Below are 56,403 nucleotides of genomic sequence, written 5' to 3'. Positions count from 1 at the left end.
GGCATCCGGAAGCGGTTCGCCTGGTGTCTCGACCACGGCGCTCGGGCTCACCCTCAACTGGCATCGCCCGGCGCTCCTGGTCGACGCCGACCCGACCGGTTCCTCCTCGGTCTTCGCCGGCTTCTTCCATGGCACCCAGGAGCCGACCGGCGGGCTGATCAACCTTGCCCTCTCCCTGCGCGACGGAACGCTGGCCGACGCCCTACCGCGCGAGACGCTGCTGCTGGACCCCGAGGCACCGGCCGAGCGCTCGGCGTGGTTCCTGCCCGGCATCCGGGCCCACGACCAGGCGCCCAGCCTTCTACCGCTGTGGGACCCGCTCACCGAGCAGTTGCGCGCTCTGGAGCGCAACGGCCACGACGTCATCGTCGACGCCGGCCGGCTCGGCCTGGCCGGCTGGCCCCAGCCGCTGATGACGGTTGGGGAGAAGACTCGCAGATCAGGGCCTCGGCACCCTTCGGGGCGGTCTTGCGGGCGACGAACGTGGCCAGCCACTCGCGGCGCACCGCCTCCGCGCTCGCCCAGGCCTTGTTGTTGGCGATCACGCGGCGGCGCTCCTCGCGGCGGGCCTCGGCCTGCTACGAGCGACCTCCGATCGGTGGGATCGCTATTACATCCATAAGACCCGCCCCTTCGTCACGGGCGGTCGCGTGTATTACGAGGTCACCTTCTACAAGGCCGTCAACCGCGTTAGCAAGGCCGACCGGATCATCGGTTTCACGAGCATAGACATCGCAGACAACTACTCCGCGAACCTGGGTCTCCAAGCGGCCACCATTGAGGTATTCGGGCAGAGGATGCCCGTCACCCTCATCAGGAACTGGGAAGTCTCTATCCGCCCCTGCGAGCTGAACCACTTCGCGCGCATCGTCGGCCAACAGACCAGGGTGCGTACCGACTCCGCCGAGTACAAGTTCGTGATGGGTGGCCTCACCGCGGGCTCGTCGTTGCTCGACCTCATCGACGCCACGCCCGAGCGATACAACGACCTCAAGGCACGGGGAACGGCGAGTACCCGCAACCCGCAGATCTTTCCGGCCATGGACGAGGCGCGCCGCATCATTCGGGGCAAGCGGCGGGGCTACAACATTCTTCGCTACCTGCTCCTACGGATGCGGAACGAGGTCCTCAAGGCGCAGTACTATTGGGAGCCGAACTCCCGGCTGTCGAACCTGAACCTCGGGTACGGGTGCATCCCCTTTGACGGCTCTTCACAGTTGAGGGTGTAGCAGGCGTGTGAGGTAGTCGGCGCGCGTAGGTCCTGGGGCAGGCGTCGAGGTCTCCCAAGGATGGAAGTTCTCACACTGCCCATCCGGAAGACCTCGACGTGCCTGACGCTACCCCGCAGGCGGGCTTCGCTTGCCCCGACCTGACCACCTTCGCTCGTCTCGATGAGCTCGGCCTGGTCGTCACCGGCCAACGACTCAGCCCCGACCGTGCCGTGCTCGCGTGCCGAGTTGAACCGCCCCGGCATGTCCGGAGGCTGGGTTTGGTGGCTCAGCCGGTCGGCTTGAGCTCGTTCTTTGCAGCGTAGTGGAGTTCTTCGGCGGCCATCGGGGTCAGGTCGTCGAGGGACTCGTGGGGACGCTCGTGGTTGAAGAAGTCGACCCAGTTCAAGGTCTCCAGTTCGACGTGCTCGACGCCGCGCCAGGGACCCTCGGGGCGGATCAGCTCGGCCTTGTAGAGCCCAATCTGCGACTCCGCGAGCGCGTTATCGTAGGCATCACCGACCGACCCCACCGACGGGTCGACACCCTCGTCGACAAGCCGCTGGGTGAAGGCGAAACTGACGTATTGCGACCCCGCGTCCGTGTGGTGGATCAGCCCCGACAAGTGGGTGATGCCGGCCTGCTGGCGGGTCCAGATCGCGTGCTCGAGGGTGTCGAGCACCAGGTCGGTGGTCATCTGGGTGGCTGCGCGCCATCCGACGATCCGGCGGGAGAAGACGTTGAAGACGAACGCGACGTAGACGGTGCCGGACCAGGTCGCGACATAGGTGAAGTCGGCTACCCACAGCTGGTCGGGACGGCTCGCCCAGAACTGCCGGTCGACCAGATCGCCCGGCCGTGCCGCCGCGGGGTCACCGATCGTGGTGCGGACCTTCTTCAACCGCAGCGCGCCGACCCAGCCCTGCTCGCGGTAGAGCCGCTCGATCGTGCACCGAGCCACGTCGTGACCCTTCCCGCGCAGGTGCAGCCACATCTTCCTCGCCCCGAACCTCGCGAGCAGCTTCTGCCGGGCACGCTCGGACTCGATCAGCGCGACCAGCTCCGCGTCCCGCAGCACTCGTTTCGAGGGCCGCCGCGAGACCGCCTCGTAGAAGGTGGACGGGGCGACCTTGATCCCGTGCTCTGCGAGCACGCGACAGATCGGCTCGACCCCGAACTCCCCGCGGTGATCGGCGATGAAGTCGATCAGAACCTGTTGGGGCGGTCGAGCTCCGCCGCGAAGAAAGCCGAGGCCGCCTTCAAGATCTCGTCGGCCCGCCGCAGCTCGGCGACCTCCTTCTTCAGCGACTTGATCTCCGCGATCTCCTCGCTGGTCTTGCCCGGACGGACCCCGCCGTCGATCTCGGCCTGCCGGATCCACTTGCGCAACGACTCGGTCGAGGTGATGCCCAACTTCGCAGCCACCGACCTGATCGCCGCGGCCTCATGCGGATAGTCCTGCCGGGACTCCATCGCCATCCGCACCGCGCGCTCACGCAGCTCGGTCGGGTACTTCGAGGGACGTGCCATGAGAGTGATCCTTCCAACGAATCAGCTCTCCGGACTCGCCGGGGCGGTTCAATCCGACCATGTGGTGACGGTTGAGTGCACGGACGAATCTCCGGCTCCGAAATTGCGAGCCCCTGTCCGTGTGCACGATGCAGCCGACCACGCCGCCGCGCCTGGCGACCGCGTTGTTGAGCGCCGCGACCGCGAGCCGGGACTTCATCCTCGAGTCGATCGAATAGCCCACGATCCGGTTGGAGTAGACGTCCTTGAACGCGCAGAGGTAGAGTTTGCCTTCGCCGGTGCGGTGTTCGGTGATGTCGCCGATCCACAGCTCGTTCGGCCCATCGGCATTGAACTCGTGCCGGATCACGCCGTGCTTGTCGACGGTGGCGCACAGGTCGTCGTGGACCGGTGGGCCGGGCCTCTTCGCCTTCCCGCGCTTGGGCTTGCCGAACGCGCTCCACCAGCCCATGTCCGAGCAGATCCGCCACGCGGTCCGCTCCGCCATAGGCTCGCCGTCTTCGCGTGCCTCGTCGACCAGGAACCGGTAGCCGAACTCGGGATCGTCACGGTGGGCGTCGAACAGCGCATTGGCGCGGTAGGCCTCCTCCAGCTCGGCGTCGGTGACCGGACGCTGGAGCCAGCGGTAGTAGGGCTGACGCGCGATCTTGAGCACCCGGCACGTCACCGTAACGGGGATCCCGTCCACGGCCAGCTCGCGGACGAGCGGGTACATCATTTTCCCGGCAGGTTCGCCTGCGACAGATAGGCCGCCGCGCGGCGCAGCACCTCGTTCTCCTGCTCCAGCAGCCGGATCCTCTTCCTCGCCTCACGAAGTTCGGCGCTCTCGGCAGCGGTCGTCCCCGGCTTCACGCCATCCTCGACGTCTGCGGTCTTCATCCAGTTCGTCAGGCACGACTCGCTGATGCCGAAGTCGGCAGCGATCTGCTTGAGGTGGACTCCCGGCTCACGGTTCCTCGCGACGCGAACGACGTCGTCGCGGAACTCCTTGGGGTACGGCTTCGGCACAGTGCACATCCTTCCAGCGGCACCTCTCGGCACCACAGATCAGATGTCACCTATTCGTGCAGCAGTCCCCAATCAAGGCTTGGCGTGGAGGCCGTTTCGCTCCGAGTTGGTCCTTCCATTTCGGCCTGGTTCTCGCGGGGTGGGGGATCTTCAACCTGTTGGAGGGCATCGTCAATCATCACCTGCTCGGTGTTCACCATGTGCGCGACGACATCGGCGCCCCACTGTCGTGGGATCTCGGGTTCCTAGCGTTCGGCGTGCCACTGGTCATCAGTGGGTGGCTGCTGCACAAGCGCGGTTCAGCGGTGATGGAGCGACGGGCACGAGCAGTGGCACGCCGAGCCTCGGTCGGCAGCTGAAGAGGAACTGCGTGTGGCTGTCGCCCGCGCCGGACCTTCCGCCGACCTGCGCTACTCCAGGGGCAGGGACAGGTAGCCGCGGATGGGGCCAGAGCGGAGTCGAACGGCCGAATCCAGGTCGACTTCCCAGTCCGGTTGGCGGGCGAGGAGTGCCTGCAGCGCGATGCGCGCTTCGAGCCGCGCCAGCGCCGCGCCGAGACAGAAGTGGATCCCACGTCCAAACGCGACCTGCCGTTCGGGAGCGCGATGGAGGTCGAAGTGGTCGGCGTCTGAGAATGCCTGGTCGTCTCGGTTGGCGGAGCCGAAGAGCAGCAGCACGGTTTCGCCAGTCGCCATGTGTTGTCCGTGCACGTCGACCGGCCGGGTAAGGGTGCGCGACAGGCCCTGGACGGGGGAGTCGTAGCGGAGCAGCTCTTCGACGGCGCCGGGAACGAGTTCTGGGCGGTCCGCCAGTTGCCGGCGGCTATCGGGCTGCTGAGCGAGCACGACCGCGCTGTTGGAGAGCAGGTTCGTGGTGGTCTCGTGTCCGGCCACGAGCAGCAGCAGACAGAAGCCGAGGAGCTCATCCTCGCTGAGGCGTTCGCCGTCGGCGTCGGCCTGGACCAGCGCGCTCATGAGGTCGTCCTGAGGGCGCGCGCGTCGTTCAGCAAGAAACTCTGAGAAGTAGTCGTAGAGGGATGTGGCGGCCTCCAGACCGGGGCCGAACTCGCCACGGGCGGGGTTGGACTGTATGAGAGTGGTGGACCACGTGCGGAAACGGTCACGGTCTGCCCGCGGCACGCCCAGCATGTCGGCGATCACGATGGCCGGCAGCGGTCCGGAGAACCCAGAGACAAAGTCCCACCCATCCGACTTCGGTGAATCATCGAGCAGATCGTCCACGATGGAGTGGATGTGGGGTTCGAGTGCGGCGATTCGCCGGGGGGTGAACGCCTTGCTGACGATCTTGCGCAGCGCGGTGTGTCGCGGTGGGTCGGTCATGATGAGCATGGGCAAGAACAACTGGGTCATGTCCACCCCGGGAGGGGTCGGGAAGATCCCGGACGCAGAGGAGTAGGTCGCCGGGTCGGCGAGCGCCGCGCAGACGTCGACGTATCGGCTGAGCACCCAGGTGTTCGCCTGCTCCGACCAGTAGGCGGGGACTTCACTGCGCAGCTGCCGGTAGACCGGGTAAGGGTCAGCGATGATGTCGGGATCGAACGGGCTGTAGGTCAGCTGCTGGTTGCTCATCGGTATCTCCAGGTGGCTTCATCGTCTGCTTCGTTCCCAGGCGCCCTCGACGCCGCTCCACCTTCGAACGGCCGGATCTGGTGTGGCGTGTGGTTCGCCTGTGCAGTGCCGCGAGGGGCGCAACGGCAGGAGGCGGCGATCGGCCTGGGGCCGTGGACTATCAGACAACCCTCTCAGTTTCAACAATGAGTTTGTACTCTGAGTACAGCACACCCCGTCATGCAAGTCGAGACTCCTGGCGGCGCCAAAGTGTCGTCCGGTGCCGACTCAGCGCACCCCAGACGGAGGACTCACCCACGCCGCGCCGCTCGCCTCATGGCGAGGCCCAGAGCAGCGGTGATGACGATCAGGTCTTGGCTCAGCAGGGCGGTCGGCATTCCGAGGATCCGCTGGGGGATGCTGTGCTGGTCGTAGGGCGAGCTGCCGGGTATGAACCGGGTCAGGTTGAACGGCGCCGCCCAGCAGGGCGATCGGCAGCAGTGCCGCGCCGGTGACCAGCCGCTCCGAGGAGGGGTCGCGCGGCCGGCGACTGCGCAGCGGCCGGTCCGGGGGGGCGCGACCAGAATGTGATGTGCAGATCAGGCAATTTTGCCTGTTGGGCAAGTGCCTGGGAGGCTATGGTCGTGACCCAAGGCCTGAGGGAGAGGAAGCGTGCGGCGACGGCACAGGCGCTTGCCGAGGCTGCCTTTGGCCTGGCGAAGGAGCGCGGCCTGGACGGGTTCGTGATCGACGAGGTCGCAGAGTTGGCCGGCTACTCGCGTCGTACATTCGCGAACCACTACCCCTGCAAGGAAGCGGCGGTGGCATCGGTCGCCTACGCCGGTATTGAGGCTGCCGCCGACGCACTCGAGGACGTGTCGGATGGGCGCCCGTTACTGGACGCGGTCGAGGTCGTGCTGCGGCTGCAGTTGACGACAGCGGGGCTTTCCCGGATGCGGGAGGTGCTGGCGTTGGCGCGCGCGCATCTATCGTTGGCGCCTCACGTCTATCACGTCCAGCACCGGATGCGGTTGGAGGTCGAGGAGCGGGTGGCCGCCGTGGCGGCCGGACGCTATCCGGCTTCCTACCTCACCCTGTTGGTCGGCGCCGTCTACGGCATGGTCTCCACCGCGCTGGAGGGGCTCGTCGACGTCCGCCTTCCTGGCGATCCGCCGAGTCGCGACGCCGTGGAGTTCGACGAGTTCCTGACTGAGGTCTTCAATCACCTCCGTACCGGGTTCTGACCCGCACATCACTCGCTGAGGAGCAGCCCATGTCCACGTTCTTGTACCGCCTCGGGCGCGGTTGCTTCGGCAAGCCCTGGCCCATCATCGTCGGGTGGGTGTTGGTGCTGGCTGCCGTCGTGGCTGCACTGGTGGTCAACGGGGTGAAGGTGACCTCGGAGATGAAGATCGACAACACCGAGGCCCAGCAGGTTCTCGATCGGGTCTCTCGGGAGCTGCCGGAGGCATCGGGAGGCCAGGCCAGTGTGGTGTTCACCGTTCCAGACGGCGACCGGCTGGATACCCCCGCGCGGATGGCCGCGATCGCTGAGACGGTCCAGGACGTCTACGAGCTGGACCAGGTCATCAACCCGGCTGACTTGAGCCAGGGTCAGGGGCAGCCGCCGGGAGGGCCTGGGGCTGACCAGCCGGAAAGCGGGCCGGGGACGGCGCCGCCGTACCAGCCGCTGGTCCTCGACGGGACCCCGGTGCCGGGGGTGCTGGTCTCGACTCAGGCGCCAGTGGCGCTGTTCCAGTTCCAGTTCACCGTGCCGTCCACGTCGCTGACCGACGATCAGGTCTCCGCGGTCTTGTCGGTCGTCGAGGATGCGGAGCGGGGCACCGGTCTGCGGGTCCTGCCGAGTGACTCGCTGAAGGCGATCGAGATCCCGGTCGGCGCCGCCGAGGTGGTCGGTCTCGCGGTCGCGGCCGTGGTCCTCGTTCTTACGCTTGGCTCGCTCGTCGCCGCTGGCCTTCCATTGATCACCGCCCTCGTCGGGGTCGGGGTGGGCGTGGGAACGGCGTTTGCCCTGTCGACGACGGTGGAGATGAACACCGCAACCCCTGTCCTGGCGTTGATGATCGGCCTCGCGGTGGGAATCGACTACGCGTTGTTCGTGGTCAACCGGCAGCGGCGACTGATCATCGATCGCGACCTCGACGCCCGCGAGGCGGCTGGCCGGGCGGTTGGAACGGCAGGCAGCGCCGTGCTCTTCGCCGGTCTCACCGTGATCGTGGCCTTGGTCGCGCTCACCGTCATTGGCATCTCCATGCTCACCACCATGGCTCTGGTCGCCGCGGCCACGGTGCTGCTCGCTGTCCTCATCGCGCTGACCCTGCTGCCGGCTCTGCTCGGACTGATCGGGGAGCGGATCGTGTCGGCCAAAGCCCGCAAGAAGGGGCATACCCGCCGGGAGGAGGACAGCCACAGCGTGGCCGACCACTGGGTCAAGGCGGTGGTGCGGTTGCGTTGGCCGGTGATCCTCGGTGTAGTGGCGGTCTTGGGGGTGGGTGCTGTTCCCGCGGCGAGCATGGACCTCGGCTTGCCGACGGGTGCCAGCGCAAACACCGACACCGCCGCGCGGCAGAGCTACGAGGCGGTCACCCGCGGGTTCGGTGAGGGGTACAACGGTCCGTTGCTGGTGACCGTGGAGTCCGCCGATGGCGCCGCCGTCACGCCTCGGACCCTCGGCGCGGTGACCCAACAGCTCCAGCAGCGCAAGGAGATCGTCGCTGCGGTGCCAGTGGGCACCAGTCAGGACGGGGAGATGGCAGTCCTCAGTGTCATCCCCACCTCGGGCCCAGACGACGATGCCACGGCCGACCTCGTTCAGGCGCTCCGTTCACCCAGCTCGGCTGTCGCCCAGGATCATGACGTCGTGATCGGCGTCACTGGCTTCACCGCTATCGGCATCGACATGTCCGACCGGCTCGCCGAGATCGTCCCGCTGTACCTGATCATCATTGTGGGGCTGTCGCTCCTGATTCTGCTGGTGGTGTTCCGGTCACTCGTCGTACCGATCCAGGCCACGCTCGGGTTCCTGCTCAGCATCTTGGCGACCTTCGGGGTGACCACTGCGGTGTTCTCTTGGGGATGGCTTGGCTGGATGGTGGGGGTCGACACCGGCGGGCCATTGTTCAGCTTCATCCCGGTCATTGTCACCGGAATCCTCTATGGGCTAGCGATGGACTACCAGGTCTTCCTGGTCTCCTCGATGCGCGAGTCCCACGTCCACGGCCACCACGGCGAGGCCGGCGTGGTTCACGGTTTCGATCAGGCCAGCCGTGTCGTGGTCGCCGCCGCGGTGATCATGGTCTCGGTGTTCGCCGGCTTCATCTTCAGCCATGACGTGATGATCAAGCAGATCGGCTTCGCGCTTGCGATCGGCATCCTCATCGACGCCTTCTTGGTCCGCATGACCTTGACTCCGGCGCTGATGTCGCTGTTCGGCGACAAGGCCTGGTGGTTGCCGCGTTGGCTGGACCGGATGCTGCCCGACCTCGATGTCGAGGGCGACAGGCTCCTGCGCATGCTCACGGAACGTCAGGACACGGAGGTGGCGCGTCGTCCTGAGGTCATCGGCAAGTAGTGGCCCGCCCTCACGGCCGCGTGCGAAGGAGGGGGCGGTGTGGCCGGGGCGCGTGCTGGTCTGCGTCACCGGCACATGTAGCGAGCCTGGCTCGGCCCGTACGGGATGAAGGGATCCGCCCGCTCGCGCGACTATCGAAGCGGCCTCGGTCGGCCGTGGCGTACCCTTGGCCGCGTCCCGCCGTGAGGCTCATTCACCGGCGGGGAGCACCGAAGCCGGAGGAATTCCTCGATCTCGCGCAGGCCGCGCGCGATGTCTCTGTCGATACGGCTCCTTCGTCGCTGCTCGCGCCGCTCAAGCCAGTCACGCTCCCATTGCTGCCACTCGCGGTAGCCGCCACATCCGAACCACCAGCAACTCCCGAAGGCCACCATTCCGCCATAGAGCCACCACGCCGCATGCCACACCACGTCGGAGAGCAGGTCCGCCATTGGCTGCCAGACAGGCCCGCGGTTCATTGGGTCACCCCCAACGGACGCGAACGGGAAGAGAGAAGCGTCCGGATGGCAGCACGCTACATGCCGTCGTGCATGCACGTAAGTCCGTCACGAGTGGGTAGCGCTCGGCCACCCGGATCACCAGAGGTTCGGGCCTGTCTTCTCATCGAGATTTCGCACATGCCGCGCGACACGTATGAGGATTCGCTGCAGTCGGTCGAAGTACCCGGGTAGCTGCTCGAGCACGGCGGTGCTCCGGTTGAGACGTTCCAGGCTCTCGGGGAGTGGCCCCGCGGTGTCTGCGAGCCTCCGCATCGGCCTCCTCACCTCCGTCAGTGGCTCGACGAGGTCGCGATCGAGCCGACGTAGCGAGGTCTGGAGGCCCTCGAGCTGCCCGGAGAGGGCCGCGATCTTGGGGGCGGCCTCGCCGAGCGGCTTGGAGGTCCGCTGCAGGGCCGCCAGGTCATCCAAGAGTTGGTTGATCTGGCCGGCGAGGGTTTCGATGTGCGGCGCGACCGCGGAGAGGTCCTCGGTCGCGGTGGCCACAGGGGGAGTGAGGCTCTCGACATTGCGGTCGATCCTCTCTACCTGGTCCAGGGTGTCCGGCGCTCGGTCAACCACTTCTAGGGCCGCCGGCATGTCGGAGGCCGCCCGCACCAGCCGGGGGATGTGCGGCAGCAGCAGGGCGACCGCAACGGTGAGGACGAACAGTGCCAGTGCGAGGACAGCGGCCAGTACGCGGACTGCCCAGATCGGCAGGGCTTGGTTGAGCACGTCGTAAGATCCTCGTCTGTCGGGACCGGCACCGTCGCTTGCGGCCGCGCGGTCGGGGTCAGCGCTGACGCAGCCGCAGGCCGTCGAGGACCAGGGTCGTCACGGCGCTCGCGATGCGCTCCTGGTCCAGGGCCTGGTCGGTGACAAGGTAGGACAGGGCGCTGATGGTGACCGCACCGAAGACCGCCATGGCACCCGACTCCGGATCGGGCACCTGCCGCAGCGAGCCCTCAGTCACGCCGTCCTCGATCAGCGACTGTACGGGCTGGTAGTAGGCCGCATGAATCATCGCTGCGATCTCAGGGATACGGCCCGCACGTCCTAGCTCACCCACCAAAGCCCGGCAGATCGCCGGCTGCTCCGCCATCACCCGCAACTGCGCTCGAATCACCTCGGCGAGCCGGGCCGCTGCCGACCCTTCCGACTCGACGGCGATGGCCACCTCATCCGCAACGCGGTTCAAGGTGTCGCGGAACAGAAAGGCAAGGATCTCCTCCTTGCCGGCGAAGTAGTAGTACAACGTCGCCTTGGGAATCCCAGTGGCAGCAGCGATGTCCTCGATCTTGGTCTGCTCGACACCGTGATCGGCGAACAGCTCCGCTGCGACGCTGAGTTTGACCGCCGTGTGAGCCGGGACAGTACGCACCGACGTGGATCCCTTCGCTGTGCTGGGCTTGTACCGAGAGTACAAACATGGCGTCCATCTGCACAACTGACCTCGTCAGCCGACGGCCCGGGGTCGGGGCCGGATTGGCGAGCCGCTCGAGTGGTCCCGATCCCGGGTGTGAGCGTCAGCGGATGCCCGGATTGGAGGCGCAGGCCGCAGGCCGCGAGCGATGGCCCGAGGCGGCCCTGCAAGGACGGGCGCGGTCAATCCGCAGGCACGCCAGGTGGACTGCCCTGAGCGAAGTGCTCGACAGACACTTTCACGAACACGGCCGTAGAAGTGATGACCGCGCGACCGGCTGGCTCGGTTGCACGGGCAGCGACGAACAGCTTGCGCCCTTCGCGCCGGACGACATCGGCCTGGAGTCGGTACTCCGCTCCGATGAGTACCGGTGCCAAATACTCGATCGTCAGTTGGCGGGTGACGGCAGGGCCTCCTTCGAGGAAAAGCAGGCAACCGTAAAGGTCATCGACAACGGTGGCGACTGCGCCGCCATGGACAATGCCCGGTGCGCCTACGTGACGATTGTCGAACGTGTGCCAAGCCTGCACACCATCCCCGTGCCGCAGGGCCCGGAGGTGGTGCCCATGGGGATTGTTCGGGCCGCACCCCAGGCAGTGGTCGTGGTGAGTCGGGAGTTCAGCCCCGTCCGGGTAGACGGTGAACTTCTCCGCCCACATGGCCAGCAGCGCTTGCATGTCAGCCACGAGGACCGCCCTGGAGGCGCTGCGCCCAGGCAGCCAAGACTTCGCTCTGCCGTTCATGGGAATGAGGAGCGAGCAGACCGCTAACCCCTCGACCGAGAAGGAGATCCAGGGTGAGTCGGATTTCGATGGGGTCCTGTGTGACGTAGGTGCGGCACATCTCGGCGAGCTCCGCGTTCACGCGGTCTTCGGTGGGGACCAACTCTGCCCGCAGCTCTTCGTGAGCGCGGGCGGCCACCCACAGTTCGAGGCTCGCCGCATACAAGGGCCCCGACAGCGCATCTGATAGCAGGCGGAGCGCCGTCCCTCGCCTCCTGTGGTCGGTCGCCCCCCCGTCCTCGGCGTCACGGAGCTCGAGCTGGGCCATCTGCTCTCGGACGCGGCGCAGGCGCTGCTGCGCCAAGTGCTCAACCGCCGCCACGACCAACTGGTCGCGTGTCCCGAAGTGGTGCAGCTGCGCGCCGCGAGAAAGGCCCGCTCGAGCCGCGACCGCGGCGCTGGTTGTCCCCGTATAGCCGAGCTCGGCAAGGCATGTGACCGTCGCGTCCAGCAATGCCCGACGGGTAGCAGCCGAGCGGTCTTCTTGTCGTCCTAGCTTCAGCGGCACAGCCTGAGTCTACATGCGTGCATGAATGCATGTAGATTCGCGCCCACCGTTTGACGGGCACACGCTCGCGCAGAGTGCTCCGACTACTCCAGGAGTTCCCATGTCAGTTGAGGTCGCTGCGCTTCGGCCGGAGCCGCGTCGAGTGCTGCTGGACTATCCCCACCGTCAGGCAGGTCATTGCGGGTCCGGAGCGCTGAGAGACCTCTTGGAGTGGGCCGGCCTGGGCTGGGAGGAGGTGCCGAGCGAAGGTCTGGTCTTCGGAATGGGCGGTGGGCTCGGCTTCACCTATCTGCGGGTGCCTGGTCTCACCCCGCCCATCTACGTCGTCGGGCGTAGCAGTGACCTTGAGGTGGATCTTCTTGCCAGGCTGGGTGCAGAGGTCGACGTCCGGCACACCGACGACCCCGCCACCGGTTGGGGTTGGGTCCGTGGGGAACTACGACAAGGTCGTCCCGTGCTGATGTGGGCAGACATCGCTGAGTTGCCCTACCTGAATGTCCGCCTCCAGATGAGTCGGCACGACATCGTCGTGATCGGTTACGACGACGAGACCCAGACCGCTTTCGTGGTTGACAACGACCGAGCCGAGGTGCAGGAGGTCCCCTACGATGCGCTTGCGCGGGCGCGCGCGTCACGATCCTTCCCCGTGCCCACCAGGCACACGACCTACTTCGTGAACTGGCCCCAGGTCCTGCCGGATCTCCGCCCGACCGCGGCTTCGGCCCTCGTCGCCTCCGTCGAGAACATGCAAGCGGCGGCGACCGCGATCATCCCGGACACCTCGGTGCTGCCGCCGGATGCCGTTGCTGGTGCCGGGATCGATGGAATCGGGGTCTTCGCGGAAGATGTCGGCCGGTGGCCGGAACTCATGCCCGAACCTGAGTTGGACGTCGCGCTGCGCTCTCTCCACGCCTTCGTGGAGAAGGCAGGGACCGGCGGCGGCCTGTTCCGCCGGTTGCAGGCGCAGTTCTGTGCCGACGTGGCGCGGCGAACGCGGTCCGCTGAGATGGCGAAGGCTGAAACTGCGCTCCTGCGCTGCGCGGCCACATGGTCGGCTCTGGCTGCCGCCGGCCGTAGCGACGGATCGACGCTCGCTCGCTGGCGACACGTCAATGAACTCGCCGCGACTCTCACCAGCGACGAGCACCATGCCATCTCCCAGATGCGCACTGCTGCGGGCGAACTCCGGGGTGGGTGACCGATCGTGGCCGGTCGGCGAACGCAATACGCGAACACCACCGCCGACGATCCCCGCTCCACAGCTTAAGCATTCCAAGCCGATCGCCGAGTCATCTCGACTCGTCTCCCATCGAGGTCCGCGGCGCGAACAGCTAGTGGCGGCGGCTGACGCGATCGAGGATCACGGCGCCGGGGTCGGCACCGCTCAGATCGCCGAACGCGCAGGCATGCGCGGCCCCACGTCTACCGCCACTTCGCAGCAAGGAAGATCTCGTCGGCGAGGTGCTGCGGTGCGCGGCGGACCAGGTCATCGACCACCCTTCGGCCCGCGATGCAGGTCAGTGGCACCGGCCCTGCCATCATCCGGGTGCCATCGGGGCTGCACTCGGTTGGGCGGCCGAGCATCCGACCCTCGATCGCTTCATGGCAGTGCGCCAGCAGAACAGGGAGATGCGTCGGGCCAGGCTTGGGGCGCACGCGGTTCCGGGGGAGTTGGTGGCCGCCGCGTCGGGCGTACCTGCGCAACCCCGAGGTCGACCTTCCGGGACGGCGTCATGGCGGGGCTGATGGGCACCCGGTCGATGCTGGGACCATCTGTTGGCTCGACTACCACGACGAGTCGCACGACGAGGTCGTCGCCCGGATCGCACACCAGGTGTGGTTGACCCGCGCAATCTCGCTGACAGCGTCGGGCTCGGCTTCGACGACGACAGCTACTTGAGCGTCCGATGAGGACCGCTCCAGCGTGTGGACGGCGCGCACTGTGCGCAGCCGCGTTGGGAAGAGGAGGCCGACGCATGGTCGTCGAGGTCGGGAAGGCCGACGACCACCTGGCGGTGGCGATGACGCCGACGGCGGGACCGCACCTTGAGTCGGCCTTCTTCCTCGATCACGACAGCGCTGCGGTGCGCGACTTCACGCAGCAGGTGGTCGCCGGCGCATCGACGCCGCGTGAGCGGGCGAGCCTGCTCTTCGCAGCGGTCCGGGACAGAGTCTGGTACGACCCCCATTCGGTGCCCCGAGACCCTGAGCACTACCGGGCCAGCTACGTGCTCGAGGCAGGCCGCGCCTACAGCGTTCCCAAGGCCGGTGCTGCTGACCGCAGCGCTGCGGGCCGTGGGCATCCCTGCCCGGGTGGGCTTCGCCGACTTCCTCAACCACCTGCGGACCGACAACTTGCGGGCCCTCATGGGTGGCGCGGACCTGTTCGTGTACCACGGGGTACTGCAGCGTCCACCTCGACGACCGATGGTTGAAGGCGACGCCGGCCTTCAATGGCGAGCTGTGCGAGAGCTTCGACGTGCCCCGATGGACTTCGACAGCTTCGACGACCTCTCGCTGGACCGGACCCTGACGGCCCTCGACCAGGCCTACGGCCGCATGACCCCCGGCTTAGGGGTTGCGGACGACACCTTCGCTGCTCCTGCCGACACCGGGGAGGCCACCGAGCATGCAGCCGTGAACCCGTCGGTGAGCTCGGACTGAGCACTCTCGCCTCATCGGTGCTCGTGCTCACCTCGGAAGTGGCTCGGTGAGCTGCCGGTCCATCTCTTGAAGGCGTGCGAGAAGTTGGTGAGATCGCTGTAGCCGAGCTCGTTGGCGACCTCGCTGACCGACGTGGAGGGGTCGAGAAGCCGCTTCCTGGCGCGGTCGACCATCGACTGCTGCAGCAGCTCCCGGAAACTGGTCCCCTCAGCGGCGAGGCGGCGCTTCAGGGTGCTCGAGGACATCGAGAACTCGTTTGCGACGGACTGGATCGTCCTCGCCCCGGGCCCGTCGTCGAGCAACGCCCGGACCCTGCGGGCGAACTCCGGGGTGCCGGCTCGGCGCGCGAGCGCCTGCTGGAGCTCGGTGACGGCGAGTCCGTAGGTGATCGGGTCGGGGAAGCGGCAGGCAGCACGAAGCGTCCTCGCGGGCATGTGCAGGTAGGAGAAGGGGGCGTCGAACTCGAGTCGGGACCGGCTCTCGGCCTCTCGGGGTAGCCCGCTCGGCTCCGGCCAGTGGCTGTGCATGGTCGCCTCCGACGGCTCGCCGACCAGCAGGTCGATCAACCGCATGAGTGCCAGTCCGCAGTAAGTGACGACCAGACAGTCGAGATCGGGGTCGCCTGCGTTCCCCAACAGCCTGATCGTCAGGTCGTCCTGCCGCGGATGGAACTGCGTGGTGACCGCTTTGGTGATCAAGGGCAGGTAGGTCAGCAGCTCCACGACCTCTGCGACGGTGCACGCGCTGACCAACGGGACACTCAACGGTCCGAAGGACGTGAGCTGCGCCTGTTCTGCGCAGGCGATCCCGAGCCGGGTGGCCTGCTCGACGTCGAGGTCGGGATAGACCTCGCGGAACCACCGCAGCGGTGCCTCGCCCTGGGTCTGGATGAGAGCCAGCTCACCGGTTCCCTCGCGCGCCATGATGACGCGAAAACGCTCGACGGCGTCCTCGTCGATCGCCGGACTGCTCAGCAGCTGCACGAAGGCCAGCGACGGGACGCCTGGCTCGTCTGTCCACACAGGCAGCCCTCACGTGATCCGAATTCACAACATACTGACACGATACGACATGGCTTTGCCAGCGGTCCGTCGACAACAATCATCACCGAAACGTCCATCCGGTAGGCAAAGGCAGGAGAATTGTCGATGGCAGTGGTCACCTTCATGTCGCACGACGGGGAGCAGCACGAGGCTCCGCTTGAGGAGGGCAGCTCGCTGATGCAGGTGGCGACGAACAACGCCATCCCGGGCATTGATGCCGACTGCGGCGGCGAGGCCGCCTGCGGCACCTGCCATGTGATCGTTGATCCCGCCTGGGCCGACAAGGTCGGCCGGTCGGGTACCGAGGAGGAGGAGATGCTGTCGATGAACCCCGAGCGACAGCCGACGTCTCGCCTGTCGTGCCAAGTCAAGGTCTGCGAATCGTGGGACGGCTTGACCGTGCAGTTGCCCGAGTTCCAGATGTAGCAGGAGGTCAAGCCAGATGAAGTTCCCAGAAGTGAAGATCCCAGAAACAGTGAAGACGAAGGTCGAGTCCGCCATCCCCCTGGAGCGACAGATCCAGGGCGCGCGCCTCTACGACAAGGGCCGGCGGTGGCTCACCGGCGCGAACGGGCCGATGTTCGTCGAGGCCCCGATCCCGCCGGTCGAAGAGGTCCCCCTCGCCGACATCGACCTCAGCAACCCGTTCCTCTACCGACAGGGGCGGTGGGCGTCCTACTTCGAACGTCTGCGCAACGAGGCTCCGGTCCACTACCAGCCCCACAGTCCCTTCGGCCCGTTCTGGTCGGTGACGCGTCACGCCGACATCATGGCGGTGGACAAGAACCACGAGGTCTTCTCCGCCGAGCCTCTCATCGTCATCGGAACACCCCCGCGGTTCATGGACGTCGCGATGTTCATCGCCATGGACCCGCCCAAACACGACATACAGCGTCGCGCCGTCCAAGGTGTCGTCGCGCCGAAGAACCTCCATGAGATGGAGGACCTCATTCGCGAGCGCGTCAGGGACGTCCTGGACAACCTGCCCGTCAACGAACCGTTCGACTGGGTGAGCACGGTGTCGATCGAGCTGACCGCCCGCATGCTGGCCACGCTGCTTGACTTCCCCTTCGAGGAGCGGCACAAGCTCGTCGAGTGGTCGGACCTGGCAACCTCGATGGAGCAGACCAACGGCGGCCCCGCCACTACCGACAACGACGAGCTGTTCCGCGGCATGCTCGAGATGGCGCGAGGACTCACTGAACTCTGGCACGACAAGGCCGCCCGGCTCGCGGCCGGCGAAGAGCCCGGGTTCGACCTGGTCACAATGCTGCAGAGCGATGAGGGCACCAAGGACCTGATCAAGCGTCCGATGGAGTTCATCGGCAACTTCGTTCTGCTGATCGTGGGCGGCAACGACACCACACGCAACTCGATGAGCGGCGGAGTTCTCGCGCTGAACCAGTACCCCGACCAGTTCGAGAAGCTCAAGGCCAACCCGGACCTGATCCCGAACATGGTCTCTGAGATCATCCGCTGGCAGACCCCCCTTGCGTACATGCGGCGGATCGCCAAGACCGACACCATGCTGAACGGCCAGTTCATCCGCAAGGGCGACAAGGTGGTCATGTGGTACGCGTCGGGCAACCGCGACGAGACGGTGTTCGAGCGACCGGACGAGCTCATCATCGACCGGCCCAACGCCCGCAACCACATTGCTTTCGGCTTCGGCGTGCATCGGTGCATGGGCAACCGGCTGGCCGAGCTGCAGCTGCGGATCCTCTGGGAGGAGCTGCTCCCGCGCTTCGAGAGGATCGATGTGGTCGGGGAGCCGCAGTACGTGCAGTCCAACTTCGTTCGCGGCATCAGCAAGCTGATGGTCGAGCTCACCCCCAAGGACCCCGGATGAGTTCGGAGCGCGCGGTGGTGGTCGGCGCCAGCCATGCCGGGGTGCAGCTGGTCACCAGCCTCCGCCAGGAGGGTTGGTCGGGTGACATCGTGCTGGTCGGTGACGAGTCGGCGCTGCCGTACCAAAGGCCTCCGTTGTCGAAGGCATATCTGGCCGGGAAGTGCTCGCTGAAGGAGCTGGCCATCCGGTCGGAGGACTTCTACGTCAAGCAGGACGTCGAGCGCGTGACTGCCAGCGTGCAGGAGATCGACCGGTCGGCGGGCGAGCTCGTGCTCGGCACCGGGGACCGCCTGTCCTATGACGCTCTTGCTCTGTGCACGGGAGCGCACCCGCGACGTCTCCGCGCCGAGGGTGCCGACCTCGACGGGGTGCACTACCTGCGTCGGTCGTCGGACGTGGAGCGGATCCGCGAGGACGCGATCCCCGGACGCAACGCCGTCATCGTGGGTGGTGGGTACATCGGGCTGGAGACCGCCGCCTCGCTGCGCTCGTCGGGCCTCCACGTCACGGTCCTCGAGGCCGCAGACCGGGTCCTCGAGCGGGTCACCGCCCCTGAGGTGTCGGCCTTCTTCACGCGGATCCACCAAGAAGAGGGCGTCGACGTGAGGACGAACGCCTCGGTCGAGGCCCTGGTCGGCGACACCCGCCTGCGAGAGGTGGTCCTGGCCAGCGGCGAATCGGTCCGAGCCGATTTTGTGATCGTCGGGATCGGTATCGAGCCGACCACCGAGCTCGCCGAGGCAGCCGGCCTGGCCGTGGACGACGGGATCCTCATCGACGCCCACGCCCGCACCAGTGACCCTGACATCGTGGCGGCCGGGGACTGCACGTCGCAGGACATCCCCCGCTACGGCCGACGAATCAGGCTGGAGTCGGTCCCGAGCGCAGTGGAGCAGGCCAAGGTGGCAGCAGCGACCATCTGTGGAAAGGACAAGGAGGTGGCGGCGCTCCCGTGGTTCTGGTCGGACCAGTACGACCTCAAGCTCCAGATCGCGGGACTCAACACCGGCTACGACGACATCGTCGTGAGCGGTGCCCCGACCCGTGACCGCGACTTCACCTGCTACTACCTCCGGAAGGGCGAGCCGATAGCCGCTGACTGTGTCAACCGTCCCCGAGACTTCATGACCACCAAACGCATGCTCACCCAGGGGACCGCGGTCGACATGGCCGCACTGACAGCGGAGGTGGCGGTGTGAGAAGCCGCAGTAACCGCTGGTCGTGGTCACCACCGAGCCATCGCCCGCCGAGGTGAGCAAGGATGGCTTGGAGGTCGACGGTCTGGACGGCGATGCGAGTCCTGCCTATCGTTCCGGACTTGCGTGACTCGGGTCGGTCCGAGGGCGTGAGACCCGTCCCCGGAGACGCCCGCGGGCCTGCGTGGTGGCTGGCGCTGCTCGTCTGCAAACCGCTGCTGCTGCTGGGCAGGAGAGCGGACTGGCGCCGCACCGAACGCCTGCCCGGGTCGGGAGGCGCGGTGCTGGCCGCCAACCATGTCTCCCAGGCCGACCCGCTCTTCTTGGGGGAGATGATCCTCGCCCAGGGCCGGACCCCCCGGTTCATGGCCAAGGCGAGCCTGTTTCACAGTAGAGCAGTCGGCTGGTGGTTCCGGTCGGCCGGCCACGTCGAGGTCGATCGGTCCGACGGCCGAGCTGGGATCCGTGCCGCGGTCGAAGCCGTGGAGCGTGGCGCTCTTCTCGTCGTCTACCCGGAAGGATCGATCACGAAGCGACCGGATGGGCGTCTGATGACGCTCAGGTCGGGTGCTGTTCGCATCGCGCTGGAGACGTCAGCTCCATTGATTCCCGTTGCTCAATGGGGCGTGCAGGCGATCGTGCCAGCCTACGAAGGGAGGGTGGTGCTGGGCCGTCGCCGTCCGGTCACCCTGTTGGTCGGGGACCCGGTGCCACTCGAGGACCTCCGAGAGTTGCCGAGGGCCACGGCAGTGACTGTAGGGGTGCAGAGGCTTCAGGACACCCTCGCGGCCATGGTCGACCAACTGGCCGACGAGCACGCTAGGTAGCGTGCGGGCGTGTCCAGGTCAGTGACGCGAGTCGGCCGCGCAACACGAATCAGTAACCTCTCTGTCATGCGGGCACCGTCCATGCGCGAACGGTTCAGGGAGCACATGCGCGCCGCTGTCCTCGAGGCTGCCCACGACCTGATCGTCGACCGCGGCTGGGACCGGGTCCGCATGGGGGAGGTGGCGGATCGTGCCGGGGTGTCGCGAGCGGCGCTCTACAAGGAGTTCGGTGACAAGGCCGGCCTCGGAGAAGCCGTCGTACTTCGGGAGGCCTCGCGCTTCCTGGAGGGCATCCAGAAGGCGCTGGAGGCACACATCGGCGATGCGAAACGCGGCATCGCTGCAGCCGTCGACTACACCTTGGACGAGGCCGAGCGCAGCCCCCTGCTCAAGGCGGTGCTCATCTCCAACCGCGACCTGGATGCGGGCAGTCAGGCGTCCACGGGGATGCTCCCGCTGCTCACGACATCCGCGCGGCTTCTCGACCTCGCCTCCGACACCCTCGCCGGATGGGTGGCGGAGAGCTACCCGAGTCTTCCCCCAGACGACGTCATCGACGCGGCCGACACCATGGTGCGCCTGACGGTCAGTCATCTGGCGCTGCCCAAGTGGGACCGGACCGCGACGGCGCGCAAAATCTCCGAAGTCGCCGTCCGGTTCCTCTCCCTCGAATCGTGACCTTGCACCAGCCGTCACGACCGCCGTCGACCGCGAGCCCCTGCGAAGCCTCAGCGAAATGTAGAGTCGCGGAACCCATCGCGCCCGAGCCACCGGCGTACGCACAGAGCGCTGCGAACCGATCCAGGAGTTGCCATGTCAGTTGAGTTCCTGCCCCGACAGCCGGAGCCGCGGCGGATCCTGCTGGACTATCCCCACCGTGAGGCCGGTCATTGCGGTTCCGGAGCGCTGAGAGACCTCCTGGAGTGGGCCGGTCTCGGCTGGGAAGAGGTACCCAGCGAAGGTCTGGTCTTTGGGATGGGCGGTGGTCTGGGTTTCACCTACCTCCGGGTACCCGGGCTCGCCCCGCCGATCTATCTTGTGGGGCGTAGCAGCGACCTCGAGGTCGACCTTCTTTCGAGGCTGGGTGCAGAGGTCGACGTCCGTGGCACCGACGACCCCGTGACCGGTTGGGGCTGGGTCCGCAGAGAACTCCAACAAGGCCGTCCCGTGCTGATGTGGGCGGACATTGCTGAGTTGCCCTACCTCAATGTCCGCCTTCAGATGAGTCGGCATGACATCGTCGTGATCGGTTACGACGACAGGACCGAGACGGCTTTCGTGGTGGACAACGACCGAGCCGAGGTGCAGGAAGTCCCCTACGAGGCTCTTGCGCGGGCGCGCGCGTCACGGTCATTCCCCGTGCCCACCAGGCACACGACGTACTTCGTGCACTGGCCCCAGAACCTGCCCGATCTGCGCCCGACCGCCGCTTCGGCCCTCGCCGCCTCGGTCGACAACATGCAAGCTGCGGTAACCGCGATTATCCCGGATACGTCGGCGCTCCCGCCGGATGCCGTTGCTGCTGCGGGGATCAGTGGAGTCGCGGTATTCGCCAAGGATGTCGACCGGTGGCCGGGGCTGATGCCCGAAGCGCAACTGGACGTCGCGCTGCGTTCACTCCACGCCTTTGTTGAGAAGGCAGGGACCGGCGGCGGCCTGTTCCGCCGGTTGCAGGCACAGTTCTGTGCCGACGTGGCGCGGCTAACGGAGTCCGCTGAGATGGCGAAGGCCGGAGCCGCGCTCCTGCGCTGCGCGGACACGTGGTCGGCTCTCGCTGCGGCCGGCCGTAGCGACGGAGCGACGTTCGACCGCTGGCGACGGGTGAATGAGCTCGCCGCGACACTCCCCAGCGACGAAGACCATGCCATCTCTCAGATGCGCAAAGCAGCGGGCGAACTCTCAGGGATGGGTGACCAATCGTAGGCAAGTCAGCAAATGCAGCACGCGAGCAAGACCGCCGAGGCTCTGTGCTTGGGGAAGTCCAGGCATTCCCAGGTCCATCGACCTTGACTGTTGTTTCTGCCATCGCTGCGCCGCCGTGCTGACGAACGCCTCTTGGAGCCATCTCGCCTTTCGACTTCCCCGAGATCTGAGGTCTCGTCACCCAGAGGATCGGGCTCGAGACGTAGGCTGGGGCGAACTGAATACGGCGACCTCGTGGACGCGGTCGACCCCGTGCTCTCCGGTGCGCTCGTCCACCCCGACACCCCGCCCTGGGTCGGCGGCCTCGAGCGGCCAGCCGACCTCGCCCCGCTCGCGGCGCGGTTGGAGGAGACGCTGGGGCCGCGAGCCGGCCGCCAGGTGGCTGCCGACACCGTCATCGACACCCTGACGCGGCAGCTGGCTCCGGCGCCGCGCTGATCGCGGGTTGCTCGCGGGCACGACCCGCTGGTGGAACCGGGCCGCCCACCCAGCCGGATGAACCGGGTTCGGCTTTCGGGGACGTTCTCCTGTCGCGAACGCGGCGCTTGAGTCACGGTGCGTGCGATGCGACCTTTCTCACACCGCGTCCGTGAGACGTAGGAGAGCCGCCCATGGCCACCGTTGTCCCCGTCGACGAGTTCGTGGCGGATGAGTGGTACCCCGGCTTCGAGCCGGCCCTGGACCATGCAGGCTGGCCGGTCGAGCCGTTCCGGACCTTCGACAAGTCCGACGAGGAGCGGTTCTGGTTCCTCGACTTCCACTGGCCCCGGGGCCTGACCCCGATGGGGCTGATCTGGAACGAGGACGGCTACTCCTGGGGACCCAGCTGGTAGCGGAGTCGCTGCCGCTGCCGCCCGGGCGCGGAATCACCAGCGGATCGTCGGGACGCACACCTACGCCGCCGCGGTCGACGTGACGGACGAGTGGGAGATCGGCGAACGGGCGCGCCGGATGATGCAGAACCTGCCCGCTTCCTCAAGAACTCCGAGGGCATCTGGGCCGAGCGCCGCGCGGAGGTCGACTCCTGGTGGACGCACCTGCAGTCGGTCGACCTGCGGTCGCTGCAGCTTCCGGAGCTCGGCGCTCCGCAAGGCGCGCCAGTTCCACAAGCGTGCCTTCGAGATCCACTTCGAGGTCATGACCCGCTCATCGCCAACTACCTCGCCTTCTACGGCGCCTGCACCGAGATGGGTATCGACCCGGGACAGATCGCCAAGATGGTCGTCGCCGTCCATCAGATGCCTTCCTCCCGAGAGATGCAGCAGGCATGAGTCTCGCGGATCTCCCCGGCGCCCGTGACGCCGCCGACGGCGGGCTGTGGATAACAGGGCTTTCCGTCCGGTTCGCCGAGCGGGAGACTGGTCCTCTATGGACGACCAGGTTGCGTTGCTCAGCGCGTGGCCGTGGCCGCTGCTGCACGGCCGGACAGGAACGGCGAGAGGCCAAGCTCTTCAGCGCGTCGACCACCGCCTCGCGAACCGTGTCCGCGCTTGTCCATGCGGAGATACCCTCATGTGGGTCGACCGTCTCGAAGGAAGTGGACGAGCCGGACTTTTGCACGGTGTTGCGCCGGACGCATTTGTCCTATGCCCCAACTGCAAGAGGCGCATGCGCATAGGGTAGGTATCGAGCACTTGATGCTGACGTAACTGAAGAACGCTGGCTGGTGCACCCCTGGGGCGCACGCCCCCGAGGTAACGGGAGCGAACCGGAGGCAACGGGATCTCGGTTTCACGCTCAGGACGGCTGTTCGTGCGTGATCGAGAGTGGTGGTCCTCCGGTTCAACTCCCCCCTCGCGCACGTCAGTGGCTGGCCCCGGGTCCTCGGATCCGGGGCTTTGTCCATTTCGGACCGCGCGGCAGTACGGTGGGCTCGGCTTCAGGTGTTCGGTTGTCGCCGCCGCTTCGGCGTTGGGCCTCCTCAGTCGCCTGGGGTTCGGCGTCTCAGTCACCTAAGTCATCCGAGTCCTGCCCAGCGATCACTTGGCGGAGACTTTTGTAGCGAGCGTCAGCTTCCGCGGCTATGCCGCTCCCGCGCGGCAAGCGGTCCAGTTGCGCGAGCTAAGGGGAGACGGCTGTGCATGGGGGCCACCTCGGTAGTGACGCCACTCAAGACCCCTAGACTCCCGCTACACGCTCCGGCGGTTGGATTAACCCCGCTCGCTCAGACACCAGAGCCGCTACCCGTCGGAAGGAGGTGGCGTGCTGGCTAGCCCGTCGGCGGCCGCGAGGGGGTGAGTGGCGGCGAAGACTTGTCGGATGGTCCTGGCTTACTGGACGGACAAACGGCGGGACCCTCTGAGGGTGCGAATCGGGGGCGTTGCGCCACGCCACTCCGAACATGGCCGATAGACTCAAACGCGATCTGCCCAAGACGGGTCTGCGAGGGTAGAAGGGAGGGTCGTCCGTGGCCACCAACGATCAGTTCAAGGCGCTCGTGAAGAGTCATGCCGACCGCGACGACTCCCAGTTCTACTCGGTCGCAATGCAGGTTGCGGCGAAGGCGGCCCGGTCCGGGCAGGACAAGTTCGCGCAGGAACTACGTGACATGGTCGACGCGCTCCGGAAACGAGAACCGGAGTCTTCGCGTGTCGCATCCGTTGTGCCGGTGTCGCAGCCACGGGGCGAGCTGGCGTCGCTGCTGACGGTCTCCTATCCCACGGCGCGTGTCGCCGACCTGGTTCTTTCCCAAGACCTTTCGCGACGTCTCCGCCACGTCCTCCACGAACAACGGCAGCGCGACGTACTCTCACGCCACGGACTGACTCCCGTGCGGCGGATGTTGCTCATCGGACCGCCGGGTACGGGCAAAACGTCCACGGCCCGTGTCATTGCGGGCGAGCTCGGATTGCCGTTGTTCGCGATCCGGCTGGACACCATCATCACCAAGTTCATGGGGGAGACCGCGGCCAAGCTTCGCCTCATCTTTGACGCCCTGGTCGAGACACGAGGCGTGTATCTCTTCGATGAAGTAGACGCGCTCGCGGGCGATCGAGCTGCCGCGAACGATGTGGGAGAGATCCGCAGGGTGCTGAACTCCTTCCTCCAGTTTCTCGAGGAGGATCCGTCCGACAGCATCATCATCGCCGCGACGAACCACCCTCAACTGTTGGACAACGCCCTGCTTCGGCGGTTCGACACTGTGATGGACTTCGCCCTTCCCGACGAGCAGAGCGTGCAAGCAGTCATCCGCAATCGACTCGCCGCCTTCCGGATCGGCAACCTCAGCTGGAAGCGCGTTACAGCTGCCGCTGAGGGCCTTAGCCATGCGGAGATCGCGATCGCGGCCGAGAACGCCGCGAAGCGAACCGTCCTATCGGGCCGTACTCAGATCCGCACCGACGATCTCGTCGCTGCCCTGAACGACCGGCCACGACCAAGCGCACACCGCGTGGCGACAACCTAGGGATCATGGCGGAACGCGATCGGCCGCACTTGGTGGTCTCGGACGGGGGTGCCTCAGAGCCCTTTACCCTTGCCTCATCAGGTGGGGGAAGCGACGCTGAGGGCTTCTCGGGTGACCGCGGTGCTCATGGTCGACGGCTGAAGCGCGAACTCGAGCAGGCACTCTCGACCCCAGCGGATGACGTTGACCGCGAAGGCACCTACGTGGCATTCGTGTCGTTTCCGGGCCTCGAACTTGCCCTCGAAAGCTTGGACCCGCGCGCAACCGGGGAGCACCCCGAACTCGTCTCGGTGCGTGAGGAGACCAACGCGTCAGGACTCGTTCAAATCGCCACCGTGTTCATCCCGGATGGGAAGAAGCAGTACTTCCTGGACCGGTTGTCGCGCTATGTCGACACGGCATCGGAAGACCGGGCAAGGCATGCGGCGCTCGTTGAAGGTATCCGATCCGTTCGCCGGGCGACGATCCGAGAGTTGTGGACCGATCCCGAAGACCAGTTCCCAAGCGATCACACCACTCCGATTTGGTGGGAGGTCTGGCTGCGCAGCCGCGAGGGCGGCGAACGTCAGCGGTTCGCCGCGTTCGCCGCGGAGCACGGTCTTGCGACCAGTGATCACTACCTCGGCTTCGCCGATCGGACGGTGGTGCTCCTTCAGGCGTCAGCCGACCAGCTGGCTGAGTTGTTCGAATCGATCGACGACCTAGCCGAGCTTCGCCGCCCCCACGACATCGCCAACCTGCTGACGAGCCTCCCGGCTTTTGAACAGGCCGAATGGGTCTCCGAACTGCGCGAACGCCTCCAGGCAGCCGCGCCGAGTGCCCCCGCGGTGTGCATCTTGGACACAGGGGTGCAGAGCGGACACCCACTGCTCGCCGACTCGCTGTCTACGGCCGACGCCCACGTAGCGGATCCGCAATGGCAGGTTGAGCCCGTCCACGGGCACGGCACCGAGATGGCTGGGCTGGCGCTGTACGGCGATCTCCAAGGCGCGCTCGCAGGTGCGCAACCTGTAGCCCTGCGGCATCGACTGGAATCAGTCAAGTTCTTCCCTGACACCGGAAGCAACCATCCCGACCTGTACGGCGGCGTAACGGCCCGGGCCGTGGACCGGCCCGAGATCCAAGCTGCTGGACGGTCCAGAGTATTCATGCTTGCCGTGACTGCAACGTCACCGGCACCGCAAGAGGATGCCGATCCACATGGCCAGCGCCGGGAGGCCGGACGTCCAACTTCGTGGTCGGCAGCCGTCGATGCCCTCGCATTCGGACGAGCCATCGACGATACCGACCCGCGGCTCACCTATTTGGATCGTGACGAAGAACGTCGGCCGCGGCTGTTCGTGATCTCGGCAGGCAACATCCGTGATCTCAACGCGTCTGATGACCACCTTGAGCGAAGTGATCTCGAGCCGGTCGAGGACCCCGCCCAGTCTTGGAACGCCCTGACGGTCGGCGCTTACTCCGCGGTGGACGACATGGCCGGTGCGCCGGAGCCATTCGCCGGATATGTGCCTATCGCGCCCCGCGGTGATCTGTCGCCGGTCAGCAGAACCTCGGTGGTTTTCGACCGAAAGAAGTGGCCATTCAAGCCTGACGTCGTCGCCGACGGTGGGAACGTCGCGGCCTCCGCGGACGGGACCAGCGTCGACACGCCCGAGAACCTCGCTCTGCTCACCACACGTCTGCAGCGGCCAGGCGAGGGATTCTTCACCACAACACGCGACACCTCTGCCGCCACAGCCCAGGTCGCGGCGCTTGCGGCGGATATACAAGCGGCCTATCCCGGACTCCGTCCCGAGACGATCCGGGCGCTCGTTGTTCATTCCGCTGAGTGGACGCCCGCGATGCGTGCGCACGCCGAACGCGCTGGGAACAAGACTGAGTTGGCCAGCCTCCTTCGCCGATACGGTATGGGCGTGCCGGACCGCACTCGCGCACTCCGGAGCGCGGCTGATGCGTTGACCCTGATCGCTGAAGCAAGGATTCACCCCTACGAGCGTGAGGGCAACGCCGCAGACGGCAAGACTCGAGAGATGAACCTGCACGAGCTGCCCTGGCCCAAGGACGAATTGGAAGCGCTCGGGAACGCACAGGTGCGTCTCAGAGTCACGCTGTCGTACTTCATAGAGCCGAACCCCTCCAGCCGGGGCTGGACCGGACGGTATGTCTACCCCTCGCATGGGCTCCGGTTCGCAATGCGTCGGCCCGAGGACAGCGTCGAGTCGTTCCGTCGACGAATCAACACCCGCGCCCGCATCGATGGGGACCGGCCCCCGACACTCGAGACCGAAGCGGGCTGGCTCTTTGGAGCAAGCCAGCAACAAGCGGCCGGCTCCCTCCACACCGACATCTGGACGGGATCAGCCGTTGATCTGGCGAGCAAGGGTTCAATCGCAATTTATCCAGTAGCTGGCTGGTGGAAGAATCGGCGCGCGTACGACCAGAGCGAGCTGGGCGTCGAATACTCGCTGGTGGTGAGCATCGAGGCTCCCGAGGTGGACATCTACACGCCGGTGGCCCAGCAGATTAGTCCCGCCGTTGTCGTCGAGACGTAGCCAGGGCCGTGGTGGCACGAAAACCTAGCTACCTGCCCAGAACGTCAAACGCCTGGCTCTAGGACTAGCCGAATGGACTCCAGTCCAGCCATACCGCCGTTCCGGTGATTCCAGCGACGATCGTCGCCGCTCCGACTGCGAATCCCCAAGGCCCCCGGATCCATGCGGGCATCCTCGACGTCTCGGTGCCAGAAGGAGTGCTGGTGATTGTCTGACTGACGCCCGGGTCAGGGCCGCTCGCCTGGTTGGTGTTGATGGTGATCGGGCTGCGCTTCGCGCCATTGATGACGACGTTGACGGCCTGGTTGGCGGCCTCGGCGCTCGGCAGGTCTTCTACGCCGACAGCCCTCATCTCTGCGACGAGCGCTACCAGGTTGGTCCGGATGATGTCGAGGATCCCGTGGATGCTTGTCGGGGCGACCGCCCAGTACATCGACTGATAACTCGTCCCGTACGGGGCTTGCGAGTTCATGTATGTGATTAGGTCCGGCATCCCGGGGTGCTGCAGATGCAGGGTGTCTGAGCTGGCTGCGAGTTTCTCAAGCTCTGCAACGCCGTAGGGGATGGGTGCCTCGTCGGTGATCGTCTCGCGGGCGAACTCAGGGATCTCCCAACGGGAGAGTTGTTGACCTCGAACCATCTTGGCGAGATCCGCTCCGTCGATGCAGACGGCTGCGCGCACCATCCTGTAGGCCGGCAGCTCGACGGCGCCGTCGCCGTAGCCGTCGAGCTCGCGGCGTGCCCAGTCACGTAGCTCGGCGGAGGCGGCGCGTCCACCGAGAGCCACGCACTTGCGCAGCACGTCGGCAAGGGGTGCATGGCCATCGAGCGCCCCAACCTCGATCTGGTCGAGCAGGCTGGGTACTGACCTGGCCATCCCTGCCTCCCAGCCGTCGGTTCGCGGGCGCTTCGTTGATTGGCCCGTTGGCGGGATCCTATGCCGGGCTCGGACCCGCGATCGCCAGGGCGCACGCTGGCAGGGGCCGTTGACCCAGAGTTCGTCAGATCGCCACGGGCGACGAGGGCCTGAGTCCGGCCGCGTGGAACGCGGTCTTGCGTAAGGTCGGTTCTGGTGTGGAGGTGGGCGACGAGAGTCTTCTCTTCGTTCCGACCGTGGGTGCGCCGACCGAGCGCAAGCGCCGCGGGCTCGCTCGGGGGCGCGGAACCCGACGCCGAAACCAACGCGCCGCGCCCGATCAAAGTGGTAAGTAGAGGCGTGCCCGAGATCCTCTACCCCGAGTACCGGACGTACGTGGCGAGCCGGGTTGAAGTCAACGACGCCATGATGGCGCTGTTGGCCGGGTCACGGCTCGCCGCGCACACGCTGTCGCTGACGGCCGGGTCCACGGCCACGCTGAAGCAGCTCTTCCCCGCGGTGCCCCACATCGAGCGCTTCGACCTGCGCAGCGACGCCGCCCGAGGCCTGCTCTACAACGCCGATCACCACATCGCGTCCGTTGCCGTGCCCTACGCCCTGGCGACCCACGAAGACTTCGTCGTCTCGATGCTGGGCCTCCTCAAGAACGAGGGCCGCACGCTGGTCACGGGCGGCAAGCGCGTCAGGGCCTGGAACATGCACACGGTCCTGTTCGACACCTGCGGCGCGGCCGAGCCGCCCGAGTGGATGCAGTCGTTCCACGTCCTGCGCGAGATGCGCAACTGCATCACCCACGAGGGCGGCGGTGTCAGCCAGGAGTTGAGGGACGCGGTCGCTGACATGGACGCCAACGCGCGGAGCGGCTGGCAGCGCCTTAACCAAGGCCTCCCGCCGGAGGACGTCGAGCAGAACGGGCGCCTCGTTCTGACGGCCGAGCACATCTTCACGGCCTTCGCTGTGACGAAGCGGCTCGGGCGCGAGGTCAACGCCGCGCTGGCGGGCGAACTCACCTCCGCGGAGTGGGCCAAGATGTTGGTCGAGGACTTCGCCTCCGTCACCTCGAAGGTGAAGAACTCCAGTGCCTGGCGGAGGGGCCTGGTCGGCTACGCCCGTCAGAACTACGGCGCGGCCTCCGTGACGGAGCAGGACCTCCAAGCGGCCGCTCGACGCCTCGGCTTCTGGACCCTGCCGAGGTGGAGCTGAGAAAGAAACGAGGGGGCTCTGTCCCATTGAGCTACACCAGCGCGAAGCGTGGGCCGGGACTCGAACCCGGGTCAACCCTTTTCTGTGAAAGTCCTGGTCGTGAACCAGCGGAACCCATGGCTCCGACTTCCTGAGGGGATCGTACCAGACAGTCAGCAGGCTCACCCGAGATCGCGCCGGGCTAAGCCTCATGAACTCCTCCTGCGCCTCTGCTAGGGCCTCGGCCATGCCCTTTTCGTCTTTGAACATGTACTTCTTGATGGCGGCCTGCATGCCCACGGCCGCCCCGTGGGTGTCGCCGGAGCGACCAGGTAGACCCGCGCGACCCCGACGCCGAGCGCGTGAGCGCCTCCTGAGCCGACATGAGGGCCTTCTCCGAGCGCTCGGGCCAGAAGTCCGGGGGCATGATCTGGCGCTGGAACTCGTTGCGGCTCGCCGCGATCGGCGCGAGCGCTGCCGAGGCTGCGGAGAGGAACGTCGCGTAAGCGTCTCGCCGGTCGTTCCGGGCCAGGACTCGGGTCTCGTGACGACGGCGAAGCCAGTCGGCCACCAACTGCGCCACCCCGCCCAGCAGCGCGCCGACGACGACGCCGACGAGAGTCCACGCCTCTGTGCTCATGGCGCGGATCGACGCCAGACACCAGACGCGGGGCTCGACTTGTTAGCCCTTCGACACGGCACTCATCGAGTCCCCCTGGGATCCGACAGTTCCGGAGCCGAGGCCATCCGGACCCCGCCTCCGAGGGCCCTGCCATGGCCGGGTCGCCCGCTCGCAACACAACAGGCGGACCCAGGCCACGACCTCAGAACCATCACCTGGCCGCTCGACAACGCCACCTCGGGTGAGAGGACGGTCGGAGGCGATGCGACCACGAGCCAGGGGCCGCGGGGTCACCTCATCGGGTTCTCCAGGGAATCCAGCAAGTGCTCCTGGTCGGTCGCTGTCGCGTAGAAGTGCACGGCGGCTACCACGTCCGGAGTCTCCCACGCCTCCGACGTCAACCGCCCGCTCATCGGCATGTGCGGACACTCCGTCGGTGTCTTCGAACGGCTGCAGCAGGTCACATTCGTGAGCCGGCCTCGGTGATCATCGACTACCGTTGTGGCGCCGGCGGAAGTCGGTTGAACTGCATACGGCTGGTGCACCCCTGGGGTGCACGGACCCGAGGGAACGGGAGGGAACCGGAGGCAACGGGACGCCGGTTTCACGCTCAGGACGGCGGTTCGTGCGTGATCGAGCGTGGTGGTCTCACGGTTCAACTCCCCCCTCGCGCACGTGAGAGCAAGGCCCCGGGTCCTCGGACCCGGGGCCTTCTCGTTCCTCCCGGGCCCCCCGGTGGTCCCTCGGTCGCCCCGAGCCCCGGCGGGGCGGGAGCGTCAGGGGTCGAGCGGCTCGAGGTTGCTCTCGAGCAGGCGGAGGTCCTGTGCGATCCCGGCCTGCTGCTGCGGCGACAGGGAGCCGACGGTGAGCCGCTCCAGCTCCTGCCAGGCCGCCTCGACCTTGGGCCGGCAGGCGAGGCTCGCCTCCGTCGCCTCGACGAGGACCACCCGCCGGTCGGAGTCCGACCGTGTGCGCCGGACCAGTCCGTCCCGCTCGAGCCGGGCCAGGCTGCGCGCCATCGTCGGCGCGTCGGAGTCGATGGCCGCGGCCAGGTCGACCTGACGCTGCGGCCCGTCGACCCAGAGCGTCATCAGGGTCAGCTCCTGGCCCGGGTGGAGCCCGGTCTCGCGCAACAGCCTGCCCGCGAGCGACTTGTGCAGCCGCGCCACGCGGAAGATCGCGTGGCTCATCGGTCCCACGCCGGCGGCTCCCGCGGTCTCGCTCACGGGGGCGAGCCTACGCGCGAGAAATTAGTTGTTCGAGCAAGGAATAGTCCGCGGGGAGTTACTTGTTCGGCTAACTACCTACTCGACGAAGGAGCTCCCCATGAGCCTCGCCCTCACCCCTCTCTCCGCCGGCCGGCTGGAGCTGGCCAACCGCGTCGTCATGGCGCCGATGACCCGCAGCCGAGCCGCCGGCACGCTGCCCACCGACGACACCGCGACCTACTACGCCCAGCGCGCCGGTGCCGGCCTGATCGTCACCGAGGGCATCCAGCCCTCGGCTATCGGGCAGGGCTACCCCGCGACTCCGGGCCTGCACACCGACGCCCAGGTCGACGCCTGGCGCGTCGTCACCGACCGCGTGCACGCCGCGGGCGGCACGATCGTGGCCCAGCTGATGCACACCGGACGGATCGGCCACCCCAGCAACACCGAGGCGGCCGGTCACGGCGCGCTCACCCCGGTCGGTCCCTCCCGGGTCCCGGCCGCGGGCCAGCTGTTCACCGCTGCCGGCCTGCAGGACCACCCCGTCCCCGACGAGCTGACCGCAGCGCAGATCGCGGACACGGTCGCCGACTTCGCGGCCGCCGCCCGCAACGCGGTGCGCGCCGGCTTCGACGGCGTCGAGGTCCACGGCGCCAACGGCTACCTGCTGCACCAGTTCCTCACGACCAACGCCAACCAGCGCACCGACGAGTGGGGCGGCACGCCGGAGAACCGGATCCGGCTCGCCCTCGAGGTGGTCGGCGCCGTCTCCGCCGCCATCGGGGCCGACCGCACCGGGATCCGGCTCTCCCCGGCGAACGGGCTCGGGGACACCCGCGAGGACGACCACGCCACGCTCTACCCGCTGCTGGTCTCCCGCCTCGACGCGTTCGGCCTCGCCTACCTGCACCTGGTCGAGGCGGGCGCACCCGCGCTGACCCCGGTCCTGCGGGCGGCCTGGTCCGGAACGCTCCTGCTCAACCCCGCGGACGCGGACCTCGCCGGCCAGCCGCGCCGGCTGGCCCTGGTCGACGAGGGCGTCGCCGACGCCGTGTCCTTCGGCCGGCTGTTCATCTCCAACCCCGACCTCGTCGAGCGCCTCGCCGCCGGCGCGGAGCTCGCCGAGCCGGACCTGGCCCGGGCGTACGGCGGCGACCACCGCGGCTACACCGACTACCCGACCCGGTCGACCTCCGGCCGGGCCTGACCCCACCCACCACCAGGAAAGGACCACCACCATGCGCGCCTACACGCTCACCTCCTACGGACCCGACGGCCTCGTCGCCGCCGACGTCCCCGAACCGACCTCCGGGCCGGGGCAGGTCAAGATCCGCGTCGAGCAGATCGCGATCGACCCGCTCGACTGGAAGATCCGCAACGGGTACGTCGCCGACGTGCTGCCCCTCGAGCTGCCCGCCGTCCTCGGCCTCAGCATGGCGGGGACCGTGCTCGAGACCGGCGCGGGCGTCGACGACCTCGCCCCGGGCGACCGGGTGACCGGCTTCGCCGACACCGGCGCCTACGCGGAGGTCACCGTCAGCCGCCGGGAGCGCGTCACGCCCGTCCCCGCCGGGCTCGACCCGGTCCGTGCGGCCGCGGTCGCCACCGCCGCGGAGGCGGCGCAGCGGGTCCTCGGGCTCGTCGACGGCCTCGGGCCGGGAACCGGGTCCACCGTCGTGGTCAACGGCGCCGCGGGCGCCGTCGGGAGCGCGGTCACCCAGCTGCTCGTGGCCCGGGGCCACCGGGTGGTCGGCACGGCCGGCCCGGACAACCACGACTACCTCCGGCGCCTCGGCGCCGAGCCGGTGGCCTACGGCGCGACCATGCTCGAGGAGATCCGGCGCGCGGCACCCGACGGTGTCGACGCCGGCGTCGACGCCGCCGGTCGCGACTTCGTCGCCCGGGTCGCCGACCTGCTCGCGCCGGAGCGGATCGTGACCACCGTGGACTTCGCCGCCGCGTCCCGGGGTGCGGTGGTCGCCGGCGGCGACCCGAGACAGCTGACGGCCTCGACGGTCGGCACGGTCCTCGACGCCGTGGCGAGCGGGTCGTTCCAGGTCGAGGTCGACGCGACGTACCCGTTCGACCGGCTGGCCGAGGCGCTCGCCCGCAGCGAGGCCGGACACCTGCGCGGCAAGCTGGTCGTCTCCGGGCCGGCGTCCTGAGGCGGGCGGCGGTGGGACGGACACGACGGGTCGAGGTCGACGGCAGCTGGGTGACGGTCGACGTCCACGGCGACCCGGACGGACGGACGGTCGTCGTGGTCCCCGGGGTGATGGCCGACGCCGCCGCCTGGGGGCGCGTGGCCGGCGCGCTGGAGGCCCTCGGCACCTGGGACGCGGTCGCGGTGGTGAACCGGCGCGGCCGGCGCCCGTCCGGCCCGCTGGGCGAGGCGTACTCCCTCGCCACCGAGGTCCGGGACCTCGCGACGGTCCTGTCCGGGTTCGACGACGTCGCGGCGGTCCTCGGGTGGAGCTACGGCGGCCTCGTCGCCCTGCACCTCGCCGAGGACCTCGCCGTGCCGCACCTGATCGCCTACGAGCCGGTCATCGCGCCGTTCGGCGAGCACGCCCTCCCCGGGCTGCGCCGTGCGCACCTGGCCGGGGACGTCGACGGCGTGGTCGACGTCGCCCTCCGGCAGGTCGCGGGCCTGGGGGAACCGCAGGTGTCGGCGCTGCGGTCCCGGCCGGCGGCCTGGGCGGAGCTGACCCGCCTCGGCGCGCCCCTCCACGCCGAGACGCTGGCGATCGCGCGGGCGGGCCGGCCGCCGCGGCTCGGCACGCGGGCCGGCCGCGTCGACCTCGTCCTCGGCGAGACGAACAGGGACCGGGCGCCCTACGGCGCCACCTTCGCCGACGTGGCCCGCCGCGTGCCGCACGCCAGCGTCCACCAGCTCGACGGCCAGGGGCACCTGGCCCACCTCGAGGCGCCCGGGGACCTCGCGGCGCTCGTGGACCGGCTCGCCCGGGCGGCGCGCGCCTGACCGCGCGCCCGCCCGGGCGGCGACGGGCGGGCGGCGACGGGGCGAGCAGGACGGGCGTCCCGGTGTGCGGGAGACCACGCCGTCCGGGCGGCGCTGCCTTCCTATCGTGCGCGGAATGCGCACGCGGCGGACCGGAACCGACTTCTCCCACCTGCTCGCCCCCGGCCGGATCGGGCCGATCACGCTGCCCAACCGGGTGGTCATGCCGGCGATGGACATGAACGTGTGCCACGACGGGGTCATCGTCGCCGAGGACGTCGAGCACTACGTCGCCCGCGCGGCCGGCGGCACGGGGATGATCATCACCTCGGCCTCGGCGGTCGCCTTCCCGGTCGGCGCCACCAGCATGAAGGAGCCCGGGCTCTCCGACGACCGGTTCGTCCCCGGCCTCCGGGCGCTCGCCGACGCCGTCCACGAGGCGGGGTCGCTGCTCTGCGTCCAGGCCACCCACCACGGCAAGGTGGCGCGGATCGACACCCTCGAGGGACGCCCGCTGCTGGTGCCCTCCGAGCCGTCGGCCCCGCACGACCTCAGCGCCCTGCGGGACAACACCGCCGAGGAGCTGGCGCGGATGGGCGCCGTCACGGGTGGGAGGAAGGCGACGTACCGCGAGGCCACCGAGGACGACATCGCCTGGGTGATCGACCAGTTCGCCCAGGCCGCGCGCCGGGTGAGGGAGGCCGGTGCGGACGCGATGGAGATCCACTGCGCCCACGGCTACCTCCTCGGCGGGTTCCTCAGCCGCGCCGACAACAAGCGCACCGACCGCTGGGGCGGCTCCCTGGAGAACCGCGCGCGGCTGGCCTGCGAGGTGATCGCCGCGGTGCGCCGCACCGTCGGCGACGGCCTGGCCCTGCTGGTGCGCGTCGCGGGCGAGGAGTACGGCGAGGAGGACGCGCTCAGCATCGAGGAGACCGTCGCGGCGTCGCGGCTGTTCGAGGCCGCCGGTGCCGACGCCATCCACGTGACCGGGTGGGGCCGCAACCCGTTCCGGGACTTCCTCAAGGGCCCCCTGCCCGACGAGGTCGGCGCCTACCGCGACCTCGCGCGGGCCGTGAAGGCCGCCGTCGGCATCCCCGTGGTCGCCGTCGGCCGGGTGCTGCCCGAGGTGGGCGAGGAGATGATCGCCGCGGGCGACGCCGACTTCGTCGCGATGGGCCGCCAGCTGCTGGTCGACCCCCAGCTCGTCGACAAGCTGCGGGCGGGCCGCCGGGCGTCGGTGCGGCCGTGCATCAACTGCTACGTGTGCGTCGAGCAGAACTTCTGGGACGACACCCCGGTCTGCGCGGTCAACCCCGCGCTCGGCGACGAGCAGGCCGCCGTCCTCCTGCCCACCCCGTCCCCGCGCCACGTCGTCGTGGTCGGCGGCGGGCCCGGCGGGATGGAGGCGGCGCGCGTGGCACGCGAGCGCGGGCACCGGGTCACGCTGGTCGAGTCCGGCGACCGGCTCGGCGGGTCGGCGTGGTTCTCCCAGCTGACCACGCCGCCCAACGGGCCGCTGGTGGACTGGCAGGCCCACGAGCTGGAGCGGCTCGGCGTCGTGGTGCAGCTGGGCCGCCCCGCCACGCCGGACACGATCCTGGCCCTGCGGCCGAGCGTGGTCGTGCTGGCCACCGGCGCGCACCGGGGTCGCCCGCAGGTCCCCGGCGCGGAGCTCCCGCACGTGCAGACCGGCGACAGCCTGCGCGCGCTGCTCGCCGGCGGCAGCAGCACCGAGGTCGAGGCGAGCCGGCTCCTGCGCTGGGCCTCCCGCGCCGGCCGGCTGACCGGCGTCACCAGCCGGCCGGAGCTGGTCCGCCGCGCGACCCGCCGCTTCCTGCCGGTCGGCCGCGACGTCGTGGTCGTGGGCGGGTCGCTGGTGGGCCTGGAGCTCGCGGAGTTCTTCGCCGAGCGCGGCAAGTCCGTGACCGTCCTGGAGGAGGGCGCGCAGATGGGCCTGCCGATGGCGCTCCCGCGCCGTTGGCACGCGGTGCGCCGGGCCGGCGAGCACGGCGTCCGCATCGAGCGGCAGGCGACGCTGGAGGAGATCACCCCGACGACCGTCCGCTACCGCGACCACGAGGGCACGTCCCGGTGGGCGCGGGCCGACCTGGTCGTCATCGCCTCCGAGGTCCGCGCGGGCGCCCCGCTCGCCGAGCAGCTCGAGGCGCGCGGGGTCGAGGTCGAGGTCGTCGGCGACGCCGCCGAGGTCGGCTACATCCAGGGCGCGGTCCACTCCGCGTGGCGGGTGGCCCGCGCCCTCTGAGGCGCGGCCGTGGGGCCGGGCGGGTCAGCCCGCCCGGCCCACCATGTCGAGCGCGATGTCGATGATCATGTCCTCCTGGCCACCGACCAGGCGGCGCCGCCCGACCTCGAGCAGGATCGTGCGGACGTCCACGCCGTACCGCTCGGAGGCGGCCTCGGCGTGCCGCAGGAAGCTGGAGTACACGCCGGCGTACCCCAGCGTCAGCGTCTCCCGGTCCACGCGCACCGGCCGGTCCTGCAGCGGCCGCACGATGTCGTCGGCGGCGTCCTGCAGGGCGAAGAGGTCGGCGCCGTGCTGCCAGCCGTTGAGGTCGGCGACGGCGACGAAGGGCTCGATGGGGCAGTTGCCCGCCCCGGCGCCCTGGCCGGCCAGCGAGGCGTCCACCCGGCGCACGCCCTCCTCGACGGCGACGACGGAGTTCGCGACCGAGAGCGAGAGGTTCTCGTGGGCGTGGATGCCCAGCTCCGTGGCGGGGTCCAGCACGTCGCGGTAGGCGCGGATCCGCTCGCGGACACCGTCCATGGTCAGGCGGCCGCCGGAGTCGGTGACGTAGACACAGTGCGCGCCGTACGACTCCATCAACCGCGCCTGCTGCGCCAGCTCCGCCGCCGGCGCCAGGTGGCTCATCATGAGGAAGCCGGAGACGTCCATGCCGATCTCGCGGGCGGTGGCGATGTGCTGCGCGGCGACGTCGGCCTCGGTGCAGTGGGTGGCGATCCGGACCGACCGCACGCCGAGGTCGTACGCCGTGCGCAGCTCCGCGATCGTGCCGACGCCGGGCAGCAGGAGCGTGGTGAGGCGGGCCCGGCTGATGCTGGCCGCGGCCGCCTCGATCCACTCCCAGTCGCTGTGCGACCCGGGGCCGTAGTTCAGCGTGCCGCCGGCGAGCCCGTCGCCGTGCGCGACCTCGATCGCGTCGACGCCCGCGGCGTCGAGGGCCGCGACGATCCGGCCGACGTCGGCCGGGTCGATCCGGTGCCGGATGGCGTGCATGCCGTCGCGCAGCGTGACGTCCTGCAGGAAGATCTCGGTCATGCGCGGGCCTCCGTGAGCTCGGTGGGGGCGCCGGCGACCCGGGCGGCGATCCGCTCGGCGGTGCGCAGCGCGGCGGACGTCATGATGTCGAGGTTGCCGGCGTACGCCGGCAGGTAGTGCGCGGCGCCCTCGACCTCGAGGAAGACCGACACCTGGTGGGTCACCGGGGTCGTGGGGTCGGCCAGCAGGGTGTGCACCGGCTGGTCGGCCGGGACCTCGGTGACCTGGACGGCCTGCTTGAGCCGGTAGCCCGGGACGTACGTCGCCACCTCGGCCACCATCTCCTCGATCGAGGCCCGGATCCGGTCGTGGGTCTGCGGGTCGGGGTCCCCGATGAGGCAGAAGACCGTGTCGCGCATGATCAGCGGCGGCTCGGCCGGGTTGAGGATGATGACCGCCTTGCCGCGACCCGCGCCGCCGACCGTCCGGATGGCGTGCGAGGTGGTCTCGGTGAACTCGTCGATGTTGGCGCGCGTGCCGGGGCCGGCCGACCGCGAGGCGATCGAGGCGACGATCTCGCCGTAGGCCACCGGGGTGACCCGGGAGACCGCGGCGACGACCGGGATCGTGGCCTGGCCGCCGCACGTCACCATGTTCACGTCGGGGGCGTCGAGGTGCTCCTCGAGGTTGACCGCCGGCACGACGAACGGCCCGACCGCGGCGGGCGTGAGGTCGATGAGCCGCTTGCCGTGCGGCGCCAGCTTCGCGGCGTTGGCCACGTGGGCCTTGGCGCTGGTGGCGTCGAAGACGATGTCGATGGCGTCGAAGCCCTCGAGGGCGAGGAGCCCGTCGACGCCCTCGCTGGTCGTCGCGACGCCGAAGCGCCGCGCCCGGGCGAGCCCGTCGGACTCGGGGTCGATGCCGACCATCGCGCCCATCTCGAGCGTCTCGGACAGACGCATCACCTTGATCATCAGGTCGGTGCCGATGTTGCCCGACCCGATGATCGCGACCTTGGTCCTGCTCACTGCGCCTCCTCGGCTGCGGCGGGGTGGTGAGGGCGTGCGGCGGGGGCCGACGACACGCCGTCGTGCGCCCAGCGTGGTCGCGACGCGGCAGGAGCCCGCCCCGGGCTCCCACTCACCGGTACCTCAGCCGAACGCAGGCCCCTCCCGCACCGCCCGCACGGTGCGGGACTCCAGGAAGGACAACGAGGCCGAGCGACGCGCGAACCGCCAGGCCTCGTCGGTGCGGCGGTAGTCGTCGCGGTAGCGCACGACCCAGGTCACGTCGTGCCAGGTGTCGCCGCGACGGGTGAGGTGGTGCGCCGAGCAGGTGACCCGCCCGCGGGCCGTGCCGGGAGCCTCGCCGACGTCGAGGACCGTGCCGGTGATCGCGTGGACGCTGGTCCCGAGCGTGGTGATCGGGGCGATCGCGCGCTCCACACCGGCCCGGCCGCGGTGCTCGACGACGGGGTCGAGGGTCTGGGGCGGGTCGGGGGAGACCAGGACCCCGTCCTCGAGGAACAGTCCCGCGACGCCGGCGGCGTCCCAGCCGTCGACGAGCACGGCGTAGCGGTGCACGAGGTCGGTGAGCAGGAGCCGGTCCTCGACCGTCAGGGCGCTCACCGCAGACCCAGCCGCTCGGCGCACGCGGACAGCTCGTCCTTGGCCTGCTCCAGGTCGCTGGTCGGGCTCGTCGCCAGCACGACCCGGGAGGCGCCCTGGGCGGCGAGGCGGGCCGCGCGGTCCAGGTCGATCCTCGTGACGAGGTGGCCGAGGGAGAGCTCGAGGCGGTCCGGGTCGCGTCCGGCCCGCTCGGCCTCCTCGCGCATCAGGGCCACGAGGGCGGCGAGCTCCTCGCCGGCCACGCCGAGCGGCTGCAGGCCGTCGCCGTGGCGTCCGGCCCGGCGGGCGGCGGCCCGGCTGTGCCCGCCGACGTGCAGCGGCACCCCGCCCGGCTGTGCCGGCTTGGGCCACGACATCGCCCCGGAGAAGGAGAAGAACTCGCCCCGGTGGTCGACGCCGGCCGGGTCGGTGCCGGCCCAGAGCGCCCGCATCACCTGCAGCTGCTCGTCGGCCCGGCGGCCGCGGGTCTCGAAGTCGGTGCCGCAGGCCTCGACCTCCTCGCGCATCCAGCCCATGCCGACGCAGACGCGGAGGCGGCCGCCGGAGAGCGCGTCGAGGGTGGCCAGGCGCTTGGCGAGCACGAGGGGGTGGTGGTTCGGGAGGACGAGGACACCGGTGGCCAGGCCCAGCCGCGAGGTCTGCCCGGCCAGGAAGGCGAGCAGCTCCAGCGGGTCGGGGATCGGGCAGTCGTCGGCGAGCTCCATGCGCCCGGAGGCGTCGTAGGGGTAGACGCTGGAGTAGCGGCTCATCACCACCGCGTGCTCGACCGCCACGACCGACTCGAACCCGCAGTCCTCGACGTGCCGGGCGAAGGCGCTCATCCAGGCCGGGTCGGCCGTGGTGCCGGCGGCGGTCGGCGCGATGACCGCGTAGCGCAGGTCGGGGGTGGACGCGGGCTCCATGCCGCGACGATAGGGCGCGGGGGACCCCCCACCGGTGGGGCTTCCGGTGACCGGGAGTGCGCCGGCCGGGCGGCCCGACGGCGGGCCTACCGTGCGCGGGTCAGCCGCAGGACCGAGGAGGACCCATGCCCGTGCCCGTGATCGTCGACGCCGCCCGGACGCCGTACGGACGTCGTGGCGGTGCGCTCAGCGGCGTCCACGCGGTCGAGCTGCTCGGCGGCATCCAGACCGCCGTGCTCGAGCGGACCGGCGTCGACCCGGCGCTGGTCACCGAGGTCATCGGCGGTTGCGTCACCCAGGCCGGCGAGCAGTCGAACAACGTGGCGCGGTTCGCGTGGCTGCACGCCGGGCTGCCCGAGGAGACCGGCGCGACCACGATCGACGCCCAGTGCGGCTCCGCGCAGCAGTCGGTGCACCTGGTCGCCGCGCAGGTCGCCGCAGGCGTGTACGACGTCGGGATGGCCTGCGGCGTCGAGGCGATGTCGCGGGTGCCGCTCCTGTCGAACCTCGGCGAGGTGGGGCGCCCGCGGCCCGACGGCTGGACGGTCGACCTGCCCGCGCAGTTCGAGGCGGCCGACCGGATCGCCGGTCGCCGCGGCCTCGGCCGCGCGGACCTCGACGCCTTCGGCCTGGCCTCCCAGCAGCGGGCGCGGGCGGCCTGGGACGCCGGCCGCTTCGAGCGCGAGGTCGTCCCCGTCACGCTCCCCGACGGCACGGTCGTCGCGCGCGACGAGGGCCTGCGCGAGACGAGCGCCGAGGCGCTCGCCGGGCTGCGGCCGATCCGCGAGGGCGGTCTGCACACCGCCGGCACCGCCTCCCAGATCTCCGACGGCGCCACCGCGGCCCTGGTGGTCGAGGAGACCCGGGCCCGCGAGCTCGGGCTGCGCCCGCGTGCCCGGCTCCGTGCCCAGGCGCTCGTCGGCGCCGAGCCGGCCTATCTGCTCGACGGGCCGATCCGGGCCACCGAGCGGGTGCTGGAGCGGGCCGGCATGACCATCGCCGACGTGGACCTCTTCGAGGTCAACGAGGCCTTCGCGGCCGTGCCGCTGTCGTTCGCGCAGGTGCACGGGGTCGACCTCGACCGGCTCAACGTCAACGGCGGGGCGATCGCGCTGGGCCACCCGGTCGGCTCGACCGGCATCCGGCTGCTCGCCACCCTCGTCGACGAGCTCGAGCGGCGCGACCTGTCCGTGGGCGTGGTCGCGGTCTGCGCCGGTGGCGCGCAGGCCACCGCGGCCGTCGTGGAGCGGATCTGACATGGGTGCCGGAACGTTCGCCGACATCGTCGCCTCCCGGGCGGGCGACGACGCGGTCGGCCTCCGCTTCGAGGACCGGCAGTGGACGTGGGCCGAGGTGGTCGCCGAGAGCGCGACCCGCGCCGCGGCGTTGACCGCGCTGGTGCCGCCGCCCGAGGGGCGGCAGGTGCACGTCGGCGTCCTGCTCGAGAACGTCCCGGACTTCGTCTTCTGGATCGGCGGCGGCGCGCTGGCCGGCGCGGTCGTGGTGGGCATCAACGCCAGCCGCAGCGGCGCCGAGCTGGCCCACGACATCCGGCACGCCGACGTCGACCTGCTCGTCACCGAGGCGCGGCTCGCGCACCTGCTGGAGGGCGGCGACCACGGCGTGCCCGCCGCCCGCGTGCTCGACGTCGACCACCCGTCGTACGACGAGGTGCTGGCGCCGTACCGCGGTGCCCCCGTGCCCGAGCGGCTCCCGCAGCCCGACGACCTCGCGATGCTGCTGTTCAGCTCCGGCTCGACCGGCGCGCCGAAGGCGGTCGTGGTCAGCCAGGGCCGGCTCGGACGGCTCACCGCCTCGCTCGTCGGGCGCGCGCGCCTGCGCCGGGACTCGGTGACCTACCTGTGCATGCCGCTGTTCCACGGCAACGCCGTCATGCTCAACCTGGCGCCGGCGATGCACGTCGGCGCGACCGTGGCGCTGACCCGGCGGTTCTCCGCGAGCGCCTTCGCCGAGGACGTGCACCGCTACGGCGTCACCTTCGTCAACTACGTCGGGCGCGCGCTGTCCTACGTCCTCAGCCGCCCCGAGGGCCCGCGCGACCGCACCTCGACCCTCGAGCTGGCCTACGGCACCGAGGCGTCCGAGGCCGACGCGGCGCGGTTCTCCGAGCGGTTCGGCTGCGAGGTGATGGAGGGCTTCGGCTCCAGCGAGGGCGTCTTCCGGATCAACCGGACGCCCGAGACGCCGACCGGCGCGCTCGGCCTCGCGGTCGACGTCGACGTGCGCGTGCTGGACGAGGCGACCGGCGTGGAGTGCCCCCGCGCGGTCTTCGACGAGGTCGGCCGGCTGCTCAACCCCGAGGCGGTCGGCGAGATCGTCGCGATCGGCGGTGCGGAGCGCTTCGAGGGCTACTACCGCAACCCCGAGGCGATGGCCGACCGGGTGCGCGGCGGGGACTTCTGGTCCGGCGACCTGGGCTACCGCGACGAGCAGGGCTGGTTCTGGTTCGCCGGGCGATCCTCGGACTGGCTGCGGGTGGACAGCGAGAACTTCGCGGCCGCACCGGTCGAGCGGCTGCTCGCGCGTGTCCCGGGCGTCCTCTCCGCGGTGGTCTACGCCGTGCCGGACCCTGCCACCGGCGACCAGGTGATGTGCACCCTTGAGCTCGAGCCGGGCGCGTCCTTCGACCCGGCCGCGTTCGGCGCCCACCTGGCCGCGCAGCCGGAGATGGGCGCCAAGTGGTGGCCGCGCCTGGTCCGCGTCACCGAGGCCATCCCGTTGACCGCCAGCAACAAGGTGGACAAGGCGCCGCTGCGGGCGGCGGCGTGGGCGACCGAGGACCCGGTGCACGTGCGCGTCGGACGCACGGCGGAGTACGTCGCGCTGGACGCCGAGCGGCGGGCCGCCCTGGAGGCGGAGTTCGCCGCCCACGACCGGCAGGCGCTGCTGCCGGCTCAGCCCACCGGCCGGTAGCGGTACGTCGCTGCCTCGCGCACCAGCACGCCGGCGTCGACCGAGGTGTCGACCTGGCGCTTGACCACCTTGCTGGTCGGCGTGCGGGGGAGCGCCTCGACCAGGCGGAGGTAGCGCGGCACCCACTTCGTGCCGAGGTCGGGCTGCGCGGCGAGGAAGTCGGCGAAGGCGTCGGCGTCGAACGCCGCGCCGGCCGCCAGCTCGGCCACGGCCAGCACCGCGTCGCCGACGGTCTCGTCCGGCACCGCCAGCACGGCGACGCCCGAGAACGCCGGGAACCGGCCGAGCAGCCGCTCCACCGGGGCGACGGCGATGTTCTCGCCGTCCACGCGCAGCCAGTCCCCGGAGCGGCCGGCGAAGTAGAAGAACCCGTCGGCGTCGCGGTAGGCGAGGTCGCCGGACCAGACCCAGCCGTGGCGCAGCCGCGCGGCCTCGGCCTCGGGGTTGTTCCAGTAGCCCTCGAACAGCGCCGCGCCGGTGGTGTTGACGATCTCCCCGACGGCCTCGTCCGCGTCGAGGAGCACGCCGGCGGCGTCGAAGCGCGCGGGCGGGCACTCCTGGAGCGTCTCGGGGTCGATCACGACGGTGCCCTCGGGCGCGACGCCGAGCGAGCCCGGCGGTGTGTCCGGCGTCCGGATGATCCGGATCTCGCCCTCGCTGGACCCGAACGAGTCGACGACCTGGCAGCCGAACCGGCGCGAGAACTCCGCGATGTCGCGCTCGGAGGCCTCGTTGCCGAACGCGATCCGCAGCGGGTTGTCGGCGTCGTCGGGCCGCTCGGGGGTCGCCAGCACGTAGTGCAGCGGCTTGCCGACGTAGTTGAAGAACGTCACCCCGTGGCGCCGCACGTCCGGCAGCCACGACGAGGCCGAGAACCGCCGGCGCAGCACGATCGTCCCGCCGGTGCGCACCGCGGGCGCGATGCCGGCCATGATCGCGTTGGAGTGGAACATCGGCATCACCACGTAGAACACGTCGGCCGCGGTCAGCGAGCGCCGCTCGGCCTGCTGCACCGCGATCCGGCCCATCCGGCGCTGGGTGCAGATGACCGCCTTGGGTGCCGAGGTGGTGCCGCTGGTGAAGACGAGGGAGTACGCCGTGGCCGGGTCGACCGCGGCGGCCCGGGCCGGGTCGAGCGGCGTCGCGGCGGCCAGCCGGGCGGCGTACCCGGGGGTGTCGACGCGGAGCGTCCGCTCGGCCGGGACGCCGGTGTCGAGGCCGTCGAGCAGCGCGAGCCGGCTGTCGTCGACGACCATCGCCTGGCACTCGGTGAAGGTGATGTCGCGGGCCAGGTCCGGTCCGCGGCGGGTGGGGTTGATGCCGACCATCGTCGCGCCGGCGAGCGCCGCGGCGCACCACCAGAACAGGTGCTCGGCGGTGTTCTCCAGCGCCAGCCCGACGTGCCAGGGGCCCGGGACGCGCAGCTCCTCGAGCAGGCCGGCGCGCCGGCCGGCCTCGGCGACCACCTCGCGCCAGGTCCAGCTGCGGTCCTCGAACCACAGGGCGGTCGCGTCGTCCTCGGCGCGGGCGGCGACGAGGGCGCCGAAGGTCGGCTCGGGGGTCGGCTCGGGGGTCGGCTCGGTCACGGGAGCTGAGGCTGCCAGGCCACGCCGTTGATGTGCGCGCCTCCGTCCACGAACAGCGTGTTGCCGGTGAGGTAGCGGCAGTCCTCGCTGGCGAGGAAGACCGCCACCGGCGCGATGTCGGTGAGCGGGTCGCCGATGCGTCCCATCGGGTTGCCCTGGTCGGCCGCGCTCTCCAGCTCGGGGTGGTCGGACATGGCGCGGCGGAAGGCCGCGCTCTTGGCGCCCGGGCACAGCGCGTTGACGACGACGCCGGTGGGCGCCCACTCGCGGGCGGCGGTGCGGGTGAGGGTGCGCAGCGCCTCCTTGGCCGTGTTGTACTCCATGCTGCCGACGTGCGCGTTGACGCCGTTGAGGCTGCACAGGTTGACCACCCGGCCCCAGCCGGCCTGCTTCATGTGCCCGAAGGCGGCCTGCATGGCCCACAGCGGGCCGCGGAAGCCGACCGCGAAGGCGCGGTCGATCGTGGCGTCGGTCTTGTCCTCGACGCGGCTGTACGGGATGTGCCCCCAGGCGTTGTTGACGAGGACGTCCACGGAGCCGTAGGTGTCCACGGCGGCGCTGACCATCGCGTGCACCTGGGCCTTGTCGGAGACGTCGGTGTGCACGAACAGGCCGCCGACCTCCTCGGCGACGGCCCGGCCGGGCCCCTCGGCGTACTCCGCGACGACGACCCTCGCGCCCTCCGCGGCGTACGCCCGCGCGATCCCGGCGCCGATGCCGTCACCGCCGCCGGTGACGATCGCGACGCGGCCGGCCAGCCGGCCCGGGGCGCTCACGGGCGCTCCCCGAGGGCGCCCGCGGCGAGCAGGGCCGGCGACTCGGCGCGACCGTCGAGCACCCGGCTCGTCCGCACGGTGACCCGCCAGCCGGCCGGGGTCCGGCGCAGCTGCCAGTGGTTGGCGGTGGCGCGCCGCACGACGAACCCGTCGTCGCCGTGCGTGACCATGAGCGACTCGCAGACCGCGACCGCCTCGTCGCCGTCGACGGTGACGTGGGCGGGCCCCAGGAAGTGGGAGCAGCCGCCCGCGATCCACCGCTGGTGGCCGCGGGAGAGGACCATCGCGTGGATCGCCTCCTGGTCGCCCAGGAAGACCTCGTCGATGTCGTAGACGCCGTCCTCGGTCCACAGCGCCGCGACCTCGTCGGCGCGGCCGGCGTCGACGAGCGGGCCGTAGGCGGTGATGAGCTGCAGGATCTCGCGCTCGTCCTCGAGCCGCCGCAGCCGGCTCTCGAGGGCGTCCAGGCGCGCCGCCACGTCGGTGGTCATCCGATCTCCTTGCCGATGCTCGCGAGCGCCTCGAGCTGCTCGCAGTAGTGGTCCGCGGACTCCGCCTGGACGGCGGTGCTGACGAGCGTGGCGCCCGCGGCACGGACCCGGCGGATCCGCTCGGCGGTGCCCTCGGGGTCACCGAGCGCGTCGGCCGCGCGGCCGGCGGACAGCACGACCTCGAAGCCCTCGGGCAGGTCGACCCCGGCGAGCATCGAGGTCAGCGCGTCGAGGCCGAGCCCGAAGGGCACCCAGCCGTCGCCGAGGGTGACCGCGCGGCGCAGGGAGCGCGGCGTCCGCCCGCCGATCCACAGCGGCAGGTGCTCCTGCACGGCGTGCGGCTCGACGACCATGCCCTCGAAGCGGAAGTGGCTGCCGGCGTAGCTCGGCGTGCGTCGACCGAGGGCGGCGCGCAGCGCGGCCAGCGCGTCGTCGGCGATCGCGCCGCGCCCCTCGAAGGTCGCGCCGAGGAGCTCGAACTCCTCCTCCAGCGACCCGACGCCGAGACCCAGCACGACGCGGCCGCCGCTGACCAGGTCGAGGGTGCCGTAGCGCTTGGCGAGCTCGAGCGGGTGGTGGTACCCGAGCACCAGCACCTGGGTGGCGAGCCGGATCCGCTCGGTGCGGGCGGCGAGGTAGCCCAGGGTCGCCAGCGGGTCCCAGTACGTCGCGCCGCGCTGCTCGGCGACCGCGACCGGGACCGCGACGTGCTCGCTGCAGGTCAGGTGGTGGAAGCCGAGCCGGTCCGCGGTCTCGGCGATGCGGGTGAGCTCGGCGATGCCGGCGCCCTCCTCCCAGGCGCTGTGGGCGCCCGGGTTCGCGGTCACGACGGGGCTGACGATGCCCAGCTGCACGGGTCTCTCCTCGGTGCTCGCGCCGCTCAGGCCGAGGCCGGCGGCAGCAGCTTCTTCATGGCCTCGTGCGCGCCGAGGACGAGGCGGGTGCGGTCGGTGCCACTGCGGGCCTCGACGGCGCGCTCGTTGCCGGCGGCCACCTGGACCGGGCCGTCGCCGAGGGAGGCCAGCGCCTGGCGGGCGACGTCGTCGGGCTCGGAGACGTGCAGGCCGGGGACGTCCATCGAGAGCCCGGCCCGCGCCATGGCGGGGGTGCGGGTGACGCCGAGGACGAACTCCAGGACGTCGACGTCGTGCTCGCGCATCTCCAGCCAGAGGCCTTCGGCGAAGATCCGGCAGAACGCCTTGACCGCTGAGTAGACCGAGATCTGTGCCTGACCCATGAAGCCCGCGAGGGAGCCGACGAGCAGGATGCCGCCGCGGCGGCGCTCCTTCATCGGCTCGCCGAAGTGGCGCACCATCGCCATCTGGGCGGTGATGTTGAGGTCGATGACCTGGCGGAACCGGTCGAGCTCGCCGGTGACGAACTCGTGCCCGTAGGTGTTGGCGCCCGCGTTGAAGACCAGCAACCCCACCTCGAGGCCCTCGGTCACCTCCGCGATCCTCGTCATCGCCTCGGGGTCGGTCAGGTCCACCGCGAGCGTGCGGACCTCCGCGCCCAGGGCCCGGGCCGCCTCGGCGGTCTCCTCGAGCGGGCCCGGCTTGCGCGCCAGCAGCACGAGGTCGAGACCGGCCTCGGCGAGCTGGGTCGCGAACGATGCGCCGACGCCCTCGGAGCCACCGGCGATCACCGCCCAGGGGCCGTGCCGTGCGACGTCGATCATGCGGGGGTCACCTCGGAATCAGGGTGGTCGGGGTTCTCGGGATTGGTCGGCAGCGGGTCGCCGTCCTGCACCGCGAGGTCGCCGCGGACGGCGGCCTCGCGGATGCTCTCGCGCAGGGCCTGGCAGCCGGGGAACGCGCCGCCGTTGGTGCCCGGCCGCGGGTTCGAGGCCCGCCGCTCGATGCAGCGCTCGACGGCGTCGTCGTGCCACTGGATGCTGGTCTGCTCCCAGCTGCTCTTGCGGGCCTCGACGGAGGCGCCGCACGTCGTGCAGGCCACCTGGCTCATCGGCCCGTCGGTGAGCCGGTTGTCGGGGCGGACGGCCATCAGGCGGGCTGCCCGCTGGCCTCGCGCCTGCGGATGTTCTCCTCGACCTCCCTGCGCCACGCCTCGTTCGGGCGGGTCGTGTCGATCTCGAACTCGAAGCGCTCGGTCATCTCGGGGGTCACGTCCGCGACGTCGACGTAGAACTGCTCGTACCACCGGCGCAGCTGGTAGACCGGCCCGTCCTCCTCGCACAGCAGCGGGTTGTCGATGCGGGCCTTGTTCCGCCAGATCTCGACGTCCTGCTCGAAGCCGATCCGGATGAAGTCGCCCTGCCGGCGCGCCATCTCCTGGGCGGTCGCGTCGTCGACGCCGGGCTGCTTCTTGACGATGACGCCGTACTGCAGCACGAAGGAGTTCGCGTCGACCGGGTAGTGGCAGTTGATCAGGATGCTCGGGACGTCGCCGTCGTCGTAGTGGTAGGTCAGGTCGTCGATCATGAACGACGGGCCGTGGTAGGAGGCGACCGAGGAGTTGCCCAGCGAGGTGCGGGCGCCGGACCTCGACTTCTGCGGGCGGATGTCCTCGCGGCCGACGCCCTTCATCGTCTGGGTGGCGACGTGACCCTCGAAGACGTTGGAGAAGAAGGTCGGGAAGGAGTAGTGCACGTAGAAGAAGTGCGCCATGTCGACGATGTTGTCGACGATCTCGCGGCAGTTGGAGCCGTCGATGGTGACCGAGTACCAGACCCAGTCGGTCCACTCCGGGTCGCCGTACCCCTCGATGCGGGGGATCGTGACCTCCGGCGGCGGCGGGTTGCCCTCGGGGTCGTTCCAGACGAAGAGCATGCCGTCCTGGACCAGCGTCGGCCAGGTGGCGGTGCGGGCGCGGAGCGGGACGCGGCGGGCGTAGGGGATCTGCTTGCAGCGGCCGTCGCCGCCCCAGCGCCAGTCGTGGAACGGGCAGGCGATCTCGTTGCCCTTGACCGTGCCCTGCGAGAGGTCGCCACCCATGTGGCGGCAGTAGGCGTCGAGCACGTTGAGGGTGCCGTCCTCGCCGGCGAAGACGACCAGCTTCTGGCCGAAGGCCTTGACCTGGTGCGGCTTGCCGTCGCGGAAGTCCTTCTCCAGACCGAGGCAGTGCCACCCCCGGGCGAACCTCGTCGGCGCGGCTTCCGCCTCGATGTGGCGGACCTCGTCCTCAGCGACGCTCATCTGCTCCTCCGTTCTCGGTGGCGTTCTCGGGTGCTCGGTCGTGCAGGTCCTCGAGTGTCCGCGGAGGCCTTCGCGGGGTCTGCGCGAAGTCCCACTCACCGGAAGCGCCGCGGCCGCCGCACGGACGGCCCCACGCATGCTGCGAGCCATGACGAACCTGGCCGCCGGCGACGTGCTCGGCCGCGTCCACGCCCTGCTCCCGACCATCGCCGACCGGGCCGCGGAGGCCGAGGAGGCCCGGCGGGTGCCGGCCGCGACGATCGCCGAGCTCGCGGAGGCCGGCGTGTTCCGGATGCTCCAGCCGCGGCGGTACGGCGGCGCCGAGGCGCACCCGGTCGAGCTGTTCGAGGTGGTGCGCGCCGTCTCGGGCGCGTGCGGCTCGACCGGCTGGGTCACCTCCGTGCTCAGCGTGCACCCGTGGCAGGTCGCGCTCTTCGCCGAGGCGGCGCAGGACGAGGTGTGGGGCGAGGACCCCGACGTCCTGGTCTCCTCCTCCTACGCGCCGGTCGGCCGGCTCGTGCGCGACGGAGAGGGCTACCGCCTCTCCGGCCGGTGGAGCTTCTCCTCGGGGTGCGACCACGCCGGGTGGGCCCTGCTCGGGGCGCTCGCGCCGGCCGAGCCGGGCGGCCGGCCCGAGTTCGTCACGCTGCTCGTGCCCCGTCGCGACTACGAGGTCCTCGACGTCTGGGACACCGTCGGTCTCCGCGGCACCGGCAGCAACGACGTGGTCGTGGACGACTGCCACGTCCCGGCCCACCGCCTGCTGCGCAACGCCGACCACACCCGGCTGACCGGGCCCGGCCAGGAGGTCAACACCGGCCCGCTCTACCGCATCCCGTTCGGGGCGGTCTTCACCAGCGCGATCACCTCGCCGATCGTCGGCACGGTGGCGGGCTGCCTGGACGACTACGTCGCCGCGATGCGGCACCGCACCCGCGACAGCCTCGGCGGCGGACGGTTCGCGGAGGACCAGTTCGCCCAGGTCGCCGTCGCCCGCGCGGCGAGCGAGGTCGACGCCGCCGTGCTGCAGATGGAGCGCAACCTGCGCGAGCTGGTGACCGCGGCCGAGGACGGCTCCATCGAGCTGGAGCTGCGGCTGCGCACCCGCCGCGACCAGGTGCGCGCGACGGAGCGGACGCTCGAGGCGATCGACCTGCTCTTCAAGACCGCGGGTGGCCAGTCGCTGCGCCGCGGCAACCCGATCGAGCGGGCGTGGCGCGACGCGCACGCGGGCTCGGTCCACGTCGCCAACGACGTCGAGCGCGCGCTCGCGTCGTACGGCCGGGGCATGTTCGGCGTGGAGGTCGACGAGACGCTGCTGTGAGCAGCGGCTCTCCCCGGGGGCCGGTGGTCGGGCTCCGACGCGCCACAAGAATGAATTTCAGTTTTGGCTTTGCGACGGCCGCGGAGCGCGCTACTGTGACGACCGTCATCGCACCTAGAATTCATTTCAGTTTGCTGGAGGACGTCTCATGACCGTCGCGCGTGCCGAGACCACCGAGCGCCGGGAGCTGCCCCCGTCGATGGTCGAGCGGATGACGCTCATCCTCGATGCGTTCCAGGGCCGGTCCACCCGGCTCACGCTCGAGGACGTCGCACGGACGACCCACCTGCCCCGGTCGACCGCGCACCGGATCCTCGACCAGCTGCTCAAGCTCGACTGGCTGCAGCACTCGACCTTCGGCTACAGCCTCGGCCCGCGGGCGCTGCACCTCGGCGGGGTCGCCGACGACACCTCCGAGCTGCGGGCGGCCGCGTCCTCGCACCTGCACACGCTGATGCTGCGCACCGGCCTGACCGTGCACCTCGCCGTCCTCGACGAGGGCCGGATCCACTACCTCGACAAGATCGGCGCCCGGTTCGCCACGTCGGTGCCCTCGCGGGTCGGCGGCTACGCGCCGGCGCACTGCACCGCGCTGGGTCGCGCGATGCTCGCGGGCCTGCCGGCCGAGGAGGTCGACGAGCGCGTCGGGGAGGACCTGCGGGCGATGACCGGCAACACCGTCGCGGACCTCGAGGCGCTGCACCACGAGCTCAACCGCGTCCGCGGCCGCCGCGGCCTGGCCTTCGAGCGGAGCGAGTGCTTCGCCGACATCGCCTGCGTGGCGGCGGCGATCCACGCCCCTGAGGGCCCGATCGGCGCGATCTCGCTCGTCGGGGACTCCACCACGCCGCTGGAGCGGGTCGCCCCGCTCGTCATGGAGGCGGCCCGGGCCATCTCCCTCGAGCTCTACCCCGAGCTCGGCACCCGCCGGGGCCGGACGCTCCAGTCGGTCTGACCGGCCCGCCGGCGCGGGCCGCGGCCCGCCCGGTCAGCCCCAGTGGTCGCCCCAGCCCCAGCGGGCCGGGGCGATCGTGCTGTGGGCGTCCTCGAGGCCGAAGCGGCCGCGGAAGAACAGCATCGGCCGCTCGTCGGCCGGGTCGGTCTCGAGCTCGAGGACCCGCCCGATGACCACGTCGTGGTCACCGGCGACGTGGACGTCCTCCACCGCGGCGTGCACGCGCATCAGCGCGCCGGGCAGCGACGGGGTGCCCCAGCGGGAGAGCTCCCAGTCCAGGTCCTCGTACTTCCGGCCCCGGCTCGACCCGAACCGCTGGCACAGGTCGTCCTGCTCCTCGGCCAGCACGTTCACCGTGAACCGGCCCGCGCGCTGGATGCCGGGCCAGGCGCGGCCGCGGTGGTCGGCGCAGAAGAGCACCAGCGGCGGCTCCAGCGACACCGACGCGAAGGACTGGCAGGCGAAGCCGAGCGGCTCGCCGTCGTACCCCGTCACGACCGTCACGCCGGTCGCGAAGGACCCCATCGCGGCCCGCATCTCCGCGGGCGTGGGGCCGGGGATGGGGGCGGCGACCAGGGCCTGCTCCGTCTCGCTCATGCCGGGACGGTACGGCGGCGGCCGGGCGCGTCCGCGGCCGTGGTCCCGGTCAGTGGTGCGCCGTTCCCGGTCATCGGGATCGGTGCCGGGGCGAGGCCGCGGGGGTTCCTACCGTGACGACGTGAGTGCGACCACGACCGCCCCGGACGGGCCGGAGCCGACCCACGACGCCACCCTGCGCGAGCTGCCGACCGAGGCCGGCGTGCTCCGCTACCACGAGGCCGGGGACCCCGCGGCGCCCCCGCTGCTGATGCTGCACGGCTCGGGGCCGGGCGTGACGGGCTGGCGCAACTTCGGCGCCAACCTCGCGCTGTTCTCGCGCCACTTCCGGTGCCTGGTGCTGGAGTTCCCGGGCTTCGGGGTGAGCGACCCCACCGACCAGCACCCGATGGTGGCGGCGATGCCCGCCGTCCCGCGCTTCCTCGACGGCCTCGGCCTGGACCGGGTCGACGTCGTCGGCAACTCGATGGGCGGTGTGGTCGCGACCCGGTTCGCGATCGCGCAGCCGGACCGGGTGCGCCGGATGGTGACGGTCGGCGGGATGGGCAAGGCGATCTTCAGCCCGTCGCCGGGGGAGGGGCTCAACCTCCTCATGGAGTTCACCGAGGCGCCGAGCCGCGAGCGGCTCGTGCAGTGGCTGACCTCGATGGTCCACGACCGCTCGCTGGTGACCGAGGAGCTCATCGAGGAGCGCTGGGCGCAGGCCACCGAGCCGAGCACGCTCGCCGCCGCGCGCCGGATGTACAGCCGCGCCGCGCTCGAGGCGATGGGCCGCGCGGCGGAGGCGTCCCCCGAGCCGCCGTACTGGGCGATGCTGCACCGGGTCCGCGCGCGGACCCTCCTCACGTGGGGCCGCGACGACCGGGTGAGCCCGCTCGACATGGCGCTGGTGCCGATGCGCACCATCCCCGACGCCGAGCTCCACGTCCTTCCGAACTGCGGCCACTGGGCCATGATCGAGCAGAAGGCGGCCTGGGAGGCCGTCGTGCTCGCCTTCCTGACGCGAGAGGACTGACCGTGGCCGACGCGAGCACGAGCCCCGAGACCAGCACCGACGCCAGCACCGACGCCAGCACCGACGCCAGCACCGACGCCGGCACCGGCGCCGGCTGGGACCACGAGGTCGACTTCCTGGTGGTCGGCTCCGGCGGCGGCGGCATGACCGCCGCGCTGGCCGCCCACGACGCGGGGATGTCCACCCTGGTGGTGGAGAAGGCGAAGAAGTACGGCGGCAGCACCGGCATCTCCGGTGGCGGCATCTGGATCCCCAACAACCCGACGCTGCGCAAGGCCGGGCACGACGACAGCCGTGCCTCGGTCCGGCGCTACCTCGACGTGCTGACCGAGGGCAAGGTCGCGCCGGAACGGCTCGACGCCTACGTCGACCACGGCCCGGCCGCGATGGAGCTGCTCGACAAGAGCAGGTGGTGGAAGCTCGCCTGGACCAAGGGCTACTCCGACTACCACCCGGAGTACGACGGCGGGCGGCCGCTGGGCCGCTCGGTCGAGCCCAAGCCGTTCGACACCCGCAAGCTCGGCGAGGACGAGCGCCACCAGCGGCCCAACAGCATGAAGGGCCCGCTGGGCCTGTGGATCACCGCCGCCGACTACCGCGACCTCGCGATGGTCAAGCGCACCTGGCGCGGCCGCTGGAAGTCCGTGGTCGCCGCCTGGCGGGTCTCCTCCAACGTGGTGCGCCGCCGGCACATGGCCACCGGTGGCCGCGCGCTGGTCGCGCGGTTGCGGATGGCGCTCAAGGACGCCGGCATCCCGCTGTGGCTGCGCACGCCGATGACCGCGCTGGTCGTCGAGGACGGCCGGGTCGTCGGCATCGAGGTCACCCGCGAGGGCCGCACCGAGCGCATCCGCGGCCGCCACGGCGTGCTGCTGGCCTGCGGCGGGTTCGACCACGACCCCGAGCTCCGGTCGGCGTACCTGCCCGAGGGCGGGCAGGCCGACCACAGCCTGGGCGCGCGGGAGAACACCGGCGACGGCATCGTGGAGGGCATGCGGCTCGGCGCCGCGGTCGACTTCATGGACGACGCGTGGTGGATGCCGAGCGTCGAGCACCCCAGTGGCGCGACGATCCCGCTCGTCTCCGAGCGGGCGATCCCCGGCCAGGTCATCGTGGCCACCGACGGCCGCCGGTTCACCAACGAGGCCTCGCCCTACGTCAACTACGTGCACGACCAGCTCGAGGGCAAGCACCTGAAGACCTGGTGCGTGATGGACTCCCGCGCCCGCTCGCGCTACCCCTTCGCGCAGGTCCTTCCCGGCGCGCCGTTCCCGAAGTCGTTCTACGAGTCCGGGCTCGTCCACCGCGCCGACGACCTGCGGACGCTGGCCCGCTCGATCGGCGTGGACGAGGACAACCTGGTCGCGACGGTCGAGCGGTTCAACGGCTTCGCCCGCCGCGGCGTGGACGAGGACTTCGGCCGCGGCTCCTCGGCGTACGACCACTACTACGGCGACCCGAACCTGACCAACCCCAACCTCGACGTCATCGACAAGGCGCCGTACTACGCGATCCGCATCGAGATCGGCGACCTCGGCACCAAGGGCGGGCTGGTCTGCGACGAGCACGGCCGCGTGCTGCGGGAGGACGGCTCGGTCATCGACGGCCTCTACGCGACCGGCAACGCGAGCGCGTCGGTGATGGCCAACGAGTACGCCGGACCGGGCGCGACCATCGGCCCCTCGATCGTGTTCGGGTACGTCGCCGCGCGGCACGCGGCGGCCGAGCGGGTCGGCTGAGGCGTGGCGACCGTCCGTGTCGTCGAGGTCGTCCGGGAGACCGCCGACGCGCACACGCTGGTGCTCGAGCCGGTCGACCCGCCCGCGGGCGGCCGCTGGGACTACCGGCCCGGCCAGTTCCTGACCGTCCGGGTCCCCTCGGACCGTCCCGGCGGCGCGGCCCGCTGCTACTCGCTGTGCTCCTCCCCGGTCCGCGACGAGCGGCTCAAGGTCACCGTCAAGCGGACCCGGGACGGCTACGCCTCGAACTGGCTGTGCGACCACGTCGTCGCCGGCCACGAGCTGGAGGTGCTCCCGCCGGCCGGCACGTTCGTGCCGCGCAGCCTCGACGTCGACCTGCTGCTCCTCGCGGGCGGCAGCGGCATCACCCCGGTGATGTCGATCCTCACGACCGCGCTGCACGCCGGCACCGGCCGGGCGACGCTGGTCTACGCCAACCGTGACGAGTCGTCGGTGATCTTCCGCGACGAGCTGGTGACCCTGGCCGCCGCCCACCCCGACCGGCTCACGGTGCTGCACTGGCTGGAGTCGGTGCAGGGCCTGCCGACCGAGGCCGGCCTGCGGTCGGTGCTCGCGGCGCACGCCGCCGACCGCGACGCCTTCGTGTGCGGCCCGGGCGCGTTCATGGAGGTCGCGGCGCGCGCGCTGACCGACCTCGGGGTGCCCCGCGAGCGGGTCCACCAGGAGGTCTTCACCTCCCTGGAGGGCGACCCGTTCGCCGAGGTGCCGGTCCTGGCGACCGGTGCCGACGGGGTCGAGGGCGAGACCAGCGAGCTGGTCGTCGAGCTCGACGGCGAGGTGACCACCCACGCCTGGCCGGCCGGCGCGAAGCTGCTCGACGTGCTGCTCGCGGCCGGCGTCCCGGCGCCGTACTCCTGCCGCGAGGGGGCCTGCAGCGCCTGCGCCTGCGTGCTCCAGGAGGGCACCGTGGAGCTGGAGTACAACGAGGTCCTCGACCAGGCCGACCTCGACGACGGGATCGTCCTGTCCTGCCAGGCGCGCGCCACCTCGCCGGTCGTCAAGGTGTCCTACGACGCCTGACCGCGCTCCCTCCCGGTGACCGGGAGGCGCGGCGCACGCGGCTCGCGAGCGGTGCCACGGTGAGGGTCTCGTCGTCCCAGGAGGTTCCATGACCAACCCCGCCCTCGCTGCCGTGGAGGAGCGTGCCGAGGAGATCGCTGCGCTCGCCGAGTCCAACGAACGCCTCGGCCGGCTCGACGACGCCGCCGCGAAGCTGCTGCGCGAGACCGGCGTCATCCGCATGCTCCAGCCCGCCAGGTACGGCGGCGCCGAGGCCCACCCGCGCGACTTCGCCGAGACGGTGATGCGCGTCGCGTCGCTCGACGGCTCCGCCGGATGGGTCGCGGGCATCGTCGGCGTGCACCCGTGGGAGATGGCGATGTGCGACCCGGACGTCCAGGAGGCGATCTGGGGCGAGGACCAGGACACCTGGATCGCCTCGCCGTACGCCCCCATGGGCATCCTGCGCCCGGTCGACGGCGGCTACGTCTTCAACGGCCGGTGGCAGTTCTCCTCGGGCACCGACCACTGCAGCTGGATCTTCCTGGGCGCCTTCATGGGCGACGCCGAGGGCAACCGGGCCAACCCGCCGCAGAACTACCACGTGATCCTGCCGCGCTCGGACTACGAG

The 56,403-nt window shown here is 70.2% G+C and carries 52 protein-coding genes, 4 pseudogenes and 1 other annotated feature (2 of these 57 running past the window's edge); of the genes and pseudogenes, 34 read left to right on the top strand and 22 right to left on the bottom strand.

The features are described 5' to 3' along the window. The 3 genes and pseudogenes from QWY28_RS04660 to QWY28_RS24715 form a co-directional block, all read left to right on the top strand. Positions 1-622, top strand: the 3' portion of a protein-coding gene (locus QWY28_RS04660) for a hypothetical protein (RefSeq protein ID WP_300951127.1). Its footprint begins 17 nt before the window's first position; only the last 622 of its 639 coding nucleotides appear in the window; its start codon lies off the left edge, out of view; it ends in the stop codon at positions 620-622. A 28-nt stretch (positions 623-650) separates the two neighbouring features. Continuing rightward, positions 651-1,229: a hypothetical protein gene (locus tag QWY28_RS04655; protein ID WP_300951126.1), complete on the top strand. Its 579-nt coding sequence runs from the start codon at positions 651-653 to the stop codon at positions 1,227-1,229. 98 nt (positions 1,230-1,327) lie between these two features. Next, positions 1,328-1,489 (top strand): annotated as a pseudogene (locus QWY28_RS24715) (ISL3 family transposase); the annotation flags it as partial. 8 nt (positions 1,490-1,497) lie between these two features. On the opposite strand, the gene QWY28_RS04650 reads toward QWY28_RS24715, so the two are convergent. After that, positions 1,498-2,738 (bottom strand): IS3 family transposase gene (locus QWY28_RS04650; protein WP_300951125.1). Its coding sequence is split into 2 segments (ribosomal slippage): positions 1,498-2,456 and positions 2,456-2,738, totalling 1,242 coding nucleotides; the frame shifts between segments, so codons are not numbered across the junction. Beyond that, positions 2,329-2,457 (bottom strand) — a sequence feature (AL1L pseudoknot). (Overlaps the previous gene by 129 nt.) 73 nt (positions 2,739-2,811) lie before the next feature. After that, positions 2,812-3,755: pseudogene (locus QWY28_RS04645) on the bottom strand (IS3 family transposase); the annotation flags it as partial. Between the two features lie 47 nt (positions 3,756-3,802). On the opposite strand from QWY28_RS04645, the gene QWY28_RS04640 reads away from it, so the two are divergent. Further along, positions 3,803-4,105, top strand: a complete 303-nt coding sequence (locus tag QWY28_RS04640) for a DUF2243 domain-containing protein (RefSeq protein WP_218848686.1) — start codon at positions 3,803-3,805, stop codon at positions 4,103-4,105. 51 nt (positions 4,106-4,156) lie between these two features. Here QWY28_RS04640 and QWY28_RS04635 read toward each other — a convergent pair whose 3' ends face one another. Further along, complete coding sequence (locus tag QWY28_RS04635) at positions 4,157-5,335, bottom strand: cytochrome P450 (protein WP_179516874.1); 1,179 nt, start codon at positions 5,333-5,335, stop codon at positions 4,157-4,159. Positions 5,336-5,958: 623 nt separating this feature from the next. Here QWY28_RS04635 and QWY28_RS04630 point away from each other — a divergent pair. After that, entirely contained in the window at positions 5,959-6,558 is a 600-nt protein-coding gene (locus QWY28_RS04630) for a TetR/AcrR family transcriptional regulator (protein ID WP_179516875.1), read from the top strand. 29 nt (positions 6,559-6,587) lie between these two features. Further along, positions 6,588-8,906: an MMPL family transporter gene (locus QWY28_RS04625; protein ID WP_300951124.1), complete on the top strand. Its 2,319-nt coding sequence runs from the start codon at positions 6,588-6,590 to the stop codon at positions 8,904-8,906. Between the two features lie 575 nt (positions 8,907-9,481). Here the strand turns inward: QWY28_RS04625 and QWY28_RS04620 are convergent. From QWY28_RS04620 to QWY28_RS04605, 4 genes are all read right to left on the bottom strand, one after another. Next, positions 9,482-10,117, bottom strand: coding sequence for a hypothetical protein (locus tag QWY28_RS04620; RefSeq protein WP_179516877.1), 636 nt, complete (start codon positions 10,115-10,117; stop codon positions 9,482-9,484). 58 nt (positions 10,118-10,175) lie between these two features. Beyond that, complete coding sequence (locus QWY28_RS04615) at positions 10,176-10,763, bottom strand: TetR/AcrR family transcriptional regulator (protein ID WP_068124016.1); 588 nt, start codon at positions 10,761-10,763, stop codon at positions 10,176-10,178. 224 nt (positions 10,764-10,987) lie between these two features. After that, positions 10,988-11,482 carry a PaaI family thioesterase gene (locus QWY28_RS04610; RefSeq protein WP_179519313.1) on the bottom strand — a complete coding sequence of 165 codons (495 nt, stop codon included), beginning with the start codon at positions 11,480-11,482 and terminating at the stop codon, positions 10,988-10,990. A gap of 1 nt (position 11,483) precedes the next feature. Beyond that, on the bottom strand, positions 11,484-12,095 hold the full coding sequence (locus QWY28_RS04605; RefSeq protein ID WP_179516878.1) for a TetR/AcrR family transcriptional regulator: 612 nt from the start codon (positions 12,093-12,095) through the stop codon (positions 11,484-11,486). Between the two features lie 100 nt (positions 12,096-12,195). On the opposite strand from QWY28_RS04605, the gene QWY28_RS04600 reads away from it, so the two are divergent. From QWY28_RS04600 to QWY28_RS04590, 3 genes and pseudogenes are all read left to right on the top strand, one after another. Continuing rightward, positions 12,196-13,293: a BtrH N-terminal domain-containing protein gene (locus tag QWY28_RS04600; RefSeq protein WP_068124011.1), complete on the top strand. Its 1,098-nt coding sequence runs from the start codon at positions 12,196-12,198 to the stop codon at positions 13,291-13,293. A 709-nt stretch (positions 13,294-14,002) separates the two neighbouring features. Then, positions 14,003-14,305: pseudogene (locus QWY28_RS24395) on the top strand (hypothetical protein); the annotation flags it as partial. 58 nt (positions 14,306-14,363) lie between these two features. Continuing rightward, the gene (locus QWY28_RS04590; protein ID WP_246284552.1) at positions 14,364-14,759 is read left to right on the top strand and encodes a hypothetical protein; all 396 of its coding nucleotides are present in this window, start codon (positions 14,364-14,366) and stop codon (positions 14,757-14,759) included. 11 nt (positions 14,760-14,770) lie between these two features. On the opposite strand, the gene QWY28_RS04585 is transcribed toward QWY28_RS04590, so the two are convergent. Further along, a complete protein-coding gene (locus QWY28_RS04585; protein WP_300951123.1) occupies positions 14,771-15,742 on the bottom strand; it encodes a helix-turn-helix domain-containing protein in 972 nt (323 codons plus the stop codon). Positions 15,743-15,907: 165 nt separating this feature from the next. On the opposite strand from QWY28_RS04585, the gene QWY28_RS04580 reads away from it, so the two are divergent. The 11 genes and pseudogenes from QWY28_RS04580 (at position 15,908) to QWY28_RS04530 (ending at position 27,558) form a co-directional block, all read left to right on the top strand. Beyond that, on the top strand, positions 15,908-16,228 hold the full coding sequence (locus QWY28_RS04580) for a 2Fe-2S iron-sulfur cluster-binding protein (RefSeq protein WP_300951122.1): 321 nt from the start codon (positions 15,908-15,910) through the stop codon (positions 16,226-16,228). A gap of 31 nt (positions 16,229-16,259) precedes the next feature. Next, a pseudogene (locus QWY28_RS04575) lies at positions 16,260-17,636 on the top strand (cytochrome P450); the annotation flags it as partial. Between the two features lie 11 nt (positions 17,637-17,647). After that, a complete protein-coding gene (locus QWY28_RS04570) occupies positions 17,648-18,850 on the top strand; it encodes an NAD(P)/FAD-dependent oxidoreductase (protein WP_300951121.1) in 1,203 nt (400 codons plus the stop codon). Between the two features lie 119 nt (positions 18,851-18,969). Next, a complete protein-coding gene (locus tag QWY28_RS04565) occupies positions 18,970-19,674 on the top strand; it encodes a lysophospholipid acyltransferase family protein (RefSeq protein WP_300951120.1) in 705 nt (234 codons plus the stop codon). 66 nt (positions 19,675-19,740) lie between these two features. Further along, on the top strand, positions 19,741-20,352 hold the full coding sequence (locus QWY28_RS04560; RefSeq protein ID WP_300951119.1) for a TetR/AcrR family transcriptional regulator: 612 nt from the start codon (positions 19,741-19,743) through the stop codon (positions 20,350-20,352). Between the two features lie 135 nt (positions 20,353-20,487). Beyond that, entirely contained in the window at positions 20,488-21,597 is a 1,110-nt protein-coding gene (locus QWY28_RS04555) for a BtrH N-terminal domain-containing protein (RefSeq protein ID WP_300951118.1), read from the top strand. Between the two features lie 234 nt (positions 21,598-21,831). Continuing rightward, positions 21,832-22,035, top strand: coding sequence for a hypothetical protein (locus QWY28_RS04550; RefSeq protein ID WP_300951117.1), 204 nt, complete (start codon positions 21,832-21,834; stop codon positions 22,033-22,035). 173 nt (positions 22,036-22,208) lie between these two features. Further along, on the top strand, positions 22,209-22,430 hold the full coding sequence (locus tag QWY28_RS04545; RefSeq protein ID WP_179516885.1) for a hypothetical protein: 222 nt from the start codon (positions 22,209-22,211) through the stop codon (positions 22,428-22,430). A gap of 90 nt (positions 22,431-22,520) precedes the next feature. Then, positions 22,521-22,868 carry a hypothetical protein gene (locus tag QWY28_RS04540; RefSeq protein WP_300951116.1) on the top strand — a complete coding sequence of 116 codons (348 nt, stop codon included), beginning with the start codon at positions 22,521-22,523 and terminating at the stop codon, positions 22,866-22,868. A 1,136-nt stretch (positions 22,869-24,004) separates the two neighbouring features. Next, positions 24,005-25,003 (top strand): AAA family ATPase, encoded by a 999-nt coding sequence (locus tag QWY28_RS04535; RefSeq protein WP_300951115.1) that lies wholly within the window; start codon positions 24,005-24,007, stop codon positions 25,001-25,003. A 5-nt stretch (positions 25,004-25,008) separates the two neighbouring features. Then, a complete protein-coding gene (locus tag QWY28_RS04530) occupies positions 25,009-27,558 on the top strand; it encodes a S8 family peptidase (RefSeq protein ID WP_188420857.1) in 2,550 nt (849 codons plus the stop codon). A 64-nt stretch (positions 27,559-27,622) separates the two neighbouring features. Here the strand turns inward: QWY28_RS04530 and QWY28_RS04525 are convergent, their stop codons facing one another. After that, a complete protein-coding gene (locus QWY28_RS04525; RefSeq protein ID WP_135831144.1) occupies positions 27,623-28,435 on the bottom strand; it encodes an AbiTii domain-containing protein in 813 nt (270 codons plus the stop codon). Between the two features lie 339 nt (positions 28,436-28,774). On the opposite strand from QWY28_RS04525, the gene QWY28_RS04520 reads away from it, so the two are divergent. Continuing rightward, on the top strand, positions 28,775-29,638 hold the full coding sequence (locus QWY28_RS04520; protein WP_300951114.1) for a hypothetical protein: 864 nt from the start codon (positions 28,775-28,777) through the stop codon (positions 29,636-29,638). Between the two features lie 362 nt (positions 29,639-30,000). After that, on the top strand, positions 30,001-30,123 hold the full coding sequence (locus QWY28_RS04515) for a hypothetical protein (RefSeq protein ID WP_268234014.1): 123 nt from the start codon (positions 30,001-30,003) through the stop codon (positions 30,121-30,123). A gap of 892 nt (positions 30,124-31,015) precedes the next feature. Here QWY28_RS04515 and QWY28_RS04510 read toward each other — a convergent pair. After that, positions 31,016-31,465, bottom strand: coding sequence for a MarR family winged helix-turn-helix transcriptional regulator (locus QWY28_RS04510; protein WP_300951113.1), 450 nt, complete (start codon positions 31,463-31,465; stop codon positions 31,016-31,018). Positions 31,466-31,565: 100 nt separating this feature from the next. Here QWY28_RS04510 and QWY28_RS04505 point away from each other — a divergent pair, with 100 nt between their 5' ends. The 4 genes from QWY28_RS04505 (at position 31,566) to QWY28_RS04490 (ending at position 36,675) form a co-directional block, all read left to right on the top strand. Continuing rightward, complete coding sequence (locus QWY28_RS04505) at positions 31,566-32,654, top strand: alkene reductase (RefSeq protein ID WP_300951112.1); 1,089 nt, start codon at positions 31,566-31,568, stop codon at positions 32,652-32,654. Positions 32,655-32,685: 31 nt separating this feature from the next. Further along, on the top strand, positions 32,686-33,612 hold the full coding sequence (locus QWY28_RS04500; RefSeq protein WP_300951111.1) for an NADP-dependent oxidoreductase: 927 nt from the start codon (positions 32,686-32,688) through the stop codon (positions 33,610-33,612). Between the two features lie 11 nt (positions 33,613-33,623). Further along, positions 33,624-34,430, top strand: a complete 807-nt coding sequence (locus QWY28_RS04495; RefSeq protein ID WP_300951110.1) for an alpha/beta fold hydrolase — start codon at positions 33,624-33,626, stop codon at positions 34,428-34,430. Positions 34,431-34,545: 115 nt separating this feature from the next. Further along, a complete protein-coding gene (locus tag QWY28_RS04490) occupies positions 34,546-36,675 on the top strand; it encodes an oxidoreductase (RefSeq protein WP_300951109.1) in 2,130 nt (709 codons plus the stop codon). A 24-nt stretch (positions 36,676-36,699) separates the two neighbouring features. Here QWY28_RS04490 and dmpG read toward each other — a convergent pair whose 3' ends face one another. The 4 genes from dmpG to QWY28_RS04470 all read right to left on the bottom strand — a co-directional run bounded on the left by dmpG (position 36,700) and on the right by QWY28_RS04470 (position 40,180). After that, entirely contained in the window at positions 36,700-37,710 is a 1,011-nt protein-coding gene (gene dmpG / locus QWY28_RS04485) for a 4-hydroxy-2-oxovalerate aldolase (RefSeq protein ID WP_300951108.1), read from the bottom strand. Then, a complete protein-coding gene (locus QWY28_RS04480; RefSeq protein ID WP_300951107.1) occupies positions 37,707-38,678 on the bottom strand; it encodes an acetaldehyde dehydrogenase (acetylating) in 972 nt (323 codons plus the stop codon). The genes dmpG and QWY28_RS04480 overlap by 4 nt, the downstream gene beginning before the upstream one ends. Positions 38,679-38,801: 123 nt before the next feature. After that, positions 38,802-39,278, bottom strand: a complete 477-nt coding sequence (locus QWY28_RS04475; protein ID WP_300951106.1) for a nuclear transport factor 2 family protein — start codon at positions 39,276-39,278, stop codon at positions 38,802-38,804. Then, on the bottom strand, positions 39,275-40,180 hold the full coding sequence (locus tag QWY28_RS04470) for an LLM class F420-dependent oxidoreductase (protein ID WP_300951105.1): 906 nt from the start codon (positions 40,178-40,180) through the stop codon (positions 39,275-39,277). The genes QWY28_RS04475 and QWY28_RS04470 overlap by 4 nt, the downstream gene beginning before the upstream one ends. A 125-nt stretch (positions 40,181-40,305) precedes the next feature. Here QWY28_RS04470 and QWY28_RS04465 point away from each other — a divergent pair, with 125 nt between their 5' ends. Next, on the top strand, positions 40,306-41,436 hold the full coding sequence (locus tag QWY28_RS04465) for a steroid 3-ketoacyl-CoA thiolase (RefSeq protein ID WP_300951104.1): 1,131 nt from the start codon (positions 40,306-40,308) through the stop codon (positions 41,434-41,436). Position 41,437: 1 nt separating this feature from the next. Then, a complete protein-coding gene (locus tag QWY28_RS04460) occupies positions 41,438-43,114 on the top strand; it encodes an AMP-binding protein (RefSeq protein WP_300951103.1) in 1,677 nt (558 codons plus the stop codon). On the opposite strand, the gene QWY28_RS04455 is transcribed toward QWY28_RS04460, so the two are convergent. The 7 genes from QWY28_RS04455 to QWY28_RS04425 are packed head-to-tail and all read right to left on the bottom strand — an operon-like array spanning position 43,096 to position 49,122. Then, the gene (locus QWY28_RS04455) at positions 43,096-44,700 is read right to left on the bottom strand and encodes an AMP-binding protein (protein ID WP_300951102.1); all 1,605 of its coding nucleotides are present in this window, start codon (positions 44,698-44,700) and stop codon (positions 43,096-43,098) included. The genes QWY28_RS04460 and QWY28_RS04455 overlap by 19 nt on opposite strands. Then, on the bottom strand, positions 44,697-45,476 hold the full coding sequence (locus QWY28_RS04450) for an SDR family NAD(P)-dependent oxidoreductase (RefSeq protein ID WP_300951101.1): 780 nt from the start codon (positions 45,474-45,476) through the stop codon (positions 44,697-44,699). The genes QWY28_RS04455 and QWY28_RS04450 overlap by 4 nt, the downstream gene beginning before the upstream one ends. Next, positions 45,473-45,967, bottom strand: coding sequence for a nuclear transport factor 2 family protein (locus QWY28_RS04445; RefSeq protein WP_300951100.1), 495 nt, complete (start codon positions 45,965-45,967; stop codon positions 45,473-45,475). Before QWY28_RS04445 ends, QWY28_RS04450 begins: the two co-directional genes overlap by 4 nt. Continuing rightward, entirely contained in the window at positions 45,964-46,821 is an 858-nt protein-coding gene (locus QWY28_RS04440; protein ID WP_300951099.1) for a TIGR03619 family F420-dependent LLM class oxidoreductase, read from the bottom strand. Before QWY28_RS04440 ends, QWY28_RS04445 begins: the two co-directional genes overlap by 4 nt. Before the next feature lie 26 nt (positions 46,822-46,847). Beyond that, positions 46,848-47,645, bottom strand: a complete 798-nt coding sequence (locus tag QWY28_RS04435) for an SDR family NAD(P)-dependent oxidoreductase (RefSeq protein WP_300951098.1) — start codon at positions 47,643-47,645, stop codon at positions 46,848-46,850. After that, positions 47,642-47,971 (bottom strand): ferredoxin, encoded by a 330-nt coding sequence (locus QWY28_RS04430; protein ID WP_300951097.1) that lies wholly within the window; start codon positions 47,969-47,971, stop codon positions 47,642-47,644. Before QWY28_RS04430 ends, QWY28_RS04435 begins: the two co-directional genes overlap by 4 nt. Continuing rightward, positions 47,971-49,122 (bottom strand): 3-ketosteroid-9-alpha-monooxygenase, oxygenase component, encoded by a 1,152-nt coding sequence (locus QWY28_RS04425; RefSeq protein WP_300951096.1) that lies wholly within the window; start codon positions 49,120-49,122, stop codon positions 47,971-47,973. Before QWY28_RS04425 ends, QWY28_RS04430 begins: the two co-directional genes overlap by 1 nt. 148 nt (positions 49,123-49,270) lie before the next feature. On the opposite strand from QWY28_RS04425, the gene hsaA reads away from it, so the two are divergent. After that, a complete protein-coding gene (hsaA, locus tag QWY28_RS04420; protein ID WP_300951095.1) occupies positions 49,271-50,446 on the top strand; it encodes a 3-hydroxy-9,10-secoandrosta-1,3,5(10)-triene-9,17-dione monooxygenase oxygenase subunit in 1,176 nt (391 codons plus the stop codon). Between the two features lie 148 nt (positions 50,447-50,594). After that, entirely contained in the window at positions 50,595-51,401 is an 807-nt protein-coding gene (locus QWY28_RS04415) for an IclR family transcriptional regulator (RefSeq protein ID WP_300951094.1), read from the top strand. A gap of 33 nt (positions 51,402-51,434) precedes the next feature. Here QWY28_RS04415 and QWY28_RS04410 read toward each other — a convergent pair whose 3' ends face one another. Further along, positions 51,435-51,998 carry a flavin reductase family protein gene (locus QWY28_RS04410; protein ID WP_300951093.1) on the bottom strand — a complete coding sequence of 188 codons (564 nt, stop codon included), beginning with the start codon at positions 51,996-51,998 and terminating at the stop codon, positions 51,435-51,437. A gap of 121 nt (positions 51,999-52,119) precedes the next feature. Here QWY28_RS04410 and QWY28_RS04405 point away from each other — a divergent pair, with 121 nt between their 5' ends. From QWY28_RS04405 to QWY28_RS04390, 4 genes are all read left to right on the top strand, one after another. After that, the gene (locus tag QWY28_RS04405) at positions 52,120-53,013 is read left to right on the top strand and encodes an alpha/beta fold hydrolase (protein ID WP_300951092.1); all 894 of its coding nucleotides are present in this window, start codon (positions 52,120-52,122) and stop codon (positions 53,011-53,013) included. 2 nt (positions 53,014-53,015) lie between these two features. Further along, positions 53,016-54,752 (top strand): FAD-binding protein, encoded by a 1,737-nt coding sequence (locus tag QWY28_RS04400; protein WP_300951091.1) that lies wholly within the window; start codon positions 53,016-53,018, stop codon positions 54,750-54,752. Positions 54,753-54,755: 3 nt separating this feature from the next. Further along, the gene (locus QWY28_RS04395; protein WP_300951090.1) at positions 54,756-55,793 is read left to right on the top strand and encodes a 2Fe-2S iron-sulfur cluster-binding protein; all 1,038 of its coding nucleotides are present in this window, start codon (positions 54,756-54,758) and stop codon (positions 55,791-55,793) included. An 88-nt stretch (positions 55,794-55,881) separates the two neighbouring features. Then, positions 55,882-56,403 carry the beginning of an acyl-CoA dehydrogenase family protein gene (locus QWY28_RS04390; RefSeq protein ID WP_300951089.1) on the top strand. The gene runs 663 nt beyond the window's last position, so only the first 522 of its 1,185 coding nucleotides appear in the window; the start codon lies at positions 55,882-55,884; its stop codon lies off the right edge, out of view.

This window comes from Nocardioides oceani (assembly GCF_030412965.1).
GTDB lineage: Bacteria > Actinomycetota > Actinomycetes > Propionibacteriales > Nocardioidaceae > Nocardioides > Nocardioides oceani.
Note: the sequence above shows the minus strand (reverse complement) of the source record. Positions and strands in the feature narration are given on the sequence as shown.

Coding starts and splice junctions, on each gene's coding strand:
- QWY28_RS04635 (WP_179516874.1), bottom strand. CDS start 5,335: ATGAGCAACCAGCAGCTGACCTACAGCCCGTTCGATCCCGACATCATC.
- QWY28_RS04625 (WP_300951124.1), top strand. CDS start 6,588: ATGTCCACGTTCTTGTACCGCCTCGGGCGCGGTTGCTTCGGCAAGCCC.
- QWY28_RS04610 (WP_179519313.1), bottom strand. CDS start 11,482: ATGCAAGCGCTGCTGGCCATGTGGGCGGAGAAGTTCACCGTCTACCCG.
- QWY28_RS04600 (WP_068124011.1), top strand. CDS start 12,196: ATGTCAGTTGAGGTCGCTGCGCTTCGGCCGGAGCCGCGTCGAGTGCTG.
- QWY28_RS04580 (WP_300951122.1), top strand. CDS start 15,908: ATGGCAGTGGTCACCTTCATGTCGCACGACGGGGAGCAGCACGAGGCT.
- QWY28_RS04570 (WP_300951121.1), top strand. CDS start 17,648: ATGAGTTCGGAGCGCGCGGTGGTGGTCGGCGCCAGCCATGCCGGGGTG.
- QWY28_RS04560 (WP_300951119.1), top strand. CDS start 19,741: ATGCGGGCACCGTCCATGCGCGAACGGTTCAGGGAGCACATGCGCGCC.
- QWY28_RS04555 (WP_300951118.1), top strand. CDS start 20,488: ATGTCAGTTGAGTTCCTGCCCCGACAGCCGGAGCCGCGGCGGATCCTG.
- QWY28_RS04545 (WP_179516885.1), top strand. CDS start 22,209: ATGGCCACCGTTGTCCCCGTCGACGAGTTCGTGGCGGATGAGTGGTAC.
- QWY28_RS04530 (WP_188420857.1), top strand. CDS start 25,009: ATGGCGGAACGCGATCGGCCGCACTTGGTGGTCTCGGACGGGGGTGCC.
- QWY28_RS04525 (WP_135831144.1), bottom strand. CDS start 28,435: ATGGCCAGGTCAGTACCCAGCCTGCTCGACCAGATCGAGGTTGGGGCG.
- QWY28_RS04515 (WP_268234014.1), top strand. CDS start 30,001: ATGAGGGCCTTCTCCGAGCGCTCGGGCCAGAAGTCCGGGGGCATGATC.
- QWY28_RS04505 (WP_300951112.1), top strand. CDS start 31,566: ATGAGCCTCGCCCTCACCCCTCTCTCCGCCGGCCGGCTGGAGCTGGCC.
- QWY28_RS04500 (WP_300951111.1), top strand. CDS start 32,686: ATGCGCGCCTACACGCTCACCTCCTACGGACCCGACGGCCTCGTCGCC.
- QWY28_RS04490 (WP_300951109.1), top strand. CDS start 34,546: ATGCGCACGCGGCGGACCGGAACCGACTTCTCCCACCTGCTCGCCCCC.
- dmpG (WP_300951108.1), bottom strand. CDS start 37,710: ATGACCGAGATCTTCCTGCAGGACGTCACGCTGCGCGACGGCATGCAC.
- QWY28_RS04470 (WP_300951105.1), bottom strand. CDS start 40,180: ATGGAGCCCGCGTCCACCCCCGACCTGCGCTACGCGGTCATCGCGCCG.
- QWY28_RS04465 (WP_300951104.1), top strand. CDS start 40,306: ATGCCCGTGCCCGTGATCGTCGACGCCGCCCGGACGCCGTACGGACGT.
- QWY28_RS04460 (WP_300951103.1), top strand. CDS start 41,438: ATGGGTGCCGGAACGTTCGCCGACATCGTCGCCTCCCGGGCGGGCGAC.
- QWY28_RS04445 (WP_300951100.1), bottom strand. CDS start 45,967: ATGACCACCGACGTGGCGGCGCGCCTGGACGCCCTCGAGAGCCGGCTG.
- QWY28_RS04435 (WP_300951098.1), bottom strand. CDS start 47,645: ATGATCGACGTCGCACGGCACGGCCCCTGGGCGGTGATCGCCGGTGGC.
- QWY28_RS04430 (WP_300951097.1), bottom strand. CDS start 47,971: ATGGCCGTCCGCCCCGACAACCGGCTCACCGACGGGCCGATGAGCCAG.
- QWY28_RS04425 (WP_300951096.1), bottom strand. CDS start 49,122: ATGAGCGTCGCTGAGGACGAGGTCCGCCACATCGAGGCGGAAGCCGCG.
- hsaA (WP_300951095.1), top strand. CDS start 49,271: ATGACGAACCTGGCCGCCGGCGACGTGCTCGGCCGCGTCCACGCCCTG.
- QWY28_RS04415 (WP_300951094.1), top strand. CDS start 50,595: ATGACCGTCGCGCGTGCCGAGACCACCGAGCGCCGGGAGCTGCCCCCG.
- QWY28_RS04410 (WP_300951093.1), bottom strand. CDS start 51,998: ATGAGCGAGACGGAGCAGGCCCTGGTCGCCGCCCCCATCCCCGGCCCC.